56 protein-coding genes and 1 pseudogene (1 of these 57 cut by a window edge) are annotated in these 55,141 nt (G+C 69.7%); 22 read left to right on the top strand and 35 right to left on the bottom strand.

The window, feature by feature from the left end; genetic code table 11:
- Both MKL09_RS11650 and MKL09_RS31980 read left to right on the top strand, forming a co-directional pair.
- A pseudogene (locus MKL09_RS11650) lies at positions 1-1,129 on the top strand (glycosyltransferase); the annotation flags it as partial.
- A complete protein-coding gene (locus tag MKL09_RS31980; RefSeq protein WP_279605828.1) occupies positions 1,126-1,845 on the top strand; it encodes a CatB-related O-acetyltransferase in 720 nt (239 codons plus the stop codon). The pseudogene MKL09_RS11650 and the gene MKL09_RS31980, both read left to right, overlap by 4 nt.
- Positions 1,846-1,951: 106 nt before the next feature.
- Here MKL09_RS31980 and MKL09_RS11660 read toward each other — a convergent pair whose 3' ends face one another.
- Positions 1,952-2,806 carry an FkbM family methyltransferase gene (locus MKL09_RS11660; RefSeq protein ID WP_244020294.1) on the bottom strand — a complete coding sequence of 285 codons (855 nt, stop codon included), beginning with the start codon at positions 2,804-2,806 and terminating at the stop codon, positions 1,952-1,954.
- A 125-nt stretch (positions 2,807-2,931) separates the two neighbouring features.
- Here MKL09_RS11660 and MKL09_RS11665 point away from each other — a divergent pair, with 125 nt between their 5' ends.
- A complete protein-coding gene (locus tag MKL09_RS11665) occupies positions 2,932-3,126 on the top strand; it encodes a hypothetical protein (RefSeq protein WP_244020295.1) in 195 nt (64 codons plus the stop codon).
- Between the two features lie 214 nt (positions 3,127-3,340).
- On the opposite strand, the gene MKL09_RS32195 is transcribed toward MKL09_RS11665, so the two are convergent.
- The 6 genes from MKL09_RS32195 to MKL09_RS11695 form a co-directional block, all read right to left on the bottom strand.
- A complete protein-coding gene (locus tag MKL09_RS32195) occupies positions 3,341-4,603 on the bottom strand; it encodes a glycosyltransferase family 4 protein (RefSeq protein WP_244020296.1) in 1,263 nt (420 codons plus the stop codon).
- An 80-nt stretch (positions 4,604-4,683) separates the two neighbouring features.
- Positions 4,684-5,490 (bottom strand): glycosyltransferase family A protein, encoded by an 807-nt coding sequence (locus MKL09_RS11675; RefSeq protein WP_244020297.1) that lies wholly within the window; start codon positions 5,488-5,490, stop codon positions 4,684-4,686.
- Between the two features lie 646 nt (positions 5,491-6,136).
- Positions 6,137-7,561 carry a methylenetetrahydrofolate--tRNA-(uracil(54)-C(5))-methyltransferase (FADH(2)-oxidizing) TrmFO gene (trmFO, locus tag MKL09_RS11680; protein ID WP_244020298.1) on the bottom strand — a complete coding sequence of 475 codons (1,425 nt, stop codon included), beginning with the start codon at positions 7,559-7,561 and terminating at the stop codon, positions 6,137-6,139.
- Positions 7,562-7,639: 78 nt separating this feature from the next.
- A complete protein-coding gene (locus tag MKL09_RS11685; protein ID WP_007566967.1) occupies positions 7,640-7,786 on the bottom strand; it encodes a DUF1127 domain-containing protein in 147 nt (48 codons plus the stop codon).
- 272 nt (positions 7,787-8,058) lie between these two features.
- The gene (locus MKL09_RS11690; RefSeq protein ID WP_244020299.1) at positions 8,059-8,319 is read right to left on the bottom strand and encodes a GCG_CRPN prefix-to-repeats domain-containing protein; all 261 of its coding nucleotides are present in this window, start codon (positions 8,317-8,319) and stop codon (positions 8,059-8,061) included.
- Positions 8,320-8,476: 157 nt separating this feature from the next.
- Positions 8,477-9,451: a S1C family serine protease gene (locus tag MKL09_RS11695; RefSeq protein ID WP_244020300.1), complete on the bottom strand. Its 975-nt coding sequence runs from the start codon at positions 9,449-9,451 to the stop codon at positions 8,477-8,479.
- Positions 9,452-9,750: 299 nt separating this feature from the next.
- Between MKL09_RS11695 and MKL09_RS11700 the strand changes: the two genes are divergently transcribed.
- Together MKL09_RS11700 and MKL09_RS11705 are read left to right on the top strand one after the other, a co-directional pair.
- A complete protein-coding gene (locus MKL09_RS11700; RefSeq protein WP_244020398.1) occupies positions 9,751-10,314 on the top strand; it encodes a sigma-70 family RNA polymerase sigma factor in 564 nt (187 codons plus the stop codon).
- On the top strand, positions 10,311-11,045 hold the full coding sequence (locus MKL09_RS11705; protein ID WP_244020301.1) for an anti-sigma factor domain-containing protein: 735 nt from the start codon (positions 10,311-10,313) through the stop codon (positions 11,043-11,045). Before MKL09_RS11700 ends, MKL09_RS11705 begins: the two co-directional genes overlap by 4 nt.
- A gap of 63 nt (positions 11,046-11,108) precedes the next feature.
- Here MKL09_RS11705 and MKL09_RS11710 read toward each other — a convergent pair whose 3' ends face one another.
- The 5 genes from MKL09_RS11710 to MKL09_RS11730 all read right to left on the bottom strand — a co-directional run bounded on the left by MKL09_RS11710 (position 11,109) and on the right by MKL09_RS11730 (position 18,332).
- Positions 11,109-11,678, bottom strand: coding sequence for a fasciclin domain-containing protein (locus tag MKL09_RS11710; protein WP_244020302.1), 570 nt, complete (start codon positions 11,676-11,678; stop codon positions 11,109-11,111).
- A gap of 234 nt (positions 11,679-11,912) precedes the next feature.
- Positions 11,913-12,902, bottom strand: a complete 990-nt coding sequence (locus MKL09_RS11715) for a transporter (RefSeq protein ID WP_244020303.1) — start codon at positions 12,900-12,902, stop codon at positions 11,913-11,915.
- A 503-nt stretch (positions 12,903-13,405) separates the two neighbouring features.
- Positions 13,406-16,393: an excinuclease ABC subunit UvrA gene (gene uvrA / locus MKL09_RS11720; RefSeq protein ID WP_409566924.1), complete on the bottom strand. Its 2,988-nt coding sequence runs from the start codon at positions 16,391-16,393 to the stop codon at positions 13,406-13,408.
- Positions 16,394-16,864: 471 nt separating this feature from the next.
- The gene (locus tag MKL09_RS11725; protein WP_244020306.1) at positions 16,865-17,287 is read right to left on the bottom strand and encodes a cupin domain-containing protein; all 423 of its coding nucleotides are present in this window, start codon (positions 17,285-17,287) and stop codon (positions 16,865-16,867) included.
- 10 nt (positions 17,288-17,297) lie between these two features.
- Positions 17,298-18,332: a zinc-binding alcohol dehydrogenase family protein gene (locus MKL09_RS11730; RefSeq protein ID WP_244020308.1), complete on the bottom strand. Its 1,035-nt coding sequence runs from the start codon at positions 18,330-18,332 to the stop codon at positions 17,298-17,300.
- 136 nt (positions 18,333-18,468) lie between these two features.
- On the opposite strand from MKL09_RS11730, the gene MKL09_RS11735 reads away from it, so the two are divergent.
- Together MKL09_RS11735 and MKL09_RS11740 are read left to right on the top strand one after the other, a co-directional pair.
- A complete protein-coding gene (locus MKL09_RS11735) occupies positions 18,469-18,852 on the top strand; it encodes a winged helix-turn-helix transcriptional regulator (RefSeq protein ID WP_244020399.1) in 384 nt (127 codons plus the stop codon).
- A 97-nt stretch (positions 18,853-18,949) separates the two neighbouring features.
- Positions 18,950-20,998, top strand: coding sequence for a methyl-accepting chemotaxis protein (locus MKL09_RS11740; RefSeq protein ID WP_244020310.1), 2,049 nt, complete (start codon positions 18,950-18,952; stop codon positions 20,996-20,998).
- A gap of 77 nt (positions 20,999-21,075) precedes the next feature.
- Here MKL09_RS11740 and MKL09_RS11745 read toward each other — a convergent pair whose 3' ends face one another.
- The gene (locus MKL09_RS11745) at positions 21,076-21,930 is read right to left on the bottom strand and encodes an amidohydrolase family protein (protein WP_244020311.1); all 855 of its coding nucleotides are present in this window, start codon (positions 21,928-21,930) and stop codon (positions 21,076-21,078) included.
- 150 nt (positions 21,931-22,080) lie between these two features.
- Positions 22,081-23,502: an MFS transporter gene (locus tag MKL09_RS11750; RefSeq protein WP_244020312.1), complete on the bottom strand. Its 1,422-nt coding sequence runs from the start codon at positions 23,500-23,502 to the stop codon at positions 22,081-22,083.
- 195 nt (positions 23,503-23,697) lie between these two features.
- Here MKL09_RS11750 and MKL09_RS11755 point away from each other — a divergent pair, with 195 nt between their 5' ends.
- On the top strand, positions 23,698-24,591 hold the full coding sequence (locus MKL09_RS11755) for a polysaccharide deacetylase family protein (protein ID WP_244020314.1): 894 nt from the start codon (positions 23,698-23,700) through the stop codon (positions 24,589-24,591).
- A 127-nt stretch (positions 24,592-24,718) separates the two neighbouring features.
- Here MKL09_RS11755 and MKL09_RS11760 read toward each other — a convergent pair whose 3' ends face one another.
- Together MKL09_RS11760 and MKL09_RS11765 are read right to left on the bottom strand one after the other, a co-directional pair.
- Positions 24,719-24,973 carry a hypothetical protein gene (locus MKL09_RS11760; protein WP_244020316.1) on the bottom strand — a complete coding sequence of 85 codons (255 nt, stop codon included), beginning with the start codon at positions 24,971-24,973 and terminating at the stop codon, positions 24,719-24,721.
- A gap of 127 nt (positions 24,974-25,100) precedes the next feature.
- Positions 25,101-25,931 carry a TrmH family RNA methyltransferase gene (locus MKL09_RS11765; protein WP_244020317.1) on the bottom strand — a complete coding sequence of 277 codons (831 nt, stop codon included), beginning with the start codon at positions 25,929-25,931 and terminating at the stop codon, positions 25,101-25,103.
- 775 nt (positions 25,932-26,706) lie between these two features.
- Between MKL09_RS11765 and MKL09_RS11770 the strand changes: the two genes are divergently transcribed.
- The 3 genes from MKL09_RS11770 (at position 26,707) to MKL09_RS11780 (ending at position 29,109) form a co-directional block, all read left to right on the top strand.
- On the top strand, positions 26,707-27,807 hold the full coding sequence (locus MKL09_RS11770) for a replication protein RepA (RefSeq protein ID WP_244020319.1): 1,101 nt from the start codon (positions 26,707-26,709) through the stop codon (positions 27,805-27,807).
- Positions 27,808-27,948: 141 nt separating this feature from the next.
- On the top strand, positions 27,949-28,620 hold the full coding sequence (locus MKL09_RS11775) for a winged helix-turn-helix domain-containing protein (RefSeq protein ID WP_244020321.1): 672 nt from the start codon (positions 27,949-27,951) through the stop codon (positions 28,618-28,620).
- A gap of 246 nt (positions 28,621-28,866) precedes the next feature.
- A complete protein-coding gene (locus MKL09_RS11780) occupies positions 28,867-29,109 on the top strand; it encodes a hypothetical protein (protein WP_244020322.1) in 243 nt (80 codons plus the stop codon).
- Here the strand turns inward: MKL09_RS11780 and MKL09_RS11785 are convergent.
- The 6 genes from MKL09_RS11785 to MKL09_RS11810 form a co-directional block, all read right to left on the bottom strand.
- Positions 29,102-29,392: a hypothetical protein gene (locus MKL09_RS11785; protein WP_244020323.1), complete on the bottom strand. Its 291-nt coding sequence runs from the start codon at positions 29,390-29,392 to the stop codon at positions 29,102-29,104. The genes MKL09_RS11780 and MKL09_RS11785 overlap by 8 nt on opposite strands.
- Before the next feature lie 289 nt (positions 29,393-29,681).
- Complete coding sequence (locus tag MKL09_RS11790; RefSeq protein WP_244020324.1) at positions 29,682-30,359, bottom strand: carbonic anhydrase; 678 nt, start codon at positions 30,357-30,359, stop codon at positions 29,682-29,684.
- Between the two features lie 169 nt (positions 30,360-30,528).
- Complete coding sequence (locus MKL09_RS11795; RefSeq protein WP_244020326.1) at positions 30,529-30,837, bottom strand: hypothetical protein; 309 nt, start codon at positions 30,835-30,837, stop codon at positions 30,529-30,531.
- Positions 30,838-31,317: 480 nt separating this feature from the next.
- The gene (locus MKL09_RS11800) at positions 31,318-32,184 is read right to left on the bottom strand and encodes an alpha/beta hydrolase (RefSeq protein ID WP_244020328.1); all 867 of its coding nucleotides are present in this window, start codon (positions 32,182-32,184) and stop codon (positions 31,318-31,320) included.
- A 93-nt stretch (positions 32,185-32,277) separates the two neighbouring features.
- Positions 32,278-32,712, bottom strand: a complete 435-nt coding sequence (locus MKL09_RS11805) for a GlcG/HbpS family heme-binding protein (RefSeq protein WP_244020330.1) — start codon at positions 32,710-32,712, stop codon at positions 32,278-32,280.
- A 44-nt stretch (positions 32,713-32,756) separates the two neighbouring features.
- Positions 32,757-33,062 carry a hypothetical protein gene (locus MKL09_RS11810; protein WP_244020332.1) on the bottom strand — a complete coding sequence of 102 codons (306 nt, stop codon included), beginning with the start codon at positions 33,060-33,062 and terminating at the stop codon, positions 32,757-32,759.
- Between the two features lie 160 nt (positions 33,063-33,222).
- On the opposite strand from MKL09_RS11810, the gene argE reads away from it, so the two are divergent.
- Positions 33,223-34,407 (top strand): acetylornithine deacetylase, encoded by a 1,185-nt coding sequence (gene argE, locus MKL09_RS11815; RefSeq protein WP_244020334.1) that lies wholly within the window; start codon positions 33,223-33,225, stop codon positions 34,405-34,407.
- Positions 34,408-34,565: 158 nt separating this feature from the next.
- Positions 34,566-35,033: a DoxX family membrane protein gene (locus tag MKL09_RS11820; protein ID WP_244020336.1), complete on the top strand. Its 468-nt coding sequence runs from the start codon at positions 34,566-34,568 to the stop codon at positions 35,031-35,033.
- A gap of 343 nt (positions 35,034-35,376) precedes the next feature.
- On the opposite strand, the gene MKL09_RS11825 is transcribed toward MKL09_RS11820, so the two are convergent.
- From MKL09_RS11825 to MKL09_RS11845, 5 genes are all read right to left on the bottom strand, one after another.
- Complete coding sequence (locus MKL09_RS11825; RefSeq protein WP_244020337.1) at positions 35,377-35,982, bottom strand: glutathione S-transferase; 606 nt, start codon at positions 35,980-35,982, stop codon at positions 35,377-35,379.
- Between the two features lie 167 nt (positions 35,983-36,149).
- The gene (locus MKL09_RS11830; RefSeq protein WP_244020338.1) at positions 36,150-36,602 is read right to left on the bottom strand and encodes a GFA family protein; all 453 of its coding nucleotides are present in this window, start codon (positions 36,600-36,602) and stop codon (positions 36,150-36,152) included.
- Positions 36,603-36,829: 227 nt separating this feature from the next.
- Positions 36,830-38,518 (bottom strand): thiamine pyrophosphate-binding protein, encoded by a 1,689-nt coding sequence (locus MKL09_RS11835; protein WP_244020339.1) that lies wholly within the window; start codon positions 38,516-38,518, stop codon positions 36,830-36,832.
- 146 nt (positions 38,519-38,664) lie between these two features.
- Complete coding sequence (locus tag MKL09_RS11840) at positions 38,665-39,867, bottom strand: FAD-dependent oxidoreductase (RefSeq protein ID WP_244020340.1); 1,203 nt, start codon at positions 39,865-39,867, stop codon at positions 38,665-38,667.
- Between the two features lie 214 nt (positions 39,868-40,081).
- Complete coding sequence (locus MKL09_RS11845; RefSeq protein WP_244020341.1) at positions 40,082-40,966, bottom strand: LysR substrate-binding domain-containing protein; 885 nt, start codon at positions 40,964-40,966, stop codon at positions 40,082-40,084.
- Positions 40,967-41,558: 592 nt separating this feature from the next.
- Between MKL09_RS11845 and MKL09_RS11850 the strand changes: the two genes are divergently transcribed.
- Complete coding sequence (locus MKL09_RS11850) at positions 41,559-42,725, top strand: HD domain-containing phosphohydrolase (protein WP_244020400.1); 1,167 nt, start codon at positions 41,559-41,561, stop codon at positions 42,723-42,725.
- A gap of 385 nt (positions 42,726-43,110) precedes the next feature.
- Here the strand turns inward: MKL09_RS11850 and MKL09_RS11855 are convergent, their stop codons facing one another.
- From MKL09_RS11855 to MKL09_RS11865, 3 genes are all read right to left on the bottom strand, one after another.
- Positions 43,111-43,302, bottom strand: coding sequence for a zinc-binding dehydrogenase (locus MKL09_RS11855; RefSeq protein ID WP_244020342.1), 192 nt, complete (start codon positions 43,300-43,302; stop codon positions 43,111-43,113).
- Between the two features lie 199 nt (positions 43,303-43,501).
- Entirely contained in the window at positions 43,502-43,810 is a 309-nt protein-coding gene (locus MKL09_RS11860; protein WP_244020343.1) for a hypothetical protein, read from the bottom strand.
- Positions 43,807-44,541, bottom strand: a complete 735-nt coding sequence (locus tag MKL09_RS11865) for an SGNH/GDSL hydrolase family protein (protein ID WP_244020345.1) — start codon at positions 44,539-44,541, stop codon at positions 43,807-43,809. The genes MKL09_RS11860 and MKL09_RS11865 overlap by 4 nt, the downstream gene beginning before the upstream one ends.
- Before the next feature lie 304 nt (positions 44,542-44,845).
- On the opposite strand from MKL09_RS11865, the gene MKL09_RS11870 reads away from it, so the two are divergent.
- From MKL09_RS11870 to MKL09_RS11880, 3 genes are all read left to right on the top strand, one after another.
- Entirely contained in the window at positions 44,846-45,610 is a 765-nt protein-coding gene (locus MKL09_RS11870; protein ID WP_244020346.1) for an SDR family NAD(P)-dependent oxidoreductase, read from the top strand.
- A 109-nt stretch (positions 45,611-45,719) separates the two neighbouring features.
- Entirely contained in the window at positions 45,720-46,082 is a 363-nt protein-coding gene (locus MKL09_RS11875; protein ID WP_244020347.1) for a type II toxin-antitoxin system PrlF family antitoxin, read from the top strand.
- Positions 46,079-46,570 carry a type II toxin-antitoxin system YhaV family toxin gene (locus MKL09_RS11880; RefSeq protein WP_244020348.1) on the top strand — a complete coding sequence of 164 codons (492 nt, stop codon included), beginning with the start codon at positions 46,079-46,081 and terminating at the stop codon, positions 46,568-46,570. The genes MKL09_RS11875 and MKL09_RS11880 overlap by 4 nt, the downstream gene beginning before the upstream one ends.
- A 65-nt stretch (positions 46,571-46,635) precedes the next feature.
- Here MKL09_RS11880 and MKL09_RS11885 read toward each other — a convergent pair whose 3' ends face one another.
- Positions 46,636-46,884 (bottom strand): hypothetical protein, encoded by a 249-nt coding sequence (locus MKL09_RS11885; protein ID WP_244020349.1) that lies wholly within the window; start codon positions 46,882-46,884, stop codon positions 46,636-46,638.
- Positions 46,885-46,936: 52 nt separating this feature from the next.
- Positions 46,937-47,224 carry a hypothetical protein gene (locus MKL09_RS11890; protein ID WP_244020351.1) on the bottom strand — a complete coding sequence of 96 codons (288 nt, stop codon included), beginning with the start codon at positions 47,222-47,224 and terminating at the stop codon, positions 46,937-46,939.
- Positions 47,225-47,537: 313 nt separating this feature from the next.
- Here MKL09_RS11890 and MKL09_RS11895 point away from each other — a divergent pair, with 313 nt between their 5' ends.
- Complete coding sequence (locus tag MKL09_RS11895; protein ID WP_244020353.1) at positions 47,538-48,431, top strand: glycosyltransferase family 2 protein; 894 nt, start codon at positions 47,538-47,540, stop codon at positions 48,429-48,431.
- A gap of 7 nt (positions 48,432-48,438) precedes the next feature.
- Here the strand turns inward: MKL09_RS11895 and MKL09_RS11900 are convergent, their stop codons facing one another.
- The gene (locus tag MKL09_RS11900) at positions 48,439-49,677 is read right to left on the bottom strand and encodes a pyridoxal-phosphate-dependent aminotransferase family protein (RefSeq protein ID WP_244020355.1); all 1,239 of its coding nucleotides are present in this window, start codon (positions 49,675-49,677) and stop codon (positions 48,439-48,441) included.
- A gap of 206 nt (positions 49,678-49,883) precedes the next feature.
- Here MKL09_RS11900 and MKL09_RS11905 point away from each other — a divergent pair, with 206 nt between their 5' ends.
- From MKL09_RS11905 to MKL09_RS11920, 4 genes are all read left to right on the top strand, one after another.
- The gene (locus tag MKL09_RS11905; RefSeq protein WP_244020357.1) at positions 49,884-50,429 is read left to right on the top strand and encodes a PepSY domain-containing protein; all 546 of its coding nucleotides are present in this window, start codon (positions 49,884-49,886) and stop codon (positions 50,427-50,429) included.
- 179 nt (positions 50,430-50,608) lie between these two features.
- On the top strand, positions 50,609-50,881 hold the full coding sequence (locus MKL09_RS11910) for a BrnT family toxin (protein WP_244020358.1): 273 nt from the start codon (positions 50,609-50,611) through the stop codon (positions 50,879-50,881).
- On the top strand, positions 50,860-51,141 hold the full coding sequence (locus MKL09_RS11915; protein WP_244020360.1) for a BrnA antitoxin family protein: 282 nt from the start codon (positions 50,860-50,862) through the stop codon (positions 51,139-51,141). The genes MKL09_RS11910 and MKL09_RS11915 overlap by 22 nt, the downstream gene beginning before the upstream one ends.
- A 103-nt stretch (positions 51,142-51,244) precedes the next feature.
- Positions 51,245-53,518 carry a xanthine dehydrogenase family protein molybdopterin-binding subunit gene (locus tag MKL09_RS11920; RefSeq protein ID WP_244020361.1) on the top strand — a complete coding sequence of 758 codons (2,274 nt, stop codon included), beginning with the start codon at positions 51,245-51,247 and terminating at the stop codon, positions 53,516-53,518.
- 15 nt (positions 53,519-53,533) lie between these two features.
- Here MKL09_RS11920 and MKL09_RS11925 read toward each other — a convergent pair whose 3' ends face one another.
- A complete protein-coding gene (locus tag MKL09_RS11925) occupies positions 53,534-54,643 on the bottom strand; it encodes an aldo/keto reductase (RefSeq protein ID WP_244020362.1) in 1,110 nt (369 codons plus the stop codon).
- A gap of 157 nt (positions 54,644-54,800) precedes the next feature.
- Positions 54,801-55,141: the 3' portion of a nickel pincer cofactor biosynthesis protein LarB gene (larB, locus tag MKL09_RS11930; protein WP_244020363.1), read on the bottom strand. It continues 340 nt past the right edge of the window; the window shows 341 of its 681 coding nt (coding positions 341-681); the start codon falls outside the window, past its right edge — the gene reads right to left on this strand; its stop codon occupies positions 54,801-54,803.

Here is a 55,141-nt window from a genome sequence, read left to right on the forward strand (position 1 = left end):
CGAGGGCACGGCCGTGGTGCTGCTCTCGGTCGACCGGGCCCGGAACATCCAGGTCAACGTCTCGTATCGCAGCCGGGAGTTCGTGTACCTGCCGAGCCTGGACAGCCTGTACCTGCCCCGCGACGCCGACGCGGTCGCCGCGTTCATCGCGCAGCTGGCGCCGCTCCTGATCCACGTGCACTCGCTGGCGGGGCTGCGCTGGAATGCGGCCCGCGCGCTGATGGACCTCGTATCGGGCTCGGGCCGGCCCTATGCCTGGACGCTGCACGACTTCTCGCCGGTGTGCCACCGCAACCACCTGGTGATGCCGGACGGCCGTTACTGCGGCTTGGCGCCGGTGCCCGTGTGCCGGGATTGCCTGGCCTCGGACGCGGACGGCTACGAGGAGCCGGACCCGGGCGAGCGCCGGGCGACGTTCGGGCGGTTCCTGGCCGGGGCGGCGCGGGTGTTCGCGCCGTCCGCCGACACGGCGGATCGGATCGGCGGGGTGTACCCGGAGCTGGCGATCACGGTGCGGCCGCATGTCGAGCCCGACCGGAGCGTACGGTCCACCGCCCTGCGCCGGCCGGGGCGCGTGCGCCGGGTCGCGGTGCTCGGCGCGATCAGCGCGACCAAGGGCGGCCTGTTCCTGCAGGCGCTGGCCACCGACGCGCAGGACCGCAAGCTGCCGCTGCGGTTCGCGATCGTGGGGTTTTCGGACCCGGCGCTGGCGGGCGGCCTGGAGCGGGCCGGGGTGAGCCAGACCGGCCGCTACACCGGCGACGACGAGGCGCTCGACCTCGTCTGGCGGGTCTCGGCCGACCTGGTCCTGCTGCCGGCGATCTGGCCTGAGACCTACTCGTATGCCCTGACGCTGGGGCTGCGGACCGGCCTGCCGGTGGTCGCCTTCGACCTCGGCGCCCAGGGCGACCGCCTGCGCGCCTACCCGAACGGCCACGTCCTGCCCTACGCCCTCCTGAGCGACCCGGCCGCCTTCAACGACCGGCTGCTGGCGATCGACATCTCGGCCGCCGGGGAACTGTCGGTGCCAATCCAGGCGGCCGAATACGACGACCTGATGCGCGACTACTACGTCCTGGACCTGCATCCGGCCGGGACGCAAAACCCACTCGACGAGGACGCCGCATGATCTCCGTCAACGAGGACATGAAGCAGGAGATGCTCCGGCGCGGCATCTCGGTGCTGCACCCGGCCCCGTTCGGCCTGCCGGAGGATTGCACCTTCGAGCCGCCGTGCAGCATCAAGTGGATGGGGATCGATTACTGCCTGACCATGGGGGCGTTCTCGTACGCGGTGAGCGGCTATTATTTCGGCGCCGACATCGCCCGGTACTGCTCGATCGGCGAGAGCGTGCAGGTCGGGCGCGGCAGCCACCCGGTCCATTGCGGCTCGACCTCGCCGCTGTTCTACACGCACCATTCGGCGGTGTTCGACCGGCTCGACCCGCGCGCCGAGGATTACGAGATCTGCGGCCCCTATCTGTGGCCCAAGCGCGTGCGCATCGGCAACGACGTCTATATCGGCCATGGCGCCTTCCTGATGCCCGACATCACCATCGGCGACGGGGCGATCATCGGCGCCATGGCGGTGGTGACCAAGGACGTGCCGCCCTACGCGATCGTCGCCGGCAGCCCGGCCCGGGTGGTGAAGATGCGCTTCCCCGACACACTGATCGAGCGCTACCTGGCGGTGCGCTGGTGGCGCTACGCCTTCTGGGACCTGCGCCAGTGCTCGATCACCGACCCAGAGAAATTCCTCAACGCCGTCGAGGAGCGGATCGCCGGTGGGATGCAGGAGTACCGCCCGGACCTGATCCCGATCCAATCGCTGATCCCGGGCGCCTGAGGCTCACGCTTCCGCGTCGGCGAACCGCGCGACCGGCGCGGTGGCGGCGTTCACGCGGATCGCTGAAGCAGAGGCCATCATCGACAAACACACTTCAGACCCTAATTCATCGGCACATTTCTGCCAGATCGAATAAAGGATCACGGAATAATCCTTTGCCCGATCTATTATAGCTCATATTTATTTTTGGAAAACGCAATGACTCTTTCCCAAAATACGCGGCGATCAATCCGTCTCCACTAAAACTTTCCGCCACATTGTGCTCAGTCAATAGATTGCCTCCCGCCTCTTCAATGATTTTGAGACATCTCTGATGCGTGAGAGGGTCGCCAGAAATAGAGTGGTGATGGGTTGACACGATGCAAAACCGGATCGCGCCGGCCTCAAAGAGCGAGCGGCAGGAATTCAAAACCTCCGTTTCGGCGCCTTGTATGTCACAATGCAAAACATCTATTTCTGCCAAACCCGCTTCCGCCATCAATTGAGGAACGCATACCTGGGGTATTGAAATTACACCCATCGTCTCGGTTTGAAACAACCTCCATTGTATGGCCTGAGCACCAACGGACGCATTGACAAACGATATTGATCTGCCGTTCAAGGCCGCGTTACGTCGTCCAAGGTCGAGATGCTTCGGATCAGGCTCGACTCCAATTACAGTTGCTTGTGGACGTTCTTGCAGCATCCATAGAGAATAGTATGCCCAATTACAGCCAAGCTCAATCATCTTTGGAGAGTCTGGCATCAAATTCACGATTTCTTGAAAAACAATCTCCTCCTGGGGCTCATGGTGTCCGCGCAGTCGGTGAATGATTTCTGTCATCCACGCCCCACAATATCCGCCTGAAATGACCTGCACACCATTGTGCATAATTTGAACTTCGTTCTCATTTCGATAAACCACACATCCAGCTTCAGAAACCTTGGGAATTGCTGCAGCGTCCTGGCAGTTAACGGTCATTTCTATACGAGATCGCAAGTCGCGACTAAGCGGCTCAGTAAGATTTGGTGATTTAAGCATTTGACTTCGATTTAGCATGTTGCTTCTCCGCTCTTTAGATCGCTGCGTTCACTAAAGCGGTGTGGATGCGGTTCCCCGACGCGTGGATAGAGCGCTACTTGGCGGTGCGTTGGTGGCGCTACGCCTTCTGGGACCTGCGCCAGTGCTCGATCACCGACCCGGAAAAATTCCTCGACGCCGTCGAGGAGCGGATCGCCGGCGGGATGCAGGAATACCGCCCGGACCTGATTCCGATCCAATCGCTCGTGCCGGGGGGCTGAGGATCCATCTCCCTCGACAGCGAACCGCGCGAACGCCACCACCAGCGCGTCGGCGGCTGGCCCGCTCAGATCTTAGACGATTTCGCGAATCCGACGCACGGACTTCGTTTTGGCGCGTCGCTATGGTTCCCACGAGGCGCATCAGATGGTCATAGTATAATAAATTTTAGTCCACTTGAGGTCGAGGCCGGGATCGGCCCAGTCAAACAGACTCTCAAACGGTCGGCCCAGTAGCGAGCAGGGTTTCGTCCGCCTTGCTCAGTGGCCGACCGGCGGCCTTGCGATAGAGAACACCGAAACGACGCACCACCGACTCCCAGGTGTGCTCGGCCACAACCTCTCGCCCGCGAGCGGCGAGTTGGTCACGCAAGGAAGCCTCCGACCACAGCTTGAAGATGGCGATAGCTATGTCACCGCTGCTATCGGGATCAAACAGCAACGCACCGCCAGCGGTCTGCGCCGGCAGCGACGTGGCGGTGGAGCAGGCGACAGGGCAACCGAACGCAAAGGCCTCATAGATTGGGCAACTGGTCGCCTCGAACTTCGTCGGCACGAGGACGCCACGGGCAAGGTGGTAGAGCAAAACCAAATCGCGATGGTCGATGTAACCCGCCCATCGGATGCAATCGGTCACATTTAACTCCGCTGCCCGCTCAAGCACGCGCAATGAGAAGGGCACAAACGCCCCTGTAAAGACCATGAGGGGTGCCTCCAGGCCTTGAGCGCGCAACAGCGCAGCGGCTTCCACCAGCTGGATGTGATTCTTGTGCTCCCAGCCGGCCGCCGGATAGAGCAGGAAGCCATCCGGCTGAAGCCGCAGGCGGTCACAGATGGCCCGCACTTCGGCAGGCGTTGGCGGCGTCCGGTCGGCGGCGGGCGGTGCGAACGGAATGATCGGCATTTTTTCGAACGGCACACGGTATTGCCGGTGAACATCATTGGCAATCCAGTGCGATGCTACCGGAACTAACGTCGCTGAGTTACAGAAATACTGATATTCAACTTCGCGCTGCTCAAGTTCTTCTTCTGAAAAGAATTGCGGCAGGTGGAGATGCTGGAGATCGTGTGGATGATACAGGAACGGCAGATCTGAATCGATCGCGAATTGCGACAGGGCGTGCACCACTTCCACACCTGCGGCTCGGAGCGGGCCGGTAGCGTCATGGAATCGTATCCGAAAATTCGTGGTCTCGTCCTGAAAATTGAACTTCCGCTTGGCCAACGGCGTGCCGGCCAGCCTGAACTCGCGCTCGCGCATGGGTCGGGAGTTGGTATCCAGCGGCAGCAGATCGCAATGATCCGGCATGATGGCACGGAGGTCGTCGCGTGCCCCCGCGTTCACAATCAGCGAGAAGCGAAAGTCATCGGCCGGGAGGTGATGAAGATGCGTTACCAGACTGCGTGTGACTTCGGCCACGCCGCCGGCCGCTCCGAGAGAGGCGCGCGCATCAATTGCGACATGGAGCTGTTCGGCCACGGCTCGAAATCCCTTTGAGGAGCCCGCTCAATATTTCCGGGCTTTCACCTCATCGGGCCGTAACCTTGCCTGGGGCTGTCTCACCAGGGAATGCGACCGTACCGCTGGATGAGCGTCGTGTATTCTGTTTGGCTTTGTTGTCTAAGGATCGGATCGACAGCGATTTGGGCCGTGCCGGAGCGGGAATGCACCAAGCGGATGACTAGCGGAGCCAACATCGTGTGCCGCTGAACGTCTACCTTGTCTCCCCCAAAGCGCACGACATTGGCAAGCCAGGGGCGCACCTGTTCCGCCAGCGCGAGGCTGTTCGGCGCCATCGCATCGACGAGATGGCAGCGCTTGATGCCGCTTTCGCCCAGTCGGCCGAGCCACTCATTGTCGAGATGCCAGCGCATGGCCGGATCGAAGCGTCCGACCCGCCGGAGGGTGTCGAATGGCATCATCCAGCCCGACGGAGTCGGAAAATCGTTGATGCGGACGATTTGGCCATGCTCGTCGACCTCGAGCTGAGTCGTCGAGACAAAGCCGTATCCATCTAGGACACCTAGGCTCAAGGCCAGGTATTGTGAATCCCAACGATCATCGTCCTCAAGGAACGCGATGTAGTCGAAACGATCTCCCGCGGCATCAATTCCGGCATTCAGGGCGCCGACCTGTGAGGATGTATCACTTTGAGCCCAGACGATGTCGCTCCGCTCCGCGAGCCGGGGAGGGATGCTCGCGCCTGCATCGATTCCGATGATGAAGGTAAGCGAGACGCGATCCTCTGCAACGATCGTCTGAGCCAAGGCGCTCGCAATTGCTCGCTCCAGAAAATAGTCATTGGGACCAATCTGCTGCAGTCGGGACGGTATAATCACGCCGACTGGAATTTTCTTTGAGATCATTCCGAATCCAAACCGTAAAATTTTGCAGCACTCAGATTGAAAAGATTCGATGAAAATATTGTCTGCGATTTGTCAATATTATTAGCCAAAACAAAGACGCATTATCTTACAAATATCATGATATCAAGTCCATTATCGATCAATGTTCAATATTGGATGCAGGTAGTTGCTCATGCGGAATGGTCGCACTCATTACGATGTATCATATTTTTCTGCTGGCCGTGTCAACGCGCCTCAAATTTACCGTTAAAAAATTCAGCTCACGCAATCTAAGATCATGAACTTATCATACTGGCGATTCCTCAACGCAAAATATCGCCTGAACGAACTGGTATATTACCAGTTCGACGACCTTCATTTGAGAGCGTTTAAATACGTACTTAATAAAATACAATTTATAATAAATGATATTGAAAAACTTCGGTTATCGATTCAAAATACATCATAGACGAGCGTTTTATCACACCTCGCAGACCCGCCCCCGTTATGATGAGTCTCGTCTTCATGGAATTATCGTGACTTCAGCTCATCCTTGTGCGCATCCGTCAGCGATACCGCATGTGCACAGTCGCTCGTTCAGGGCCTCTGGTCGAATGTGACCACCGACAGCCTGTCCTTTTGCCGCACTGATCGAGAATGATGCCGTCTATTCCGCCGCGGGCCGCCACTCCGCCACAGGCCCACCCGCCATCCAGCCGGCGAGGTCGGCCCGGGCGCGATCGGTGAGCGCCCGCCGCTTCAGCACGGCCTTCTCGGGCCCGCGCAGGCGGCGGCCGGTCTCGTTGCGGGGGGCCTGGGCCAGGGGCGGGAACAGGCCGAAATTGACGTTCATCGGCTGGAACGAGCGCGGGGCGTTGGCCTCGCCGTCGGCCGCGACATGGCCGCCGGTGATGTGGGCGATGAGGGCGCCCAGCGCCGTGGTCTGGGGCAGGGGGCTGAGCGGCCGGCCCGCCGCCTCGGCCACCGCGAAGCGGCCGGCCATCAGCCCGATTGCCGCGCTCTCGACATAGCCCTCGCAGCCGGTGATCTGGCCGGCGAAGCGCAAGGTGGGCCGGGCCTTCAGCCGGAGGGTGGTGTCGAGCAGGCGCGGGCTGTCGAGATAGGTGTTGCGGTGCAGGCCGCCGAGCCGCGCGAACTCGGCCCGCTCAAGCCCGGGGATGGTGCGAAAGATCCGGACCTGCTCGGCATAGGTCAGCTTCGTCTGGAAGCCGACCATGTTGTAGAGGGTGCCCAACGCGTTGTCCTGGCGCAGCTGCACGATCGCGCAGGCCTTGACCTGGGGGTCGCGCGGGTTGGTGAGCCCCACGGGCTTCATCGGGCCGTGCCGCAGGGTCTCGGGGCCGCGCTCGGCCATCACCTCGATCGGCAGGCAGCCGTCGAAATACGGCGTGCCCTCCCACTGCTTGAACCCGATCTTCTCGCCCGCCACCAGGGCGGCCACGAAGGCGTCGTACTGCGCCCGGTCCATCGGGCAGTTGAGATAGTCGGCGCCCGTGCCGCCGGGGCCGGGCTTGTCGTAGCGGGACTGGAACCACGCCACGTCCATGTCGATCGAGTCGCGATGGACGATCGGCGCGATGGCGTCGAAGAACGCGAGCGACTCGGCGCCGGTGAGCGCCCGGATGCCCTCGGCGAGCGCCGGGGCGGTCAGCGGGCCGGTGGCGACGATGCAGGGCCCCCACTCCTCCGGGGGCAGGCCCTCGACCTCGCCGCGCACGAGCGTGACGTTGGGGTGCTGTTCCAGGGTCCGGGTCACCGTGGCGGAAAAACCCTCGCGGTCGACCGCGAGCGCGCCCCCCGCCGGCACCTGGTTGGCGTCGGCCGCCCGCATGATCAGCGAGCTTAAGGAGCGCATCTCCTGGTGCAGCAGGCCGACGGCGTTGCTCTCCGGGTCGTCGGAGCGGAACGAGTTCGAGCAGACGAGCTCGGCCAGGCCGTCGGTCTGGTGGGCCTCGGTGCCGCGCACCGGGCGCATCTCGTGGATCACGGCGCGATGGCCGGCCTCGGCCACCTGCCAGGCCGCCTCGGATCCCGCCAGCCCGCCGCCGATGATGTGAAGGGTCTGTGTCATGCCCGAGAATAGCGAAGGACCGTCGCCCGGATCAACGGGCGGCGGTCCTTTGAGTCGAATCGCGATCGTTCGAGGAGATCAGACGCGGGCGATGCCGTGGATCTCGCTGCGGTTGATGCCGAGATCGGCAAGGTCGCGATCCGAGAGGCGGGAGAGCTGGGAAACGGTGTCGCGGTACCGGAGATAGGCGCGGACGCGACTCAGGACGCTACGAGCGGCGGACATGGAGTTCATTGACCTCTGTTCAGGCAGTGGATGGCGCGCCGTTGCGCATCGCTGCCTCTTGTTGGTGCAACGCACATATAAACCTGCCGCGGCGCAGCAGGAGTCATAAGGTCAAGGATCTGATCTGCACGGGCCGCATGGTCGGCTTAAGAAATCGGCAACCTTACGGGGTGGTCATTCTTTGTGCGCATGCCGCGAGCCGGCCTGAACGCGCGAAGGGCGCCCCACCGGCCGGCAGGACGCCCTTCGCAGCGTGGATCGAACTCGATCGCTCAGTAGAACGGGCGCGGGCCGTAGAAGCCGTAGGGCCGGTAAAACGGCCGCGGCCGGACATAGCCGTAGCCGCCGTAATAGACCGGCCGGCGCCAATAGGGGCGAGGGCCCCAGTTCGGGCGGCAGAGGCCCCAGGGGTTCGGGTGGAAGCCCGGGCCGCAGCCGCCCGCCGCCTGGGCGGAGCCCGCGAGCCCGAGGCCGCCGGCGATCGCGGCGGCCATAACGAGTGCCTTCGCGCGCGGTGCGCTCAGAATCGCCATGACAGATCTCCTCGAAGCGTCCGGCGGATCGGCGCCGGTCGAGAGAGAGTCGGCCCCGCCACCTGAACCGACGCTGAGCCTGGGGTTGTATCCGGTGCAGGCTCGCGTCGGCATCCGGGAAACGCAGCCGCGGCGGCGACGGTTTCGCAGGTGCCTGTCAGTGCAGCGAGGGCGTGCGCAGGAACCGCTCCCGGTCCGCCGAGACCAGGGCGAGCTTCACGCTGCGGCCGTCGCGGCGCACGGTGAGCGGAACCCGGACGCCGGCCTCGCCGAGCGCCCAGATGCTGCGGAACAGGGCGGCGAGGTCCGGGACCGGCTCGCCGGCCACGGCCTCGATCACGTCGCCGCTGCGCAGGCCGCCAGTCTCGGCCGGGCCGCCATCGGCGAGCCCCATCACGACGATGCCCTCCTCGCTCTCGGTGGCGTAGAGGCCGAGCCAGGGCCGCGGCGGCCGGTTGGCGCGCCCGCGCGTGGCCAGGTCGTCGAGGATCGGCGGCAGCAGGTCGATCGGCACTACCATGTTGATCGGGCGGGCATTGCTGCTGCCGCCCTGCTGCAATTGCAGGGAGCCGATGCCGAGCAGCTCGCCCTGCGCCCCGATCAGCGCGGTGCCGCCCCAATGGGGGTGGGCCGGGGCGGTGAACAGCGCCTCGTCGAGGACATACTCCCAGTACCCGGCGAATTCCTGCCGGGCGACGACCTCGACCGCGACGCAGCGCTGGCGCCCGCCCGCGCCCGCCACCACCGCCCGGTCGCCGGTCTTCAGCCCGGCCGAGCGGCCGAGCGGCAGGGCCGGAACCCCGAGATCCCCCAGCGCCTGGACCAGGCCGAATCCGGTCGCGGCATCGAAGCCGAGCACGTGGCCCTGCACCGAGCGGCCCTCCCGGGTGGTGAGCCAGACGCTCTCGGCCTCCGTGACCAGGTAGCCGACGGTCAGCACCAGCCCGTCCTCCCGGATCACCACGCCGTTGCCGGCGCGCTCGGTGCCGAGGGTCTCGGCCGTGAAGGCGCTCTCCGGCACCCGCGCCGACAGGGCGAGGACCGACGAGAGCGCCCGATCGAGATCGTAGCCGTAATCGGCAGGCCTGGGCTGGGCCTGCGCGGGGATCTTCCACTCGCCCTGCGTCGCCATGGGATTCCTTCGACTCGTTCGCTCTGCTCCGACGCCGCCGGACGCGCGAAATCGGACTTAGATAGGCAGTCCGCACCGCCTGCGACACCCGTGGCGCGGCGCCGCGCGCGAATCGCTGAGCCGACGATACGTCGAAGATCCTGCGCGGGGCCGGCGATGTGACAGGACGCGCGGGGGCGCTTAGAGCTATCTTACGGGAGCGTGGCCGGCAGGGGAACGGCGCGCAGGCGCGGGAACGGATCTTGGCCGGACCGATCTTTGCCGGGGGCGCATCCCCGGACCGGGGGCCAGCGCCGGGACTGCTCGGCACCGACGAGGCGCGGCTGCGGCGCCTCCTGGCCGAGATCGGGCGCGGCGACTCAGCGGCCCTGGCCGAACTCTACGACCTGACCAGCCCGAAACTCTTCGGCGTGATCCTGCGTATCCAGCGCGACCGGTCGCTCGCCGAGGACATCCTTCAAGACGCGTATCTACGGATCTGGCAGGCGGCCGGGAGCTACGACCCCGAGGCCGGACGCCCGCTGGCCTGGCTGTGCACGATCGCCCGCAACCGGGCGATCGACGGCCTGCGCCGGAAGGGAGCGGCCGAGGTTCAGGGACCGGTGCGGGACGATGGCGAGGATTGGGTGGCGCGGCTGATGGACCCGCACGACGACGCCGCGGCGTTCCTGGACCGGGACGCGCTCGGAGCCTGCCTGGGCCGGCTGGAGCCGGCGCACCGGGATTGCGTGGTGCTGGCCTATTGCGAGGGCCGCTCCCGGGAGGAGCTGGCCCAGCGCTACGACCGGCCGGTCAACACGATCAAGACCTGGCTGCACCGGGCGCTCGCGTCCCTGAAGACCTGCCTGGAGTCGGTCTCGTGAGCGGCGGTCCCGGCGACCTCACGGGGGACTTCGGCTCGGATCCCGGCCCGGATCCCGACCTGCGCGCGGCCGAGTACGTGCTCGGCACCCTCGACCCGGGGGAGCGGGCCGCGATGGCGCGCGTGCTGGCCACCGATGCCGAAGCGGCGGGCCGGGTCCGGGCCTGGGAGCGGCGGCTGGCGCCCCTGCTGTCCGCGATCCCCTCGGTGGTGCCGTCGCCGCGGGTGCGCGCGGCCCTGCTGCGGGCGCTGCCGGCCGGGTCCGGCGGATCGCCCGATCCGCTCGCCCACGATCCCTTCGCCCATCTGCGCCGGCAGGTCCGGCGCTGGCGGATCGCCACCGCGGGGGCCGGGCTGCTGGCGGCCGGGCTGGCTTTGTTCGTGGCGGTCGGGTCGCGGCCGGAATCGGAGGGCGGCCGCTACCTCGCGGTGGTCCAGGGCGGCGGTGCGCTGCCGGCGCTGATCGTGCGCGTCGACACCCGCACCGGGACCGCCCAGGTCCGGCCGGTCGGGGCCGAGGCGCCCGCGGGACGGAGCCTGGAGCTGTGGTATGTCGGCGCCGAGGGGCCGAAGCCGCTCGGCCTCATCGGGGCCGCGGCGAGCCGGGTGAGCCTGCCGCAGGGCGCGGCGCCGGACGGGGTGCTGGCGGTCTCCGTGGAGCCGCCGGGCGGCTCGCCGAGCGGCCAGCCCACGGGACCGGTGGTCTATACCGGCAAGATGATCGCCGAGTAGGGACCCCGGAGGAGCCCGCGGCGCCGGAGCGGCACCGCGGGCCGTCAGGTCACGAAAGCCGGATCAGGGCGTCAGCACGGCGTTGATCACGTGGATCACGCCGTTCGACTGCATCACGTTCGGGATCGTCACCGTGGCGGTGCCGCCCTTCACGTCGGTGATCAGGACCTTCTTGCCCTGCACCGCCACGGCGAGCGGCTCGCCCTCCACCGTGGTGAGCTGGCCCTGGCCGCCGCCCTTCTTGACGAGCGCCACCAGATCCTGGGCGGTGTAGACGCCCGGGACCACATGGTAGGTCAGGATCTTGGTCAGCGTCGGCTTGTTCTGCGGCTGCACGAGGCTCTCGACCGTGCCCGGCGGCAGCTTGGCGAAGGCGGCGTTGGTGGGCGCGAACACCGTGAACGGGCCGGGGCCGCTCAGCGTGTCGACGAGGCCCGCGGCCTTCACGGCGGCGACCAGCGTGGTGTGGTCCTTTGAGTTGACCGCGTTCTCGACGATCGTCTTGTTGGCGTACATCGGCGCGCCGCCGACCATCGGGTTCTTGGCCTGGGCCGCGCCGGTGGCGCCCAGACCGAGGGCGAGAGCGAAGGCGACGGCCCGGGCCGCGCGCCGGCCGCTGAGAGCGTTGAGCATCTTGTGTTTCCTTCCGTCAGGCATCCCGTGATCGCGCTGTGCTCGGGATTGCGTGGCCGCTTACGGGGCCTCGGGCGGAAAGGTTTCACAGGATCTGACGATCGGCCCCGGTCCGGGCCGGACATGAAAAAACCGCCCGGCGGAGGCCGGGCGGTTCGCCGTCCGGGCGGACGGTGTCGTGGAGAGCCGGGAGCCCCCGCCGCCTTGGCGGCGGGAGACCGGTATTGCGGTCGATCAATACTTGCGGACCAGGGCGGTCGGGACCGGCGAGGCGGGCGCCGGCGAGTACAGCGGCACGATCAGGCGCAGCCAGCCGTCCGTCGAATAGTCGCTGCGGGCGCGGCTGAACGGCGTCGCGGCGATCTGCGCGCCGGTGACCACGTCGCGGGCGATGTAGGCCTGCACGGTGAAGACCTTGAAGTCGTAGCCGATTAGACCACCCAGGGCGAACCTGCCCCGGTTATTGGCTGCCAAGCTAGCCTGGCTGATGTCGAAGTTGTAGGTGCCGTAGCCGACGGCGCCGATCTCGAAGTTGCCGAACTTCTTCGTCGCCGTGAGATCAAAGTTCAGGGCGTCCGAGATGCGAAGCGGACCAATAGCGGCGCCGACCTGGCCGGGGAAGCGGCCGGGCGAGTCGTAGATGTTGGCGGTCAGGTTGGCAGTGATGTTGTAGCCGTCACCCGTGTAGCTGCCGGCCACGCCAAAGCGGTAGGTGTTGGAGGCGAGCTGCCCCAGCACCGGGGTGCCGACCACCCGACCATTAACGACACCGCCATTGATCGAGCCGCGGTCACCGTCGAGGTCGTTCAGGTACGCACCGCCCAGCAAGCTGACGCCGAAGTTGCTGCCGAGATCAAACGCCCAGATGCCGCCGACGAAGGTACCGACGTTGATCGAGATGTCCTTATTGCGCACGCCCGCCGGGTTGCGGGTGAACGCGAACACGGTCGGGGGCGCCACGAGCAGTTCGACGCGGCCGCCGAACGGCACCAGCGGGGTCGACCAGACCAGCACCGGGATGTTGACGGCCGTATCGGGATCGTTCCGGCCGTCGGTGCGGCGGAACGTGAAGGTGTTGATCGCGTAAACGCCCTCGGGCAGCGGCGCGCCGATGGCGAGGCCGACCTGCTCGCCCGGAACCGTCGTGGTCTGCGCCTGAGCGATCGTCGAGGTCATGCCGACCGTGAGCGCGACCGCGCCGGCCGCGAGCCAGTTCTTCATCATTGTTTCATTCCTTCCCAAGGTCTGAAGGCATCCGTCCCGCATTCGGCACTACCCTGCCGGTCTGCTCGCCATCAGCGGCTGCCGGCTTCCGGTCTGCCGAGCGCCCCCACGGAGCCCGCCCGTCTCAACGCTGCTGACTATTCTACAGAGACCTGCGGAATGACAGTGGAATGCTGGTCGAAGCGGCAAAACCGGCCGAACCGTTGCGCAAAAGCCGCATTTTTGCGGCGATGCAACACAGTCCCCAGGATTGAATATCTGAGCCCTGGCCGGCAAAATATCGTTGAACGGTCAAGCTGTTGATGGCGCCACCCCGCGGGAGAATCCGGCAAGCCTGGACGGGCGAACGGGCAGAGGCCCGTCCGGCGCAGGCGGCCGGAAATCCCGGTCCGGACGGCCCGGACCGGGCGCCGGCTCTCCGAATCACCCACCGTTGCCGGCGATCCCGATCGGAATCTCGGTCGTCACCCGGCAGAATCTGCCGATCCGGATCGCGTTGGCGCCTATTCGGCGGCGCTGCGGCGGCCGGTCTGCGGGGCGGGGCGCCGGGCCAGCACCTCGCGCAGGAACCGGCCGGTATGGCTGGCCTTCGAGCGAGCGATCTCCTCCGGCGTGCCGAGCGCCACAACCCGGCCGCCGCCGTCGCCGCCCTCGGGACCCATGTCGACCACCCAGTCGGCGGTCTTGATCACTTCCAGGTTGTGCTCGATCACCACGACCGTGTTGCCCTGGTCGACCAGTTCGTGGAGCACCTCCATGAGCTTGGCCACGTCGTGGAAGTGCAGCCCGGTGGTCGGCTCGTCGAGGATGTAGAGGGTGCGGCCCGTGGCGCGCTTCGACAGCTCCTTGGACAGCTTCACCCGCTGCGCCTCGCCCCCCGACAGGGTGGTCGCCTGCTGGCCGACATGGACGTAGTGCAGGCCGACGCGCTTCAGGGTCTCAAGCTTCTCGCGGATCGCCGGCACCGCCTTGAACAGCTCGGCCGCCTCCTCGACGGTGGAATCGAGCACGTCGGCGATAGACTTGCCGCGGTACTTCACCTCCAGGGTCTCGCGGTCGTAGCGCTTGCCCTTGCACACGTCGCAGGTGACGTAGACGTCCGGCAGGAAGTGCATCTCGATCTTGATGACGCCGTCGCCCGAGCAGGCCTCGCAGCGCCCGCCCTTCACGTTGAACGAGAAGCGCCCCGGCTGGTAGCCGCGGGCCTTGGCCTCGGGCAGGCCCGCGAACCAGTCCCGGATCGGCGTGAACGCGCCGATATAGGTGGCCGGGTTCGAGCGCGGCGTGCGCCCGATCGGCGACTGGTCGATGTCGATGACCTTGTCGAGATGCTCCAGCCCCTCGAGCCGGTCATACGGAGCCGGGTGCTCCAGCGCCCCGTTCAGCTTTTTCGCGACGGCCTTGTACAGGGTGTCGATCACCAGGGTGGACTTGCCGCCGCCCGAGACGCCGGTGATGCAGGTGAAGGTCCCGAGGGGCACCTCGATATCCACGTCCTTGAGGTTGTTGCCCCGGGCGCCGAACACCCCAAGCTTGCCCTTCCGGCCTTTTCGACGCGCAGCGGGCGTGCGCACCGACAGCGCGCCGGTGAGGTACTTGGCCGTGAGCGAGGCCGGGTTGGCCAGCACCTCGGCGGGGGTGCCCTGGGCGATGATCTCGCCGCCATGGATGCCCGCGCCCGGGCCGACATCGACCACGTAGTCGGCCTGCAGGATCGCATCCTCGTCGTGCTCGACCACGATCACCGAATTGCCGAGGTCGCGCAGGCGCTTGAGGGTGCCGAGCAGCCGCTCGTTGTCGCGCTGGTGCAGACCGATCGAGGGCTCGTCCAGCACGTAGAGCACGCCGGTCAGCCCGGAGCCAATCTGCGAGGCCAGCCGGATGCGCTGGCTCTCGCCCCCCGACAGAGAGCCGGAGCCGCGGGCCAGCGTCAGGTATTCGAGGCCGACATCCACCAGGAAGCTGAGCCGGTCGCGGATTTCTTTTAGAATTCTGACCGCGATCTCATTTTGCTTGGCCGTCAACTTCTCCGGCAATTCGGAGAACCAGCGATGGGCTTCCGAAACGGATAGAGCCGTCACGTCGCCGATATCGGCCATGGCGATCTTTACGGCCAGCGCCTCGGGCTTCAGCCGCTTGCCGCCGCAGGACGCGCAGGGCGTCTCGCTCATGAAGCGGCCGATCTCTTCCCGGACGGCGTCCGAGTCGCTTTCCTTGTAGCGGCGCTCCAGGTTCGGGATCACGCCCTCGAACGGCTTGTTGACCGCATACTTGCGCAACCCGTCGTCGTAGGCGAAGCGGATCGCCTGCTTGCCGGAGCCGTACAGCACGACGGCGCGGGCCGCCTCCGGCAGGCTCTGCCAGGGCACGCTGGTCTTGAAGCCGTAATGCTCCGCCAGCGCGTCCAGCGTCTGGCCGTAATACGGCGAGGTCGATTTCGCCCAGGGGCCGATCGCGCCGCGCTTGAGGCTGAGGCCTGCGTCCGAGATCACCAGCTCCGGGTCGATCCGCATCTCGTGGCCGATGCCGCCGCAGGTCGGGCAGGCGCCGAACGGGTTGTTGAACGAGAACAGCCGCGGCTCGATCTCCGCGATGGTGAAGCCCGAGACCGGGCAGGCGAAGCGCGACGAGAACGTGATCGTCCGGGGCTCCTCGCCCTCGGGGGCGTCCGCGAACACGATCTCGCTGATGCCGTCGGCGAGCTCCAGGGCGGTCTCGAACGAATCGGCCAGCCGCGCGGCGATGTCGGCCCGCACCACGATCCGGTCGACCACCACGTCGATGTCGTGCTTGAACTTCTTGTCGAGCTTGGGCGCGTCGTCGATCGCGTAATACTCACCGTCGATCCGCAGCCGCTGAAAACCTTTCTTTTGGTACTCGGCGATTTCCTTGCGGTACTCGCCCTTTCGGCCGCGCACCACCGGAGCGAGCAAATACAGCCGGCTCTTCTCCGGCAGCTCCAGCACCCGATCGACCATCTGCTGGACGGTCTGGCTCTCGATCGGCAGGCCGGTGGCCGGGGAGTACGGGATGCCGACCCGCGCCCAGAGCAGGCGCATGTAGTCGTAGATCTCGGTCACCGTCCCCACGGTGGAGCGGGGGTTTTTCGAGGTGGTCTTCTGCTCGATGGAGATCGCCGGCGAGAGCCCGTCGATCTGGTCGACATCGGGCTTGGACATCATCTCCAGGAACTGGCGGGCATAGGCCGAGAGCGACTCGACGTAGCGGCGCTGCCCCTCGGCGTAGATCGTGTCGAAGGCGAGCGACGACTTGCCCGAGCCCGACAGCCCGGTGAACACCACGAGCTTGTCCCGGGGGATCGTCAGGTCGACGTTCTTGAGATTGTGCTCCCGGGCGCCCCGGACCGTGATCACCCGCCGGTCGGCGGCGGTCGGCTGCGCGGCGTCGAACAGGGCTTCCAGCTTGGCGTCGGTGGCGGCCTCGTTCCGCATGTCGGTGCGGGGGGAGGCGGGCGACGCGGCCTTTTTCATACGCGCGGGTTTGGCCGGGGCCGCTGTCTTCGCGGGCGTTTTGGGCGAAGACGCCGTCACGGGAGCGGGTTTGGGGGCGGCTTTGCTGGCGCCGACGCGGGGTCCGACTCGGGTTCCGGCTTGGGCTTTGGCCATGAGGGCGGCGGTCTTTCGAGGCGTCGACGCGGTCGGGGCTGGCTTGCGCGCGGGTCAGCCGCCGCACCCGCTCATGTCGAGCCCGGAGCGGTCGACGGCAAGGTGGGATCGGCGGGACGCAGGCCCGTCATGCGATGCCCTTGCTAGAACGAAACGCGTACGCCGGCAACCGCTCACCGGAAGCCTGTCGTTTCGCGGCCGGAAAGTCGGGGTTTCCAAAGGGCTTGCGGCCCTTTGGCGGGGTGTCGGGGCGGCGCCCCGATCATCGGGCGAAGCCCGACAGCAGGGCGCTGCCCTGCACCCGCAAAAGGTCCCGGACCTTTTGAATCCAGGACTTCACGCGTCGGCGTTGCGCGCCATGAAGGTGGCGGGGGTGCCGTCCTCGGGGTTCACGAAGATGATGTCGGTGGGCGCCCGCCGCGGGGTGTCGATCGACAGGAACGTCACCGGCTCGTCCGGGGCGATCTCCGGCATCGCGTGCACCGTGCCCTTCTCGAAGAACAAGAGCTGGCCGGGGCCGAACGTCGTCAGGTTCGCGGGGTCGCCCAGCCAGACGGTGCCGCGTCCCGACAGGCAGTACAGGTACTCGTCGCAGGTGGCGTGATAGTGCGGCGGGGTCGGGCGGTAGACCCGGAACACCCGGGCGCTCGCCGCCGCCCGGTCGGTCAGGTAGGTGTCGACCAGGAGCGTCTGCGCGCTGTCGGGCAGAGCCGCCGCCAGCGCCGCCACGTCGAAGAGGCCGGTGCCGGTCTCGGTCATGGCGCCCGCCTCACTGCGAAAAGCCTTCGAGCACGATCTTGCCCTTGGCCCGCCCGCTCTCGATCAGCGCGTGGGCGCGCCGGAGGTTCCGGGCGTCGATCCGCCCGTAATGCTCACCCAGGGTGGTGCGCAGGCGCCCCGCATCCACCAGCCGCGCGATTTCGTCGAGGAGCGCGCCCTGGGCGCCGATGTCGGACGTGCCGAACATCGAGCGGGTGAACATGAACTCCCAGTGCAGCGACAGGCTCTTGCGCTTGAGCAGGGCCACGTCGAGCTGCGCGGGATCGTCGATCAGGGCGAACCGGCCCTGCGGCGCGATCAGCTCGGCGATCTCGGCCAGATGCGCGTCGGTGTTGGTGGTCGAGAACACGAGGCCCGGCGCGCCGAGGCCCAGAGACGCCACCTCGGCGGCCAGCGGCCGAGCGTGGTCGATCACGTGGTGGGCGCCGAGATCCCGGCACCAGGCCGCCGTCTCGGGCCGGGACGCGGTGGCGATCACGGTCAGGTCGGTGAGCTGCCGGGCGAGCTGGATCGCCACCGAGCCGACACCGCCCGCGCCGCCGACGATCAGGATCGCCAGGGCGGCGCCCGGCACCGGCTTGCCGGTGCCTGACTTGCCGGTGTCGAGCCGGTCGAACAGGGCCTCCCAGGCTGTGATCGCGGTGAGCGGCAGGGCCGCGGCCTGCGCCCAGTCGAGGCTGGCGGGCTTGTGCCCGACGATGCGCGCGTCGACGCAATGATATTCGGCGTTGGTCCCCGGCCGGGTGAGGTCGCCCGCGTAGAACACCGCGTCCCCGACGGAAAAGCCCTCGGCCTCCGCACCCGTGGCGACCACGGTGCCGGCGGCGTCCCAGCCCAGAATCTTGACCCCGCCCGCCTCGGGCTCGGCTCGCACGCGGACCTTGGTGTCGACCGGGTTCACCGAGACCGCCTCGACCTTCACCAGCAGGTCACGGGGTCCGGGCTCGGGCCGGGGCAGATCGAAATCGACCAGGGCCTCGGCCTCGGTGATCGGCAGGGATTTTCTGTATCCGACGGCGCGCATCGCAATCTCCTCCGGCTGTCGGGCCAGGAGATGCCGTCCGCCTCCACGGAGCGCAAGTACGCACATAAAACGCCGATAGTGCCAAGAATGATACCGTCCAATGATACCATCCGATGAGACCGTCGAGGCTCCCGCCATGCCCCGCATCCGGGACCATCGCGGCACGTGCAGCCCCGGCTGCGCCGTCGAGGCCACCCTCCGGCTCATCGACGGCAAGTGGAAGGGCGTGATCCTCAACCACCTGCTGGAAGGGACCCTGCGCTTCGCCGCGATTCGCCGGCGGCTGGCGAGCGTGACGCAGCGCATGCTGACGAACCAGCTGCGCGAGATGGAGGCGGACGGCCTGATCGCGCGGAAGGTCTACGCCGAGGTGCCCCCGAAGGTGGAGTACAGCCTGACCGAGCGGGGCCGGTCCCTGGAGCCGGTCATCCACGCGCTGAAGGCATGGGGCGATCGGCATGCCGAACTCGCGGCCGACCTGCAGGCGGATGCGGCGGATACGGTTCGGACTGCCGCCTGATTGTGCATCGCACGCAGCGGCAAGGCCCTGCACCGTAACGGTGTTTTTATATCCGTGCCGGATCATTACGGTTAACGCTGTACCAGTCCGGGTTCCGATGGCCGTCCTCTCCTCGCTCCGCGCCCGCATCCTCGCGGTGGCGCTCGCGCCTTGTCTCGCCTTCGCGGGGGCAGCCGGATGGGCGGTGTCCGATCAGTGGGCGCGGCGCGCCGAGATGGACCGGGTCGAGACCCTGGTCGGCCTCGCCTCGCGGATCAGCGCCTTCGTCCACGAGGGTCAGCGCGAGCGCGGCGCCTCCAGCCTGTTCCTGGGCGCCAAGGGGGCGCAGTTCGGGCCGGAACTCGCGACCCAGCGGAGCCGCACCGACGCGGCTTTGGCCGGGCTCCCCGAGGCGATGGCGGCGGCGACCGCGTTCGGGCCCGCCTTCGCGGCGCGGGCCGAGGGCTTCGCGAAGGTGCTCGCCGGGCTCGCCGCCCAGCGCCGGGAGGTCGACACCCTCGGCGTGAGCGCACCGCAGGCGGTGGCGTTCTACACCGGCCTGATCGGCGAGGGGCTGGGCCTGGTCCGGGCGATGGGCGGGGTGATCGGCGAGGCCGGCATCGCGGCCCGGGCGAACGCCTACGCGGCGTTCCTGGCGATGAAGGAGGCCGCCGGCCAGGAGCGGGCCGCCGCCTCGGCGGTGTTCGCCTCCGGCACCCTGGATCTCCCCGCCACGCGCCGGCTCGCCACGCTCTCGGCCGATCAGGCGACCTACGGCGCCCTGTTCCGGGCCGGGGCCACCGACGGGCAGGCCAGATTGCTGGACGAGGCCGAGGCGACCGAGCCGGCCCGGGAGGTGGCGCGCCTGCGCAAGGCCGCACAGGAGACGCTGCCGGGCACGCCTCTCGCCTTCCGCGACGCGCCGGCCTGGTTCCGGCTCGCCACCCAGCGCATCGACGCCCTGAAGGGGGTCGAGGACCGGCTGACCGCCGACCTGGTCTCCGCCGCCGGCGCGCTGCGGGCCCGGGCCGACGAGATGCTGACGGCCTGGATCGCGGGCGGGCTCGCCCTGTTCGCGCTCTCGGTCGGCTTCGCGTTCTGGCTGGGCACGGCCATCGCCCGGCCCCTGGTCCGGATGGCCCGAGTGCTGACGGCGATCGGCCGGGACGAGCCGGGCGCCGACCTGACGATTCCCGCCGGGGGGCCGCGCGAGGTGCGGGCGATCGCCGGCGCCGCGGTCACGTTCCGCGACAGCGTCGCCGAGCGCCGGCTCGCCCGGGCCGCGCAGCAGCGGCTCGCCGCCGAGACCGCCGCCGCGCAGCGCACGGCCGCCCTGAGCCTCGCCGACAGCTTCGAGCAGCAGGTCGGCGGCATTGTCGAGGCGGTCTCGGCGGCGGCCGAGCAGCTGGAGGCCTCCGCCCACGGCATGGCCCGGTCCGCGCAGGACACCACCGACCTCAGCCGGGCCGTGGCCGGTGCGGCGGACTCGGCCGCCCGCTCGGCCGACACCGTGGCGGCCGCCACCGAGGAGCTCACCGCCTCGGTCCGGGAGATCGGCGTGCAGGTCGGGGCCTCGGCCGACCTCGCGGCCTCGGCCACCCGGGACGCGGACGGCATGGCCGGGGAGGTCCGCCGCCTCGCCCAGGCCGCCGGCAGCATCGGGGAGATCGTCGCGATGATCTCGGACATCGCCGGCCAGACCAACCTGCTGGCGCTCAACGCCACGATCGAGGCGGCCCGGGCCGGGGAGGCCGGCCGCGGCTTCGCGGTGGTCGCCATGGAGGTGAAGAACCTCGCCGGCCAGACCGCGAAGGCCACCGAAGAGATCGCCGCCAAGGTCGCCGAGATCACCGGATCCACGGAGGCCTCAGTCCGGTCGATCGGCGGCATCACCGAGGTGATCCGCAACCTCGCCCGGATCGGGGCCGAGATCGCCGCCATGGTCGAGCAGCAGGGCGCGGCCACCGCCGAGATCGCCCGCACCACCGGTCAGACCTCGCAGGATACCCGCGCGGTCTCGAGCCACATCGCCGGCGTGGGCGACGCGGCGGATATGGCCAGCCACGGCTCGTCCCAGGTGCTGGACGCCGCCAGCGACCTGGCCCGGCAGGCCAGCGCCCTGCGCGGCGCGGTCGGCGATTTTCTGGCCAACGTCCGGGCCGCCTGAGGGCGCCCAACGACCCTCAGGGGCTCCGCCCCCGAACCCCGCCAAAGGGCTGAGCCCTTTGGGATCCCGGGACCGACCTAGGCGAGGCCGAGGTTGAGCAGGCGGTCTGCGTTGCGCCAGAGGGCGGCGTCCAGGGCGTCGTCCGAGAGGCCGAGCGCGCGAAAATCCTCGACGCCCTGGCGCATCGGCCGGAACGGGAACGAGGAACCGAACAGGAACTGGTCCTTCATGAAGCCGTTCGCCGCCTCGACGTAGAGGCCGCCGCCGGGGGCGAACGTGTACATGTCCGGAGAGACGAACACGTTCTCGTTGCGGAAGGCCACGGTCACCATCTCGGCGACATGCGGGTAGAACCCGTGGCAGCACACGATCGGCAGCTTCGGGAAGGTTTTGGCGACCCGGTCCACCGCCAGCGGGTCGTTGAGGCGCAGGTCCGGGGTGGTGGGGCCGGACATCACGAAGGCCGGGACCGCGAGTTTCTCGCACAGCTCGTAGAGCGGCATCAGCCGCTCGTCGTCCGCCCGCATGCCCTCGCGGTAGAAGCCGGCATCGAGGTTGATCCCCTTGAAGCCGAGCTCGGTCACGGCGCGCTTGGCCTCCGCCACAGCGGCCTTGCGGCCGAGCTTCACCGGATCCACCGAGGCGATGCCGATCAGCCGCTTCGGGTCATGCCCGGCGGCCTGCGCGAGGGCGTCGTTCGAGATCCGGACCCCCGGCACCGAGCGGGCGACCATCACGGCGACGTCGATCCCGGCCCCGTCCATCTCGGCCCGGAATCCCTCGATCGTCGCGCCGCGGGTGAAGTGCTCGACCTCGCGGCTGCCGACCCGGGCGTTCAGCCAGCGGGCGACGCCGAATTCCGGCGTATCGGGCTCGGCGCCGAAGAATGTGTGCAGGAAGGTCGGACGGCTGCGCATGTCCACGACAGGCATTTTTTGGGACTCCATGGTTGTGATGTGAGCAAGGTCTGGGGCTGAACGTCGATCGTCGAATCAGATCATGGATTCACAAGGTCGAGACCTTGTGCGGGTGCAGGGCAGAGCCCTGCAAGACTCGCCTGGAAGACTCGGCGGCTCGTCCGCTCAATGCGAGACGGCCTCCAGCACCTTGCCGCGGGTCTCGACCCCGAGGGTGAGGACCAGGAGCGCGGCGATCAGGAAACCGCCGGCGCCGACCTGGAAGGCGGTGGCCGGGCCGTAATCGCGGACCAGCACCGGGACGATCATCGGTCCCAGGATGGCGCCGATCCGCCCGAAGGCCGAGGCGAAGCCGGCCCCCGTGGCCCGGGCCCGGGTCGGGTACAGTTCCGGCGTGTAGGCGTAGAGGCAGCTCCACATGCCGAACATGAAGAACTGCATCACGAAGCCGGCGACGAACAGCCCGGTCACCGCGAGGCCGGCGACGGTCAGCACGGGCTCGCCGCCGGCATTGCCGTACAGCCAGGCCGCGGCCGCGGCGCAGACCAGGAACAGGGCCGTGGTCGGCTTGCGGCCAATCCGCTCCAGCAGCAATGCCGCCGCCGCGAAGCCCGGGATGCCGCCCAGCGTGATCAGGGTCACGAAGCCCACCGATCCGACGATCGAGAAGCCGCGCTCCTTGAGCAGCACCGCGATCCAGGAATTGAGCCCGAAGAAGCCGATCAGCGCGAAGAACCACAGCCCGAAGGCCATCACGGTGCGCATCCGGTAGGCCGGCGCGAACAGGGTCGCCACCGCGCTCAGCCGGGGTGCGGGAACCGCCTCCGCCACCGCGGCGGCGATCTGCGGGGTGACCGGGGGGAGGGGCCGGCCGGTGGCGCGCTCGACCGCGCGCTCCATCGTGGCCATCACCGCCTCGGCCTCCGCATGGCGCCCGGATTCGGCGAGCCAGCGGGGCGATTCGGGCATGGAGCGGCGCACCGCGAGCACCACCAGCGACAGCAGGCCGACCACCACGAAGGCCCAGCGCCAGCCGAGATAGGGCAGCACGAAGAAGCTGATCGCCCCCGACAGCACGTAGCCCACCGCCCAGAACCCCTCCAGGATCGCGATGTATCGGCCGCGCACGGGGGCGGGAACGATCTCCGAGACCATCGCCTGCGCCACCGGCGCCTCGCCGCCGACGCCCGCCCCGATCAGGAACCGGCAGGCCATCAGCACGGGCAGGCTCCAGGCGGTGGCCGCCGCGAGGCTTGCCAGGCCCCAGACCACCATGGTCACCTGGAACACCGCCTTGCGGCCGAACCGGTCGGAGGCGGTGCCGGCGACGATGTTGCCGACGAGCTGGCCCGCGAAGGTCATGGCGGCGAGCTGGCCGGCCTCCGTGGGGCTCAAGCCGAACGCCACCACGATCGAGCCGAGCAGGAAGGTCAGGAGCGCCACGTCGATCTGGTCCACCAGCCAGGCGGACGCGATGACCGCGAAGATCTTGCGCTGGTAGCGCGACATCGGCAGCCGCTCGAGCCGCGCGGCGATGTCGGAGACGACCGGTCGCCCGTCTCCCTGAGCTGTGTCGGCCAGCGGCACGGTGATCCTTCCTCGGCACCCGGACCGCGGCGCCCGCGATCCCGTGCCCGACCCGGTACAGCAGACCCGGCCGTCGGAACAGGCGTGGCGGCGGCCCGGATCGGGCCGACAGCATCGTCTTTTCCCCGAAAGCCGGACACCACCTTTCGGGACGATGCTCTATCTGCCCAGGCGCCCCCGGACACTGGACCCGCGATGGATGATGCACCCTCGGCCGCGCAGCAGCATGGCCGCTACCGCTACAGCGCCCTTCCGGACCGGCCGGTCTACGACTGGCCCGGGGCTAAGCGGCTCGCGGTCTATGTCGGCCTCAACCTCGAGACCTTCGATTTCGGGTCGGGGCTCGGGGCCGAGCTGGCGCCGGGCGGTCCGCAGCCCGACGTGCTCAATTACGGCTGGCGCGACTGGGGCAACCGGGTCGGGGCCTGGCGGCTGCGGGACGCCCTCGACGGTCTCGGCCTGCCCGCCAGCGTGCTGGTCAACAGCCGGCTCTACCGGGACTGCCCGGGCCTGATCGAGGCGTTCCGGGCCCGGGGCGATGAGATCGTCGGCCACGGCCGCACCAATGCCGAGCGGCAGGGCACCCTGTCCGAGACGGAGGAGCGCGCCCTGATCGCCGAGGCCACCGCGATCCTGACCCGGGAGGAGGGCCGGGCGCCGGGCGGCTGGCTCGGGCCCTGGATCTCGCAATCGCGGGTGACGCCGGACCTGCTGGCGGAGGCCGGCTACCGCTACCTCCTCGACTGGTGCCACGACGACCAGCCGACCTGGATGGCGACCCGGGGCGGCGGCCGGATCCTGGCCGTGCCCTATCCGCAGGAACTGAACGACATCCCGGCGATCGTCGCCCGCAAGGAGACCGGCCGAGACTTCGCCGACGCGATCGTCGACGCCTTCGACGAGATGCTGGAACAATCCGCTGCTGCACCCCTGGTGATGGGCATCGCGCTCCATCCCTACATCGTCGGCCAGCCCCACCGGCTGCGGCCCCTGCGGGCGGCGCTCGCGCATATCGCGGCCCACCGGGACCGGATCTGGCTCACCACGGCCGGCGCCATCGCCGCCGCCCTGGATCCACCCACCGGCTGATCCTCAAGGACGGGTTTCCAGAGGGCTCAGCCCTTTGGCGGGGTTCGGGGGCGGAGCCCCTGAGAACGGCGGGCTCCGCCCGCACCCGCAAAAGGTCTCGACCTTTTGAATCCGGAATTTTCGTCGTTCAGTCGGGGATCACGAGGCCGATCGACAGGCACAGGGCGGCTACGGCGGTGAGCGCCACGGCCGCCTGGCGGACCTGATACCAGCGGGCGCTGCGGGCGCGCTCCTCCGGGGTGGCGCCGAGATGCAGCTCGTCGTCGAAACCCTTCACGAAGGATTCGAAGCTCGGAACGGCCCGCCGGGCGAGCCACAGCCACACGCCGACAGCGATCAGGCTGACCGCCCCGCCGCCATACGTAAACGCATCATCCAGCATCCGGCGCACGCCTACTAGCCCACGCCCCCCTCACTGCTGTCTTCTACTGCAAGATGCTGGAATTGCCTAGGTCGCCGGTCCAATTCGACGGGCGCCTTTTTGTTTCAGGACTGTATCTGGGTGCGGTTCAGGCCGGCGGCCGGCCGAGCGCGTACAGCGTGATGGCGGCGGCGTTCGAGACGTTGAGGCTGCGGATCGCCCCCGAGAACGGAATCCGAGCCAGGACGTCACAGCAGGTCCGGGTCCGCTCACGCAGGCCCTTGCCCTCCGCCCCGAGGACGATCACCAGCGGCCGGGCGATGGTGAGGGTGTCGAGGCTCGCCGGCGCGTCGGAATCGAGGCCGATCCGGGTGTAGCCGCGCTCACCCAGCGCGATCAGCGCCTCCGCCAGGTTGCGGACGGTGACGAAGGGGACGTGCTCCAGCCCGCCCGAGGCGGATTTCGCCAGGACCCCGGTGGCGCCTGGCGCGTGCCGTACCGTGGTGACGATGCCGGCGACCCCGAAGGCCGCGGCCGTGCGGACGATCGCCCCGACATTGTGCGGGTCGGTGATCTGGTCCAGCGCCAGCAGCAGGGCGTCGGCCGGCAGGTCGTCGAGGCCGGGGGCGGCCAGGGGCTCGGCCTCGAGATACAGGCCCTGGTGGACCGCATCCGGCCCGAGCAGGCGACCGATCTCGCTGGGCCGCACCAGCTCGGGCGTGATGCGCAGGGCATCGCCGAACTCCTCGGTCAGCCGGGCGGCCGCGTTCTCGGTGGCGAGCAGCCGGTGCAGCCCGCGCTCGGCATTGCCCAGGGCCTGCACCACCGGATGCCAGCCGTAGAGCACGGCCGAGCCGTCGGGTGCGCCGGATTCGGGACGGGGTCCGGATCCTCCCGGGCGGCCGCCGGGCCGGAAGCCGGGTCGCGACCCGAACCGGGGCGGACCGCCCGGGCGGCCGTCGTTGCGACGCCCGGTCATCGGAGCGCGATCGGGGAGGGGAGCATCGGCACGGCCTTCTCTGAATGGGTCGCGCCGAGAAACCGGGCGGCGTCGCCCGCGTCAAGCCGAGGCCCCCCGAAAGACCGCACCGCGGCCGGGCGCACGGTCGATTCCCTCACCCTCTTTCCCGTCCGCACGCCCCCGGTCTGTGGATGGATCGGGTATATTCCCTTCAAACCATGTGATGATCGAGGGAACTCGGTCTGTTCTTCAGAACGAACGAGCGCGCCGTTAAGTAGGAAAAATATCAAGATGGAATCTTTCAGAGAGTCAGTTCGGAAGACTATATGCAGTGGTGATTTCGCCATACAGGCCAAGGATTTGCGTGATGTTTTCGTATCCGACTCTGCGCAGGTGTGCATGCGACTCTGCGCTGTCCCGTATCGGAGTCTGCGCGGATCCGGCCGGTGCGCGTATCGGAGTCTGCGCGGTTCCGTATCGGATTCGGCGCGGATTCCGGGTCGAAGCGGTGGAATGCGGGGACAGAATGCCGGGCCCCCGGCGTATCGAACTCTGCGCAGGTCGGAAGGCCGGGTCAGCCCGTATGGAACTCTGCGCCAGCGCCGCCTCCGGGAAACGGGGCGGGGAAACGAGGCGGGGAAACGGGGCGGGGAAACGGGGCGGGGAAACGGGGATTGCCGGGACAAGCCGGATCCGACGCGAGCCCCGCTCGGCGAATCGTGGCATGGCAGGATCGGGCCGCCCCTCCGCCTTCCGGAGCGGTGGGTCCGCGTGCGGCTCGGGCTGAGGGGCGATGGGCGTCGAGGAAAAAATCGCCGCGATCCACGACGCGGATCTGCGGGCCGAGATCGAGGCGGCACGCGGCGGCTTCCTGTTCGCCCAGATCGTCGAGCACGTGCTGCACCGCCAGCGCGAACGCGACGCCCAGGCCGCCGTTCTCGGGGAGCAGGAGCTCCGCCGTGCCCAGCTGTCGCGCGACCAGCGCCGCCGCGACGCGGTCCGCCTCGTCATCGAGAGCGAGCCGGCCCTGCCGTCGAGCCTGCAGCACATCCACTCGGTGCTGGCTCTGTGTGGCCTGCCCTATCGCGATCCCGGGCCGGTGCGTGAATTCACCCGCACCTACGGACGCAATTCGCTGAGCCTGATGGCCGGGCGGATCAAGGATCCGGAGACCGGCGCGTTCGAACCGCAGGGGCTGCCCTACGGGCCGAAGGCCAGGCTGGTGCTGCTGCACCTCTGCACCGAGGCGGTGCGCCAGCGCAGCCCGACCGTGAAGGTCGCCGAGACGCTCTCGGGCTTCATGCGCGAGATGGGATTCGCCGTCACTGGGGGCGAGCGCGGCACCATCCGGCAGTTCAAGGAGCAGCTCAACCGGCTGGCCGCCTGCACCATGCAGATCGGCCTGTGGGATGGGCGCGACAGCGCCACCACCCTCAACGTCCCGCCGTTCCGCAGCCTGGAATTGTGGAAGCCCCGGGCCGGGGAGGGCGAGGACGAGGCGGGACGGACCGTGCGGTTCGATCCGGAATTCTATGAGACGCTGATCAAGCACGCGCTACCGGTGGACGTGCGGGCGGCCCGGGCCTTCTCCGGCTCGGCGCGCAAGCTCGACCTGCTGTTCTGGACCGGCTACCGGCTGCGGTCCTTGCAGCGCCCGCTGCGGCTGACCTGGACCAACCTGCACGGGCAGTTCGGGGCCGAGAACGCCTCGATCCGCAGCTTCCGACAGGCCTTCAAGGCCGATCTGGCGCATCTGCGCGAGGTGTTCCCGCGCCTGCCGATCGTGCTCGACGATGGCGGCCTGACCCTGCACCCGGCCGATCCGAGCGCCCTGCTGGTCCCGCCGCGCCCGGCCTCGACGAAGGGAACGAAGGCCAGGCGCCAGGGAATTTAGAGCCGCAAAGGGAATGGAACACGACCCGCGCCCTCATATTCCATTCCGGTTCGGCATTCAGTCTCCGAAAGGAATATCAAAACGTATTCCCAATCTGCTTGGAACACGCTACATGTTCCGTCCGGCTGAAGGGAACACGGCATGGGCCTGTCGGAAGACGAGATCGAGGCGCGGCTCGCCACGTTGCGGCGGCAGCGCGAGGCGCTTGACCGGGAGATCGCGGATCTCGTGCTCTACCTGGAACTCGGCCGGCGCCTGAGCGGTGCGGGACGCGATCCGGCCGTTGCCGATCGGGGCGAAAGCGGTGTGGCAGGCCGCACAGCCGCCCGTCCGGCGTCGGAGCCGCGGGCGGTTGCGGCCCGCGACATCCCGGTGGACACCGGTCCGCCGTACACCGCTCGGTTGGTCTCGAATCCGGTCTTGAATCTAGACCAGGCCGGGCCCGAGGCCTGGGACACCGCACCGCCCGCGGCCCGGCCCCTCCCGCTGCGCCAGGAGCCGGACGGAATCCCGCCGGCGATCGCGTTCACGGAGGATGCGGCGGGTGCCCGCCGCTACGGCCGGGCGCTGGTGGAGGCGGCCTGCGGGGCGATCCTGGAGGCGGGCCGGCCGTTGCACGCGGGCGAGATCCTGGAGATCCTCCTGGCCCGCGGCTTTACCCTGCCGGGGCGCGACCCGGTGGCGGCCCTCAACACCCGCCTGTGGAAGCGGGCCGGCGCCGGTGGGCCCCTGCGCCGCGTTGCCGAGGCCACCTACGCCCTGGCCGGGGAGGCGGATGCGTGGTCCGACCAGAGCCACGATCCGGAGCCTTGAGGATGGGACGGGGCCGGCGTCGCCCGGGGATCGGTTGAAACCCGCCGGTCCCGATGCCGTGACGCCGTGCGGGCCGGAGCCGATCCCGGCTGGCCTTGATCCATTTGGGGGACGCGCCACTGGGTCGTGGCCCTGTAGGGTCCCGAATCGGACCGTTACCGGCACGGTTTCGGGACGGACGGCTTGGGGATCGTGAGCCATGCACAGCGACGCGCGATCCCGCTCCGCCGGTCCGGAGGCCGGGCCGTGACCGCGGCTCTCGTCGCGCCGGCCGTGCAGGTCTGCGCCTTCGCGCTGGGCTGTGCGGTGATCCATGCCGCCCGAAGACACGCGGAAATCCTCACCCGGGTGCTCGTCGCCGCCGCGATCGCGGCGGCCGTCCTGGTCCTGCTCGTCGCCTCCCTGGCCTGCGCCCCGGAGGCGGAAGAAGGGGCGGACGTGGGGGCGGACCTGAGCAGTCTCCTGAGCGACCCGTCGGGTCTCAGTTGATCAGGCAGAAGCCGGCGCCGGTGCCGACGCGTCGCTCCTGTGCGCACCAGGGCCTGGGGGCCGCGCGGAGCGCCTCCTTGGGCAGGTCCGCCGGGCTCTTCAGGGACGCGGTGGTCTGGGCGGCCTCGGGCTCCGGGTGACGGAGTGCGAGGCTGTCGAGGCGGATGCGGGGCTCGGCGCCCAGGCTCGCCGCCACCGAGGGGGCGCCGTCGGGCCGATCCTGCGCGGCGGCAGCCCCGGTCAGGACCAGGCAGGCGATCGGGGCTGCGAGGAACCTGAACATCAACGAAGCTCCCTGCCGAGGACGCGCGACCGGCAGATCCCGGGCCGCGGGCCTGCCGGACCGGGGGAGTGTGGCGACGGCATCTTAAGAGGGCGCGAAGATTCAGGCTTAACCGGATGCGAAGATCCGGATCGATGGTCCTATACGGACGGACAAAGTCCTCGGCCCGGCTGGCGATCAATTATCGGCCCGCCAAGACATCCCGGTCGGGACGGACGGGGCCGGCTCCAATTTTTGATGTGACGCGCTCGCTCACGCCGAACCGGTATCCACTTCGGCGGCGCGCGCTCTAAGCCGCGCGCATCCGGTCGCCCGGCAGGGGCGACTGGGCCACCGGCATGTCCGCCTCGGCGATCGGCCGGAACCGTCCGGTGGTGCCGTCATAGGCCAGCAGCGCGCCGGACTCGATCTCGAAGAACCAGCCGTGCAGGCGTAAGGAACCCTTGGCCAGGCCGGCGGCGACGCTCGGATGGGTGCGCAGGTTGGCGAGCTGCACCACGACGTTCTCCAGGGCGAGGGCCCGGTGGCGCTCCTGCGGATCCATCCCCTCGGGATAGGCCTCGCAGACGATGCGCTCGGCGGCCTCGGCGTGGCGCAGCCAGGCCGCGACGCTGGGCATCTTCTTCAGGAGGTCCGGCTTCATCAGGCCGCTCATGGCTCCGCAATCGGAATGGCCGCAGATGACGATGTCGCGCACCCCTAAGGCCACCACGGCGTACTCGATCGCCGAGGAGACGCCGCCGACCACGTCGGAGGCCGGGGGCACGATGTTGCCGGCGTTGCGGCAGACGAACAGGTCGCCCGGCCCGGCCTGGGTGATGTGCTCGGGCGAGACCCGGGAATCCGCGCAGGCGATGATCAGGGCGCTCGGGTGCTGACCGTCGCGCACGAGCTGCTGGTACATCTGGCGCTGGCCCGGGAAGACGCTGCCCTGGAAGCTGGCGATGCCCTGGATGATGCTGTTCACGTGCGGGAGCTCTGCGGCTGGGGATCGGGCTGAGGGTGAGGTTCGGACGGTGGGTGACCCGCGAGAGCCCGGGCGCTGCGCTATCTCGGCACTGCGTCGCGGGTCCGTTCGGGTCCGTGGGAGATGGGGAGGGGCCGCCCGACCGAGGTCCGGGCGGCCCAAAGGGCGCTCAGCGCCGGACGCGGCGCTCGACGTGGCCCGACGCCCAATGCGGATCGACCACGCTGCCGCGCGAGACCGCGGCTCGGGCCCCGTCATGCACCATTGGAGCGCCGAGGAGCTGGCCGCTGCCCACGCGCTGCGAATGCAGGGAGCGCGGATCGTGCGAGGGATCGCTGACATAGGAACTCATGTGACCGCCGCCGGCGGGCTGCCGGCTGCCGCCGCCGCCCTCGCCGGCCTGGGCCGCCATCGGCAGGGCGAGGGCGCCGGCCAGGAGGCCGAGGGTCAGGAAGCGCTGGGTGTTCGTGCGCGTCATTCGAGGCTCCGCCTGTGTTCGTCATGCTGGCTCGGGACACCACGTCCTGTGCCGATGAATCGAACATAGCCGGTGCCGATCGAAGTCGATGTGCGGTCTAACACGGTAGAATAATGTAAAATTTGATCCATTTCACCGATCTATTTGTGCGAAGCCGCACCGCGATGCTGCAATCTCTGTCGAGGCCGGGATTAACCGGCTCCGACCCAGTGTACGCGGCATTCTCGCGGCCGATACGACGCGCGGAAAGCCGTCTCGATCGACGGACGGGGTGGGGAGGGGACGCTTCAGCCCGGATCGGTCGAGGCCGAGCCCGTGCCGGATGTCGCCCACCGGGCCGCCCGTCCGCGGGGACCGAGCCCTGCCGATCTGCCCGAGACCGAGCGAGCGCCGTACGTGATCGTGTTCGCGCACCCTGCGTGCAGGATCATCGGGCGCGCGCGCCGTCTCCGGGGCCGAGCGCAGGTCCGGCCCGTGTGCTCAGCCGCCGAGCAGCGCGTGCGCGGCCCGTACCAGGATCCCGCCCGGCCGACGCAACTCGCCGAGCACCGAAAAATGCTCGGCGCCGGGCACCGGCAGCAGGGGGCCCGGCGCATGGGCCGCCGCCCGCAGGGCGTGCAGGTTGCGGGCATCATGGATCAGGGCCGGCAACTCGCGGCTGCCATAGGCGAGGCAGAGCGGCTTGCCCACCACCGGCAGGCGCAGGGGCGACAGGGTCTCCACCTCCACCTCCGTGAGGTTGAGCTTGTCGTCGAGGGCGGTCTGGCGGATCGGTGCGAGATCGTAGACGCCCGAGATCGCGAGCCCGGCGGCGATCGCCGGGTGGCCGAGATGCAGCGCGGCCAGCAGCCCGCCCGCCGACCAGCCGGCCAGCACCAGCGGGCCGCCGATCCCGTGCGCGGGTCCGTGCGTGCCGATCCAGTCGAGCGCCGCGCCGATCTCGGCCGCGATCCGGGGCAGGCTCGCCTCCGGGGCGAGGGTGTAGCCGACCATCGCCACCGACCAGCCGGCGGCGTTCGGCCCCTCGGCGAAGCAGGCGAATAGCTCCCGGGCGCCGCGCTGCCAGTAGCCGCCGTGGAGGAAGACCAGGGCGGGCGCCGAGCCGTCGCGGGCCGGGTACAGGTCGAGGGCGTTGCGGGGGGCCGGGCCGTACGGGATGTCGAGCCCGGCCGGATGCGCGGCCCGGTAGGCGGCCGAGGCGGCGTCGCGGGCGGCCACCTGGGCGGCGCTGTCGGCGACCGCGCGGGTGTTGTCGTAGCAGGCGCTGCGGGCGTCCCGGTCGAGCTCGGCCCAGCGGCGGCGCGGGTCGGCCGGGGTCGGATCGTCCAGGCGGATCTCGAGAACCATCGAGGGTTGTCTCCCGGCCTCCCGTCACACCATGACAGGCTGCCGGGCAAGGGTCGAGTTCGGTCGTCGAGGCGCTTGGGTCGAAGCGCTTGGTCAGGGCCCGGTGCCGGGATCCTGGGCGCCGATCGCCCGCAGGGCGGCGCGGGCCACCGCGACATCCTGGTCGCTGGCGCCGGAGCCGACCCCGATACCGCCGAGGCAGGCGCCGTCGATCACGATCGGCAGGCCCCCCGGGAGGTTGGTCAGCCGGCCGCCGGTGGCGAGGGCGACCGTCACGGCGAGATCGGCGGGGAGGCGGCCGGTGGGCGCGCCGTTCGAGGCGGCGGTGACCGCCTTGGCCAGGGCGCTCTCCCGCGACAGCAGCTTGGCGCCGTCCATGCGCAGGAAGGCGAGCAGGTTGCCGTCGGCATCGACCAATGCGACGTTTTCCGGCACTCCGATCGTCTCGGCATGGGCGATGGCCGCCTGGAGGGCGGTCAGGGCCGCGGCATGGGTGAGCCGGGCTGCGGGACGGGTGGTGGGACGCATCGCGGGCCTCGGGAGCGGTCTCGGTGGGGGAGGGGGGGAGCGGGTCAGAAGCCGGGCCAGGCCCCCGGGATCGGGCCGCCGTAGCCCCAGCCGGTGAACGGCGGGGCCGCCACCCGCTCCCGGGTAGCCGGGGGCAGGACGCGCGCCAGGGGCCGCGGTTCCTGCCAGACCCGCCAGCCCCGGAGCCGATCGCGCGCGGCCATGCGGGCTAGCGTCGCGTCCATGTCGGATGCCGCACGGTGATGCGGTTCCCGCGGGCGCGGGCGCGGGCGGGCCTCGGCCGGCGCTATCGTCAGCAGCAGCGCAGCCGGCAGGAGGGCCGAGAGGATTGGGACGGGCGCGGGGGGCATGGTTCGGGCTCGGCTGTGCGGGCTCTCCGGCGCCTACGCGGCGCCCGCGCCGCCGGTTCCGGGGACGATCTCCGGGGCAGGGCGGTTTTCGCCGGTCCGGAACGCGCGAAAACCCCGTAGGATGCGGGACGCCCTCCCCCGAGACCATACGAGCCGCCCGATGCCGATCGCCGCTGAAGACTCCGCCGTGCAGGATCCGGTGGCGCTGCTCGAGACCCTCGTGGCCTTCGACACGGTGAGCGCCCGCTCGAACCTGCCCCTGATCGACTGGGCCGAAGGCTATTGTCGCGCTCACGGCGCCGCAGTCGCACGGGTACCCGACGCCACCGGGGCGAAGGCGGCCCTGCTCGTCAGCGTCGGCCCGTTCGAGACGCGGGCCGGCTACGTGCTCTCCGGGCACAGCGACGTGGTGCCGGCCGAGGGCCAGCCCTGGTCGTCGGACCCGTTCGTCCTGCGGGAGGCGGCGGGCCGGCTCTACGGGCGCGGCACCTCGGACATGAAGGGCTTTCTCGCGGTCTGCCTCGCGCTCCTGCCGGAGATGGTGAGGGCCGGGCTCGCGACCCCGCTCCACATCGCGATCTCGTACGACGAGGAGGTCGGCTGCCTCGGGGTGCGCCCGCTGATCGCCCGGATGCTGGAGCGGGGACCGCGCCCGCTGGGCTGCTTCGTCGGCGAGCCCACCGGGATGGACGTGGTGGTCGGGCACAAGGGCAAGTCCGCTTCCCGCCTCACCTTTCGGGGCAAGGCGAGCCATTCGGCCCTGGCGCCGGCGGGCGTCAACGCGGTGGAATACGCCGCCCGCTTCATCGAGCATGTCCGGCTGTCCGCGGAGGCGATCGCCCGGGACGGCGCCCGCGACCCGCTCTACGACGTCCCCCACACCACCGGTCTGTCGAGCGTGGTCCGGGGCGGCTCGGCGCTCAACATCGTGCCGGATGCCTGCAGCGTGGAATTCGAGTACCGGGCGATCGGCGCCGACGATGCCGGGGCGCTGGCGGCGGCCGCGATCGCCTACGCCACCGACACCCTGGCGCCGCTGATGCGGGCGACGGACCCGGCCTGCGGCGTCGCGGTCGAGCCGCTGATCGACTATCCCGGCCTCGACACCGACCCCGAGGCGGCGATCGTGACACTCGCCAAGCGGCTGGCCGGGCGCAACGCCCACAGGAAGGTGTCGTACGGGACAGAGGGCGGGCTGTTCGAGCGGCTGGGCGGCGTGCCGGCGGTGGTGATCGGCCCGGGCTCGATCGCCCGGGCCCACAAGGCCGACGAGTACGTGACCCGGGACGAACTCGCCGCCTGCGCGGACTTCGTCCGGCGGCTGATCCGGGCGTGCCGGGCCTGAATTCGGCGAAGTCTGGCGCGGCCATCCCCGCGCACAGCCTTCGCAGTCTGCCGCTGTCCCGCCGGCCGTTGGGTCTTCCCGCGAAGAAACCTTTGCGCCGCTCGCGGTTTGGAGGAGCGGCAGGCCGTGGAGCCGGCTCGGGAATCGTCGAACAGCACATGGCCAGCCTCAGCGTCGCGATCGCGTTCGGCGTCCGCCTGCTCCTGGTGCTGCTGTTCCTGCCGTTCAGCGCCCTGGACAAGATCCTCAACTTCAAGGGCGCGGTCGGCCAGGCGCGGCAGGCGGTGCACGCCACCGGGCTCGCGACCCTGCTGATCCTGATCGGGCTCGGGGTCGAGATCGGGATGTCGCTGTGCATCCTGACCGGCACCGCCGACCGGGCGGCGGCCTTCGTGCTCGCCGGCTATTGCGGCGTCACCGCGCTGCTGTGGAAGCAATTCTGGGCGCCCGGCGATTTCTGGGCGGGCGGCAAGGGCCGCGAGCTGTTTTGGGATTTTTTGAAGAATTTTGCGCTGGCGGGGGGATTTTTGCTGATCACCTTCGGGACGGGTGCCGGGACGGTGGATAGCTTCTTCGCCGACCCGCTCGCCTCGTCCCACCCCTACGTGGTCCAGGCCCGGCCATAAAATCCGGGTTTCCAAAGGGCCCACGGTCCAGCCCTTTCAAGGTGTCTGGATTGGGCCGCGTTCGGGACGTTTCGCCGACGGGTTCACAGGTCTCCACTTGACGCCAACGCTTTGAAAAATTGGCGCTTTCCCCGCCCCCTTGCGGGGAGGGGTCAGGGGTGGGGGTGGTGCAGGATTGAGCCTAACGGTGCCTTCTGAACCACCCCTACCTCCAGCTCCTCCCCGCAAGGGGAGGAGAGCGCGTCGCGTCTCGCTTGAATTGCTGCGCCAAACACCTTGAAAGGGCTGGGCCCACGGCCCTCTGGCCGGGTTCGGGGCGCGAAGCCCCGAGAGTTCCCGGGCCTCACCCCTTCGGCACGGTGGCGACCATCGAGGGCCGGCCCTCGAACACCGCGGACCAGGCGGCGGTGGCGGGGCGCCCCTCGCGCCAGGCGAGGTCGGGGAAGCGCAGGTCGAGGTAGCCGAGGGCGCAGGCCAGCGCGACCGTGCCGATATCCAGGACCGGCATCTCGGCGACCAGGGTCTCGAACCGGTCGAGCGCCGCCGTGATCTTGGCCACCTGGCCGACCTCCCAGGACTCCCAGCGCCGCTCTTCCGGGCGCAGGACCCGCTCGTAGCGGGTGAGCAGCGCGGCATCGAGCAGGCCATCGGCGAGCGCCTGCCGGGTGAGCGCATCCCAGCGCGCCGGACCCTCGGGGAAGAGGCGTGGGCCGGCCGAGAGGCCGTCGAGATACTCGCAGATCACCCGGCTGTCGTAGAGCGCGGTGCCGTCCTCCAGCACCAGGGCCGGGATCTTGCCGAGCGGGTTGTGGGCGGCGACCTCGGGGGAGGGGCCGGTCGGGGAGGCCCCGGCGGCGGTGACGGCGATCCTGTCGATCAGCCCGGTCTCGTGGGCCAGCACCAGCACCTTGCGGGCATACGGGGAGGCAGGGGAGTAGAAGAGCTTCATCGGACCGTCCCGGTTCGTCATGACGCGTGGTCGAGGCGCTCGGACCTTGCACCCCTGCCGGCCGGAATCCAGCCCTGACGCCCAAACCGGGTTTCCAAAGGGCTCAGCCCTTTGGCGGGGGATCGGGGCGGAGCCCTGATGAGGCAGGGTTTCAGACCGGCAACCGATCACGGACCTTCCGAAACCCCGGTCTTCGACGCGCGATCCGTCTCAGCCGGGATGAAGCGCAGCGTGCCGGCCCGGCGGGTCGGTTGGCCGGTGTCGTTGGTGTGGTTGACCCCGTCCATGACGGGCACGTCGGGGAAGTCGAACGGGCTGACCCCGTCCAGGCACGCCACGTTCACGGCATAGAGGTTCTGGTTCGAGCGCCGCTGGTGGTGCGTGTAGATCCCGCAGCGGGCGCAGAAGAAGTGCTCCGCCGTCCCGGTGTGGAACCGGTAGCGGGTCAGCGCCTCCGCGCCTTGCAGGATTTCGACCCCGCCCGCCTCCGCCATGGCGACGACGGCGCCGCGCATCCGGCAATACGAGCAGGTGCAGCGGCGGATCGAACCGAAGCCCTCGCCGAGGGTCGCCCGGAAGCGCACGGCGCCGCAATGACACTGGCCGGTATGGACGGTCATGGTGCCCGGTCCTGTTCGGATCCCGGCCGCGCCCGGTCCGACGGGACGTGCCGAGATCGACGTCACGTCGGACGTATCGCCGGAATCCGAGCCGGACAATCCATGAAAAGCGCACGCGCCGTGTGAGAAAAGCGCACGCGAAGCTCCGCCGATGCGCGCCGGAGATCGGCAGCAAGGTTTTGAACCGCCAAGCCTTTCTGTCCGCCGCGCCGGCCGGGCGACGCCGGTCAGCTCGCCCGCACCACCACCTCCACGAGGTTGGCGCCGCCGGACCGGATCCCGGCCTCGATCGCCGGGGCGATGTCGGCGGCGCGGGTCACCCGCCGGGACGGCACGCCCATGGAGGTGGCCAGCGCCAGGTAGTCGACGCGCGGGTCGGTGAGGTCCATGGCGATGAAGCGGTTGGCCCGCACCGAGGCGTAGTGCGCCTGGCCCTTCATGAAGTTCTTCAGGATGTTGTACTCGGCGTTGTTGATCACCACGAAGGTGACCGGCAGTTTCTCGTGCGCGGCCGTCCAGAGGGCCTGGGGCGAGTACATCGCGGCGCCGTCGCCGACGACGCAGACCACGGGTGCCCGGTCGATGCCGAGCGAGAAGCCGACCGCGGCCGGCATGCCCCAGCCGAGCACGCCGCCGCGCATCGCCGCGTATTGGTGGGTGGAGGGGCTGTCGAGGAAGGTCCGCAGGTGCGTGAGCGTCGCCGGCGCCTCGTCGATGATCGTGGTCTGCGCCCCCACGGCCCGGGCCACCTCGCGGGCGGCGACGAGCGGCGCGATCACCGGATCGTCGAAGGCGGCGTCGGCCGCGGCGGCGAGCTTGGCCCGCCGCTCGGTCCGGGCCGTCTCCGCCTGGGCGCGCACTGCCGCGTAGGCGGCGGCGCGGTCGGCCACGCGCGGGGCCAGCAGCGGCAGCAGCGCGTTCAGGGAGGCCTGGATGTCGCCCACCGTCGACAGGCTGGTGGCGTAGGTGCGCCCGAGGTCGCGGACATCCGCGGAGAGCTGGAACACCTGCGTCCCCGGCGGTACCGCCGAGACCTCCGAGTAGAGGATGGTGATCAGCGACTTGCCGCCCAGCGCGAACACCGCGTCGTAGCGCCCGAGGATGTCGGCGATGGCGTCGGCCCGGGTCGGCAGGTTGCCGGCCCAGAGCGGGTGGGCGGTGGGGAAGGGGATGTGGGCCGGCCAGGACGAGCCGTAGACCGGCGCGGCCAGCAGGTCGGCGAGGGCCACCGCCTGGGCGGAGGCGTCGGAAGCGTCGATCTCGTCGCCGGCGATCAGGGCCAGACGGCCGGGCGCGATGGCGGCGAGCTTTTCGGCCAGCTTGTCGAGGGAGCCCGCCACCGCCCGCTGGTCGATGGTCGAGGTCTCGCCCGCCGGGGTCGCGGTCATCGCCTCCATCACGTCCATCGGCAGGGACAGGAAGACCGGGCCGGATGGGGCGGCCCCGCAATCGTGGAAGGCACGGCGCAGGAGCACCGGGATTTGGTCCGGGCTGGTGACCTCGCGGGCCCATTTCACCACCGGGTCGGCGATGGCGACGAGATCGCCCATCAGCAGCGGGTCGGAGAGGGCGTGGCGCAGGTCCTGCTGGCCGGCCGTGACCACGAGCGGCGTGCCGCTGACCTGCGCGTTCCACAGCGCGCCCATGCCGTGGCCGAGGCCGCCGGCGGTGTGCAGGTTGAGGAAGGCCGGCCGGCGCGCGCCCTGGGCGTAGCCGTCGGCCATCGCCACCGCGGTCGCCTCCTGCAGGGCGAGGATGTAGCCGATGTCCTGCGCCTCGGTGAGCGCGTCGATCAGCGGCAATTCGGTGGTGCCGGGATTGCCGAAGATGTAGCGCACCCCCTCCGAGCGCAGCACGTCCAGCAGCAGGTCGGCGCCCCTCCGGCTCCCGGCGGCATCCACGGTCTCGATCGACATACGCAACCCTCCTCCGCCCCCCGGCGGAATCCGTGCGATGCTACCGCATGGCCGCGCCGCGACGAAGGCCCGCGGGGCGGAATCGGGTTTCCAAAGGGCGAGCCCTTTGGCGGGTTGTCAGGGCGGAGCCCTGACGAAGCCGAACGCTAGAGTCCGATCGGGAGCAGTCCGGGCGCCAAAGCCGCGGCGGCCCGCGGCCCGTCCTTGACCAGGCGAATCGCCGTGCGGGCGACGCGGTTGCGCAGGCGCCGGGCTCGCCAGAGCGTCCCCGTCTCCACGGCGAGGCCGCGGGCGTACAGGCTGGCGCGCAGGCTGCGGGCGTCGCAGGCCTGCTTGACCGGGTCGGCATAGAACGCCGCGACTTTTTCGCGACCCATCCCCGGCGTGGCGAGCCAGGCCGGCACGTGGACCCGGGCGAGCCGGTCGGCATCGGTCAGCAGCTTGCCGATCCCGGTGCCGGGGATCGGGCAGGCGGTCTGGAAGGCGTCGCCGATCAGCACCAGCCCGTCGCGCTCCACCCCGTCGGCCCGGGCGAGGTCGATCGGCCGGACCTCGAGGGGGCCGGCCACCGACAGGTCCGGACAATGCCGCGCTAGGTGGGGCATCATCGCCCGCAGGGTGGCTTCCGGGTCCCGGCGCAGGGCAGCGACCCAGGGCTCGCCGGGGTCGCGATAGCAGAACAGGTTGGCCCGCATCACGTCCCCGATCGGGAACAGGGTCAGGTAGGCGTCGCGCCCGCCGAACCCCTCGGAGAAGTAGGTCATGGCCGGGAACGGGAAGGCGGCCCGCGGCGCCGCCATATCGAACCCGACGGCCAGGGAGTGGCGCGGGCTCAGCGCCCGCTTGGCGATGCCGGCCTTGGCGAGCAGCGCGTGGCCGAGCCCGGTGGCGAGCACGACGAGGCGCGCCTCGATCCGGCGGCCGTCGCTCAAGGCGAGAATCTGGCGATCCGGCCCGAGCTCGAAATCGGCGACCCGGCCGGGGATCAGCAGTCCCTCGGGCAGGGCGGCCCGGGCGGCCCCGACCAGCACGGGATAATGCGCGCCCCATTCCCGGGCGGCCTCCCGGTAGGCGAGGCGGCCGTAGCGGACCACCGCGACCTCCTCGGTCGCCGTCGTGCACGCGGCCAGAGCCGCCCCGAATCCGAGGCCCTCGAACAGGGCCATCTGGTCGGCCCCGAATTTCTCCGCCCGGAAGTCGCGGCGCGCCGCGCCGCGTTCGGCCTGGGCGTCGATCAGCGTGACCCGGATCCCGGCACGGGCGAGCGCCCCGGCCAGGCAGCTCCCGGCCAGCCCGGCGCCGACCACGGCCACGTCGTAGCTGTCCACCCCGCTGCCCATCGCTGTCATCGCAAAGTCGTCCCGTCCACGGCGCCAGAGTTTGAATGCACGAAACCGCACAGATGGCAGCGATGATGACGCCCGTAAAGCACGTACGTAATCTTTTTAGAGCCTGGAAACATCCGTTTACAGGACGACAACGAAGCTTTCAGACCATCTCATCTTCTGATTGAATCGCCGCACCTTATCCGAATCTCTTGCCCAACCCGGATCTGTGCCGCGCTCACGCCCGCAACTGCGCCACGAAGGCGCGCATGAACGGCGGCAGGCCGTCGAGGTCGCGCAGGCACAGGGTCAGGTCGCGGCGCGCCCAAGGATCCGAGAGCGGCACCACCGCGATGGCGAGCCCTTGCGCGGCCCGGGCGGCGGCGCTCTCGGGCAGCACCGCGAGCCCGACCCGGGCCTCGACCAGGCGGCAGACGGCGTCGAAGCCGCGCAACTGCACCCGCAGGCGCATCGGCCGCCCCTCCCGCACCGCCTGGGCGACGAGGAACCGGCTGATGGCGCTGCGCCGGTCGAGGCCGACGAGGTCGTGGCCGAGCACCTCCACGAAGGCGATGGCGGCGCGCGCCGCCAGGGGATGGTCCCGGGCCGCCACCAGCACGAATCGGTCCTCCCGGAACGGGAAGGTCTGGAGCGAGCCGGTATCGACCGTGCCGGACAGGATGCCGAGATCGGCCGCGCCCTCGGCCACCAGCCCGACGATCTCCTCGGAGGTGCGCTCGTCGATCTCGACGCCGATCCCGGGATGGCCGCCCAGAAAGGCCGAGAGCGCATCGGGCAGGAACTCGGTCAGCGCGTTGGTGTTGGCGAGCACCCGGATCTGCCCGGCCGCACCGCCGGAGAACACCGCCATCTCCTCGCGCAGGCGTTCGACGCCGGCCAGGATCTCGCGGGCATGGGCCAGGAGCGTGCGCCCCGCCGGGGTCGGGCTGACGCCCTGCCGCCCCCGGGTCAGGAGCGCGGCCCCGAGGGAGTCCTCCATGATCCGGATCCGCGTCGAGGCGGCCGCCAGGGCGAGGTTCGCCCGCGCCGCCCCGTGGGTGATCGAGCCGGCCTCGACCACGTGCCGGAACAGGCCGAGATCGGTGAGATCGAACCGCATCATCGCCGAAGGTCCTTCCCAGCAGCGGCGCAATCGGGCGCATCCGTCCCGCAGCGACGGCGCGGGACGGTATCGCCGCCCGGCACGCCTGTCAGCGCCCGGCGGCCGCAGCCACCCCGGCGACCGGAGGATTGCGGCGCGAGATCACGTACAACAGCATCAGCATAGAGATCATAAGTACGTACGTAATAGCCAATATCACTGATAATCGCTCCGTAAATACATATGATCTCTCATTAAAGAGTGCAAGATTTCAATATTGAGCGAATTATACAGCTAAAACATCTGACCTGCAGAACAACATTTTCCGCGAGGGCGAGTCAAAGACCATTTACTCCCCTTTAACGTGCAATATTCCAAATGTATCGCCCTGCCGACGAGACCTTCCACAACTGCGGCGGCAGCCTCACCCGCGATCGTCACCGGATCGGATCATGACCGTTTTGAGCCTTCCGGCCCCGTCTTCGGAGACCCGCGGTTCTCGGCGCCCGCGGGATGCCGTGATTGCGGTCGCGCCCACCGGTGCGGCGCCGACGCCCCGCCCTTCCCGCGCCGGGCCCGTGCCCGTGCCCGCGAAGCGAGACGAGACCCCATGATGGACGCGCTCCTGGTTGACGACAGCGCGACCATGCGCCGGCGCCTGCGCCAGATGCTGGAGGCCAAGCCCGACGTCAGCGTGACCGACTACGCCGATCCGGCCGCCGCCCTCGTGGAGGCGCAGATGCGCGCCTTCGACCTCGTGCTGGTCGATTACCACATGCCGGCGATGGACGGGATCGCGTTCATCCAGCGGATGCGCACCATCCCGCATTACGCCCAGGTGCCGATCGCGATGGTCACCAGCGACATCTCCGACGCGGTGCGGCTCGCCGCCCTGGAGGCGGGGGCGACCGACTTCCTCGACAAGTCGATGCGGGGCGTCGAGCAGACCGTGCGGCTGCGCAACCTGATCCGCCTCGCCAAGGCGGTGCGGCGGCTGGCCGAGCAGGCCGCCTGGCTCGACGGCGAGGTCGAGGCGGCCCTGCGGCACATGCGCGAGCGCGAGGAGGAGATCATCTTCCGCCTGTCGCTGGCCGTCGAGTATCGCGACAACGACACCGGCGACCACACCTGGCGGGTGGCCCGCTACAGCCAGATCGTGGCCGAGGCCCTCGGCCTGCCGGCGGAGCTGTGCCGCAACCTGTACCTCGCCGCGCCGCTGCACGATGTCGGCAAGGTGGCGATCCCGGACGGCATCCTGCTGAAGCCCGGCCGGCTCGACCCGGACGAGTTCGCCCTGATCAAGACGCACGCGACCATCGGCCAGCGCATCCTGGGCGGCAGCACCTCCGAATTGATCCGCCTGGCCGCCGAGATCGCCGAGGCGCATCACGAGAAATGGGACGGCAGCGGCTATCCGAAGGGGCTCGCCGGCACCGCGATCCCCCTGGCGGCCCGGATCGTCGCGGTGGCGGACGTGTTCGATGCCCTGACCACGCAGCGGCCCTACAAGGAGGCGATGTCGTTCGAGGCGGCCCTGGCCTGCATCCGGGCCGATAGCGGCCGCCATTTCGACCCGGCCTGCGTCGAGGCTTTTTGCGCGCGCTGGCCGGACGTGCTCGTGGCCGGTGGGCAGGCGCGGGGCGCGGTCCGGCCGGACGCCCGCGCCGTCACCGAGCCCTGGGCCCGGGTGCCGACGCTGCTCCGCGAGATCGCCGCCGAGACGCCCGTCCTCGCGGGCCGGTTCGTGGACGAAGCCCCCGCCCGCAGACGCCACGGATGACGCCGCGGGAGCGGGCGCCGATCCCAGTTCATCCCTGAAGATCCGTTTCAAGGTGTTTGCGTCAGCGGACTGTCTCGCTTGCCTCACGACGCTTGGTCTTTGCAGAGGCCGTTCTGAGAACAACCCCGTCATCCCGGGCTCGCCTGCGGCGCCCCGGGATGACGGGGTGGATGCGGAAATCTGGGCCTCGGGGAAGGGGAGGATTTCCTTACGCGGTCTCTCTTCCACGTCCGTGCCGTTCCTGCGCCGATCACCCCTGGTGAGGGTCGCGCGCGCGTCATCGGACCTGGGTTGCGATCCAAATCGATTGTTCCCGTTGGGAAAAATCCTTGAATAGGGCCCAATCCAAACACCTTGAAAGGGCCGGGCCTTTCGGGATGAGGCTTCAAACCGTCAGGATGACGCGCCCCGTCGTGCGTCCGCCTTCGAGGTCGGCATGGGCCCGGGCCGCGTCCCGGAGGTCGTATGCGGCCCCGATCGGGCTGATCAGGCCGTCTTGCAGGGCAGCGATCAGGTCGGCGCTGCCGCGGCGATACAGGTCCGGATCGTTGGCGTAGGCGATCACGCTCGGCCGCATCAGGGCGACCGGACGGCCGTTCCCCAGCGTCTCGACTCTGAAGCGCTTGCCCGTGATCCGCGCGGCGCTGGCGTTTCTGGCCCAAGTGATCGGCCTTGGATGTCCGGTGGCGGCGCCGGCGGATTAGCGCATCATCCCGAAAGGGGGTTTCCGGCTTTCGGGAAAAGATGATGCAAAACCAGAGACCGAGCGCCGCGACTCAGAACGCGGTCTCGCCGTAGCCGAGCGGCGTGATGCGGAAGACGAACCGGATCTCGGCCTCGGCATCCGGCAGCGCCAGGGTGCTGACCGGCCCGGTGAGGATCTTGGCCCCGTGCTCGGTGTGGGCTTCGTAGCGGCCGCGAGGGCCGAGCGAGGCCAGCGCGCGCAGGACGTGGCGGGCCGCGCGGGGGCGCCTGGCGCCGTTCTCGCGGAGCCAGACGGACTCGTCCGCGGGCCACACCCGCACGGGGCGCCCGGTGCCGCGCGGCCCGGGCGCGAACGCGTCGAGGACGGCCCGGAGCGTCACGCGCGGACGCCCCAGGCGGCGGCATGGAGCGCCCGAAGGCCGGCCGCCGGGACCGCCGCGCGCATCCGGAGGCCGGACGGGGCCGGATCGATGGCGACGAGCCGGACCAGATCGGCGGCGAGGCGGTTGTAATCCGCGAGGTGCACGCCGTCCGGGTAGAGACCCGTGCGGGCGAGCCCCGAGCCGTCGTCGCGCAGGGCCGCGAACGGGTCGAAGAAGCTGTGGCGGCCCGCCCGGCAGAGCGCTTCGAGGCGGTCCGAGAAGGCCGCGACGGCGGTGGGATCCCGGCCCGTCGCACAGGCGCCGATCGGCGGGATTGCGGCCACGAAGACCTGCGCCGACCAGACCTCCAGGATCCGCAGGATGCGTCGGACCTCGGCCTCGAACCGGCGCTCGGTGGAGGCCCGCTCCGGATGCCGCCAGCGCAGGATGTCGTTGGTGCCGATGATCAGCACCGAGGCCGCGCAGCGAACCGGGAGCCGCAGATCCGCGAGATGGGCCGCGCAATCGGCCGCGGTGCTGCCGCCGATGCCGAGATTGATGCAGGGCCGGCCGCCGAAATCCGGCGTCCCGAGGAACTCGACATGCGAGTTGCCGGCCAGGATCACGCTCTCCGGAGCGGCCTGGCGGAGCGACGCGCGCAGGGCCGGGCCACGCTCGGCCAGGCGGTTTCGGACGCACCGCCCATGCCGCCAATGCCGGGCGGCGGTCGCGATCCAGGGTGCAGGCATGGCGGTCCCGAACAGGCATGAGGGATCGGTCGCGCCGGGGCTGCTGCCCGGGCGCGGGGATGCGGAATGAACCGTGTCGTGACCGTGCCGCCGGCCGGATGTTCTGGTGTTACGGCGGCAGAAACATGTGGTTACTTTCGATCATCGGCATCCTGGCAAGCAGAACTCGACATGACGGCGCGCGATGACTTCGTCCTGCATATGTGGGAATTTTTCACACGTCAACGGCTCAGCTGACGGAACAGCCTTCCGGACTTCACGATCCCGCGCTACGCCGGGGCTCCAACGAGCGGGGGGAGCCAGGATGATCAAGGATCGCGTCTACATCGTCACCGGCGCGGGCTCGGGGCTGGGCGCCGCGGTGGCGTGCAATCTCGTGGCGGCGGGCGCCAGCGTCGTGGTCGCCGACATCGCCCGGGAGGCCGGGGCCGGAGTGGCGGCGGAGCTGGGCGCGCAGGCGCGGTTCGCGGCCACCGACGTCACCAGCGAGGCGGACGGTCAGGCGGCGGTCCAGGCGGCGCTGGACGCGTTCGGGCACCTGCACGGGCTGATCAACTGCGCCGGGATCGCGCCGGGCGAGAAGGTGGTCGGCCGCGACGGTCCGCACCGGCTCGACAGCTTCGCCCGGGCGGTGTCGGTCAACCTGATCGGCACCTTCAACATGATCCGGCTCGCCGCCGCGGCGATCGCCCGGGAGGCGCCCGACGCGGAAGGCGCCCGGGGCGTGATCGTCAACACCGCCTCGATCGCGGCCTTCGACGGCCAGATCGGGCAGGCGGCCTACGCGGCCTCGAAGGGCGGCGTGGTCTCGATGACCCTGCCGATCGCCCGCGAGCTGGCCCGGCACGGCATCCGGGTCGTCACCATCGCGCCGGGCATCTTCGAGACGCCCATGATGACGGGGATGCCGCAGGAGGTGCAGGATGCGCTGGGCCAGAGCGTCCCGTTCCCTCCGCGGCTCGGCCGCCCGTCCGAATACGCCGACCTCGTCCGGCACATCTGCGAGAACCCGATGCTCAACGGCGAGACGATCCGGCTGGACGGGGCGCTGCGGATGCCGCCCCGCTGAACTTTGGTCAGGCCTGGCGACCGCCGACACGCGTGTCGGCTGAACCAATCCTTGTCGCCCGAACGCGAGGCACGTATATTTTCACGTATCACGAGCCCGGGAGGCAGGGATGCGGCGCGCCGAGTTCAAGGGGTCGATCACGACGACGGGACGCTCCGAGGCGCTGCGACTCGACAAGGCGTTGTTCAAGGCGCACCCGGAGTTTCGACAGAAGGCGAAGATCCGGGCTCACGTCATCGGCCCGGGAACGATGCTCGTCACCCTCGATCCCGACACGCCGACGCCGGAGGCCGAGACGGTGGACCGTGACCCCGTCGTGTCGGCCTACCTCGCGTTCCTGGAGCGGGACATGACGGCGCATCCCGAGCGGCTGCACCCCTTCACCGAGGACGAACTCGCGCGTCTGGAGACCCTGACCGGGGGCGTGACCGTGTCCGATGACGACGTGATCCCGGACGACGTCACGCTGTGACGCCGCCCGCGAGCGGCTTCGCCGAGCGCAACGGCTGGAAGCTCTACCGGGCGAGCGCCTTCGTGGCGAGCCTCGCCCCACTCACCGAGGCGGTCGGACGCCTGGCGGAGGCGGACCCGGGCGGCTACGCCGCGCACCCGAAAGCCAAGCTCCTGGCTCGGATTCGTCAGCTCGTCGTCGACGAGATTCCGCGCGATCCGAACGCGCGCGCCTACGCGCTCGGCAACACGCTCGGGCCGGAGCATCGACACTGGCGGCGGGCAAAGTTCCTGCAGCGATTTCGGCTTTTCTTCCGCTTCGACAGCGCGAGCCGCATCATCGTCTACGCCTGGGTCAACGACGAAAACACCCTGCGGAAGGCCGGCTCGCGCAGCGACCCTTACACGGTGTTCGCGCAGCGCCTGAACGCCGGCGATCCCCCCGACGACTGGGAAGACCTGCTCACGGCTGCCCGCGAGGCCGAGACCAAGGCGCAGGATGCCTCTTGAACGGTCCGAGCGCGTCAAATCAAGGGCTTGCGGGCGGCCCCCTTGCAACGCGATCGGGAACGGCTCTAGCCGATCGAGACGCTGGTCAGCAGTCCGGCGGCCCGGCGCACCTCGGTGACGATCAGCTCCTCGCTCGGGCCCTCGATCGGCATGTCGGACAGGATCGCCGCCACATCGCGCTTCACGTCCTCGCGGATTTCCGGGTTCTCCTCGGACAGGCGCCCGATCAGGACGCCCAGGACGATCTCCAAGGCGGACAGTTTCGCGTGCACGCGGGTGAAGTCGTCCAGCGGTTCCGGCTCGTTCGCGTTCATGGGGTGCTCCGTGGGGGTGGCGCCTGCGCCCGGTCTGGGTGACCGCAGGCCTTCAGTTCGGCCGCTCGCCGGCGGGCGGGGTCAGCATCGCTTCGATCTGGTTGATGGCGCTGCGCAGGGCGTCGAAGGCGGGCAGCGGCCCGCGCAGATGCGCCACCACGCGCCGGCGCGTCCGCGACGGGGCGCCCGGTTCGGTCGGCTCGTAGATCTCCATCTCCAGGGTCATCCGCCCGATCCCCGCCCCGACCCCGAAGGCCGAGACGGTCTCGAAATAGACGACCGGCGCCGCGATGCCGCCTCCGACCAGGGACGATGGGCCGGCGTCTGGCGTATCGGGCATGCAGGGTCTCCCGGGATCAGGGCGCCGCACCGTCCGGGTGACGGGCGCCGCGCGAGGCGTCGGGCCAGCCATACGCTCCGGGAGCCGCCATGGTCGATCCCGGACCGGGCTGCGCCGCCGATCCGCTCCCCTGGGCCGGCCCCGGCACGCTGGACTGAGATCGCATGCGTTTGTATGCTTTTCTCAGCGTTCGACCGGCAACGTCGGCTCCCCCGCACCCACGAAATTACCAGAGCGGTGCCCATCCGGGCGGTTCATCAACGGAGCGTCGGGGCTTCACTGAAGACGGCCTGCGACCGATCAAGTCCCGCCCATGAAGCCATACCGCGCCGGCATCGTCGCAATCGCCAAGAACGAGAATCCCTACCTGCTGGAATGGCTCGCCTACCATCTGGCCCTCGGCTTCGAGCATATCTGGGTCTACGACAACGACAGCGACGAGAGCCTGTCACGCCTGGTCGCGAAGGAGGCCCGGCGCCACGTCACCTTCGTGCGCTGGCCGAATGCCCCGGACGGCCGGACGCAGATCAACGCCTACAACCACTATCTGCGGACGTTCGGCGGCACCGTCGAATGGACGGCGGTCCTCGACCTCGACGAGATGATCTGCCTGAAGCAGCACCGCACCATCCTGGACTTCGTGCGGGATTTCGAGGGCGCTACCGGGATCGCGATCAACTGGCGCTTCTTCGGCAGTTCCGGCCATGTCCGGCAAACCGGCGGCCTGATGATGGAGCGGTTCCGCCGGGCCTGTCACGTCGGTGACGAGATCAACGAAGGCGTGAAGAGCCTCCACAGGACCGACACGGTCGCGCTCCTGATGCCGCATTATGCGCTGTACCGCGACAGGGAGCATGTCGTCTCGGCCAAGGGCGCGCGCGTCCCGAACGACTGGTGCATCAAAGTGGATGGGGCCAATTTCGAGGTCGCGCAGATCAACCACTACTTCGTCAAATCGTCGGAGGAATGGCAGGCCAAGATCCGGCGGCACTACCGGTACAGCTCGGACGATCGCGAAGGTTACTTCGAAAAACTCGACCGGAACGAGGTCGAGGACGTCACGATCCTGGCCCATCTGGACGAGACCCGCGCGTGGATCCGCCGCCTGGCGCGAAAGCCGAGCCGTCTCGACGCGGTCAAGGCGGCCCTCAGACTCGCCCGGAAGCCCGGGGCCGGTTCATCCGGGCCGACGCAGCCCGGCGCGTGAGGCGCGCTCAGGCGGCCGCGCTCGCGGTCCAGGCGGCCAGAGCCGCCGCGACGCCGGCGCCGGGCGGGACGGAAAACCCTTCCGCCCGCAGCACCGCCTCCAGGGCGCCCAGGGTGATCAGCACCTTGTGCTTGCGGGCGTTGTAGCCCATCGCGCCGATCCGCCAGACCTTGCCGGCCAGCGGCCCGAAGGCGGTGCCGATCTCGATCTCGAAATCCTCCCGCATCCGCCGCCGCACCGCCTCGCCGTCGATCCCGTCCGGGATGTACAGCGCGGTGACGTTGGTCATCCGGTAGCGGTCGTCGCCGAACACGGTGAGCCCCATCGCCCGGATGCCCGCCGCGACCGCGCCCCCTGCGGCCGCATGCCGGCGGTAGCAGGCCTCCAGCCCCTCGCCCAGCAGCACCCGGGCGCATTCGCGCGCGCCGTACAGCATGGTGGTCGCCTCGGTGTGGTGGTTCAGGCGCTTCTCCGACCAGTAATCCATGATCATGGCGAGGTCGAAGTAGTTCGAGCCGATCCGGGCGCCCAGCCCGTCGTCGATGTCGTCCCGGCGGATGCCGTGCTCGACATGGCGCCGGGAAAAGATCCGCTCGGCCGCCGCCGGCGAGACGGTGATCGGCGACGAACCCGAGGGGCCGCCGAGGCATTTCTGCAGGCCGCCGGTGACCACGTCGACGCCCCAGCGGTCGGAGGCGATTTCCATGCCCCCGATGGTCGCGGTGGCGTCGACATAGGAGAGGGCGCCGGCCCGGCGGCAGAGGTCGCCGAGCCCGTCGAGGGGCTGGGCCATGGTGGTGGAGGTGTCGCCGTGGACGGTGGCCACGACCTTCGGGCCGAAGCGCTCCACCGCGGCGGCGATCGCCTCCAGGGGCACGACCTCGCCCCAGGGCGCGTCCACGGTCTCGACCACGGCGCCGACCCGCTCCAGGATCTCGGTGAGCAGCAGGCCGAACCGGCCGAAATTGACCACCAGCACCCGCTCGCCGGGGGCGACCAGGCTCACCAGGGAGGCCTCGATCCCGGCCCGGGCCGTGCCGTCGACCAGGAAGGTCCAGCGGTTCCCGGTGCCGAAGATCGGGCGGTAGAGCGCCATCACCTCGTTCATGTAGGCGGTCATCTCGGGGTCGAACTGCCCGAGCAGGTCGGCCGACATGGCGCGCAGCACGCGGGGATGGGCATTGACGGGGCCCGGCCCCATCAGGAGCCGCTGGGGCGGGTCGATCTCGCCGATCTGCTCGAGCACGGGCTGGCTTCCTTCGCTGTCGCGCATTCCGGGCGGGGCGACGCAATCCTCTGGCCACGTCGCCTCCGGCCATGGCGCGGTCGAAAGTGCTGCTAGGGATCCGCGGCCTTCCGATCAAGCGGTGTGTTTTTTCCCATTCCCGGAAACCCCTTTCGGGCCTCGGCGTTTCTCGGTCCCACGATCGAACCCGGAAAGGGAAACCCGCCATGATCAACCGCTTCGCCGCCGCGGCCGGCCTGCTCGCGCTCTCGACGAGCCTCGCCCTGGCCCAGACCGCCACCCAGACCGACAGCAATCTCAAGGAATGGCAGGTGGCCAAGGTCGCAAAGGTCGGCCTCGCCCAGGCACTGACCACCGCCCAGGCGCAGGGCGACGAGAAGGGCGGCCGCGCCATCGACGCCGATTTCGAGAAGGCCGGCAGCAAGGACCCGGCGCATTACGCCATCAAGGTCGTCTACCCGAGCGGCAAGCTGGTGGAATACGGCATCAACGCCGATACCGGCGCGCTGTACAAGACCGAGAACCAGCCGATCGAGCGCTACTTCACCCGGCTGAAGCCCGCCGACTTCCAGAACGCCAAGACCTCGCTGAAGGACGCGCTCACCATCGCCGAGCAGAAGGCCGGCGGCGGCAAGGCCTACGAGGCCGAGGTCGAGAAGGACGGCAAGGCGGTCCAGTACGCGATCAAGGTGGCCGGCGCCGACAAGGAGCAGACGGTCAAGGTCGGCCCGGACGGGAAGGTGGTCGACTGAACGACGCGCGGGCTGCGACGGCGATGCGCCGTCGCAGCCCAATCCCATCCGGGGAAAGCCCTGCGGGTATGACCACATTCGCGATCACCGGCTTGGGATATGGCGGCCCCCCATAGATGATGGGCATTTCCGTACGTACACTTATTGCGAAGAGCGCAGAAGGCACGTAAACAGACCCCGTGCCGATCACCTTCGATCCCGCGAAGAGCCGCAGGAATGCCGAAGAGCGCGGCATGCCCTTCGAGTTGGCGGAGGATTTCGAGTTCGACACCGCCGTGATCCGGCAGGACACCCGATTTCCTTATCCGGAGCGGCGTTTCCAGGCGATCGGCCTGATCGGCCGTCGCACCGTCATGCTGGTGTTCACGCCGACCGCGGACGGCTTCCGCGTGATCTCCCTTCGCCCTGCTCACCGCAAGGAACGCGCGCTATGGCTCGCACGTCGCCCCTGACCGATCCGGACGCCCCCATCCTGACGGATGACGCGCTGAACGAAATGCGCCCGGCGCGTGAGGTTCTGACCGCCGAGGAGTTTGCAGCCGTCGCGTCGGTCCGCAAGGCGGGACGCCCGGCATCGGCCAGTCCGAAGGTGCCGGTGACGATCCGGCTCGATTCGGCCATCGTGGACGCGTTCAAGGCGACAGGCCGCGGCTGGCAAACCCGGATGAACGCGATCCTGACCGAGGCGGTGAAGGCCGGCCGCCACGGATAAGCACTCCGCCGCTGCATGGTGTCGCCCCGCCGCCCGGCCGCGGAGCCGGGCGGCCGCCTCGGCGATTGCTCCCGGACGAGACCGCGGACCGGGAGCGCGAACGATGGAATCAGGTACGCAAGACTCCCAGAAAATCCTCGGGACGGCCCAGACCCGGGTCGAGGGACCCGACAAGGTCACGGGCCGGGCGCTCTACGCCTCCGACCGGCCCGGCCCGGAGGCGACCGCCCACGCCGCCCTGGTCACCAGCACCATCGCCCGGGGCCGGATCACCGGGTTCGACCTCGGGGCCGCCCAGCGGGTGCCGGGGGTGCTCGGGATCTTCACGCACCGGGATTTCGCCGGGGCGGTGGCGCCGGTGAAGCACCTGATGGCCGGCGGCTACGCCAACAGCTCGCACCGGCCGCTGGAGTCCGACGCGGTCGCCTATGCCGGCCAGATCGTGGCCCTGGTGGTGGCCGCCACCCAGGAGGCCGCCGAGGAGGCGGCCGGCGCGGTGCGGGTCTCCTACGCGGAAGAGCCCGCCGCCGGCGGCTTCGACGCGCCCGGGGCCGAGACCGTCCGGCTGGCGGATCTCAAGGCGCAGCACGCGGACATCGTCCGGGGCGATGCCGAGGCCGGATGGCGGGACGCCGCGATCCGGGTCGAGGCGCGCTACGAGACCCCGATCCAGCACCACAACCCGATCGAGCTGTTCACCACCCGGGCCGCCTGGGACGGCGACAGGCTCACCGTGCACGAGCCGACCCGCTATGTCGGCGCCGTGCAGCACGGGCTTGCCGCACAGCTCGGCCTCGACCCCGCGCAGGTGCGGGTCGTGTCCGGGTTGATCGGCGGCCATTTCGGCTCGAAATTCGCGCTGTCGCAGCACACGGCCCTGGTCGCCCTGGCGGCCCGGCGTCTCGGGCGAGCGGTCTCGCTCGTCCCGACCCGGCGGCAAGGCTTCACCATCGCCAATTACCGGCCGGAATCGCGCCACGCCATCCGGCTCGGGGCCGAAAGCGACGGCCGGTTCACCGCGCTCGTGCACGAGGCCGAGACGGTCACGTCGCGATTCGACCCGTTCGTCATGGAGGGCGCCGAGGTCACGGCGAGCCTCTATGCCTGCCCGAACATCCGGACCGAGGAGCGGGCGGTGCGGGTCGACCGCAACACCCCGGGGCCGATGCGGGCGCCTCCGGAGGTGCCCTACCTGTTCGCCCTGGAGAGCGCCGTCGACGAGATGGCGGTGGCGCTGGAGATGGACCCGATCGCCCTGCGGCGGCGCAACGATACGGCGGTCGATCCGGTCTCCGGCAAGCCGTTCTCGACGCGGCCACTGATGGCCTGCTTCGATGCCGGGGCGCAGGCCTTCGGCTGGGCGCGCCGGGCGCCGCGCTCGGGGACGATGCGGGACGGTCCCTGGCGCGTCGGACTGGGCTGCGCGGCCTCGGTGCGGCCGGTGAAGATCGCGGCCGCGACCCTGCGGGTGCGGCTGGCTCCGGACGGCAGCGCGGAGGTCGCCTGCGCGCATCACGAGATCGGCAACGGCATCACCACGCTGCTCGCCATGGGGGCGGCCGAGGGGCTCGGCGTGCCGGTGGCGCGGGTCAACGTCCGGCTCGGCGACACGGCGCTGCCGGCGGCCGGCATCTCGGGCGGGTCGAGCACGACGACCAGCCTGATGAACGCCCTGGCGCTCGGCTGCGGCCAGATCCGCGAGACCCTGGCGCAGGCCGCGACGGGGCAGGGCGGCCGCCTCGCCGGCCGGGATCCGGAGACCTTGCGCCTCGCGGATGGGCGGCTCGCCGCGCCGGACGGGAGCGGGATCGCCCTGGCCGAGACGGTCGGCCCCGAGGGCGTCGAGACGCTCGCCGAATTCGTGCCCGCGGGCGGCGACCGGGCGAAGGCGCTGGCGGCCCTGCGGCAGGGCCATATCGGGCTGGCACTCGGCGGCGGTGGCCACGCCGTGTCGTGGGGCTTCGGCGCGCAGTTCGCCGAGGTCCACGTCCATGCCGAGACCGGGGAGATCCGGGTGGCCCGGCTCACCGGCGCCTTCGCGGCGGGGCGGATCCTCAACCCGCTCACCGCCCGGAGCCAGCTCACGGGCGGGATGATCTGGGGCCTCGGCTCGGCGCTTCTGGAGGAGACGGTGCTCGACGGCGCCGCCTACCGCAATCCGGATCTCGCCGAGTATCTCGTCCCGACCTCGGCCGACGCCCCGGAGGTCGAGGCGCTGCTGGTGCCGGACCCCGACGACCAAGTCGACGCCCTCGGCCTCAAGGGCCTCGGTGAGCTCGGCATCATCGGCGTCAACGCGGCCATCGCCAACGCCGTCCACCACGCCACCGGGCGCCGGATCCGCAAGCTGCCGATCCGGCTGGAGGACGTGGCGTGAGGCAGGCGCCGGCGACTACTCCATCGTCGGCGCGAGCTTCTTCACGCTCTGCACGTCCTCGCCGAGCCAGGCCGCGTTCTTGGCGGTGCCGTCGAAGGTCGCGCTCGTCTTGAACAGCTCGTACTTGCCCTCCAGCGCGTAAGGCTTGGAGCGGGACAGCAACTCGGCGACCGTCGCCTTATCCATCGGCTTGAAGGTCTTCACCGCCTCGAAGGCCTGGTCGAGGTCGCGCTGGTTCTGGATGCCGGTGATCACCACCGAGACCGGCAGGTTCAGCGAGAAATGCAGGTATTCCAGCGGCTTGATCGGCGCGTCGGCCTTCAGGATCACCCCGTCGCCAAACGTCTTCATGGCGAGCGGCGCGATGCCCTCGGCCACGAGATGCGGCAGCACAAGATGGCCGAACGAGCGGAAATGCGCGTCCATCACGTTGAGCGGCATCTGGCAGGAATCGAACTGGAAGCCGCGCTCCTGCGCGACGCCCAGCATCTGCAGGTGGATGCGCGGGTCCTTGTGGCCGGTGAAGCCGATATAGCGCAGCTTGCCCTGCTTCTTGGCCTCCAGGAAGCCCTCCATGGCGCCGCCCTCCGCGAAGACGCGGTCCGGGTCGTCGAAGCGCAGGATCTCGTGATGCTGGACGAGGTCGATCCGGTCGGTGCGCAGGCGCAGGAGCGACTGGTCGATCTGCTTGAGCGCCTCCTCCTTGGTCCGCCCGTCCATCTTGGACATCAGGAAGACCTTGTCGCGGTAGCCGCCCTGGGCGAGCGCCGCGCCCATGCGCAGCTCGGAGCGGCCCTCGTTGTAGTCCCAGCAATTGTCCATGAAGGTGATGCCGCGATCGACGCCCTCGTGGATCAGCCGGGTCGCCTCGTCGTCGGTCACCGCGCTCTTGCCGAGATGGAACCCGCCCATCCCGATCGCCGAGATCTTTTCCGAGGTCCGGCCGAAGGTGCGGTAGAGCATCTCGCCCCGGCGCTCGCCCGGATCGGTGATCAGCGGCAGGTCGGCCGGATCCTGCGGCCTTGTGTTCGGAAGCGGCGGGGCGCTCACGGCCGCACCTGCGCTGCCGGCGCCCGTGATTCCCGCGCCGAGCACGGCGCCTTGGAGGAAGCTGCGGCGTTCCATCGGATATCTCCGTTCGGGAGGAATCTGAAGCGCTCGCCGCCGAAGTGGACACCGGTTCGGCGAAAGAGAGCGCGTCGAAACAAGAGGTTCGAGCCGTTCGTGATCGCAGCGCGATCGGGAACGGCTCCAAGTTCGGGCGGTAACGGGTGGCGGGACATCATCGTTCGACCTCCTGGGCGAGGCGGCTCGCCGCGTTGAGCAGGCGCAGGGCGGCGCAGGCCGCCCCGTAGCCGTTGTCGATATTGACCACCGTGATCCCGGGGGCGCAGCTCGCCAGCACCGCGTCGAGGGCCGCGCGGCCGCCCGCGGCGACGCCGTAGCCCACGGAGGTCGGGACCGCGATCACCGCCCCGGCCACGAGGCCGCCGACCACGCTCGGCAGCGCCGCATCCATGCCGGCGGCGACGATCACCACCGGATGCGCCCGGATCTCCTCGAGCCGGGTGGTCAGCCGCCACAGGCCGGCGACGCCGACATCGGCGAACAGCGTCGCGGCCC

It is taken from the genome of Methylobacterium sp. J-048 (assembly GCF_022829515.1).
In the GTDB taxonomy this organism is placed as follows: domain Bacteria; phylum Pseudomonadota; class Alphaproteobacteria; order Rhizobiales; family Beijerinckiaceae; genus Methylobacterium.

Coding starts and splice junctions, on each gene's coding strand:
- MKL09_RS11825 (WP_244020337.1), bottom strand. CDS start 35,982: ATGAAGCTCTTCTACTCCCCTGCCTCCCCGTATGCCCGCAAGGTGCTG.
- MKL09_RS11770 (WP_244020319.1), top strand. CDS start 26,707: ATGGGCGTCGAGGAAAAAATCGCCGCGATCCACGACGCGGATCTGCGG.
- MKL09_RS11725 (WP_244020306.1), bottom strand. CDS start 17,287: ATGACCGAGACCGGCACCGGCCTCTTCGACGTGGCGGCGCTGGCGGCG.
- MKL09_RS11765 (WP_244020317.1), bottom strand. CDS start 25,931: ATGACCGGGCGTCGCAACGACGGCCGCCCGGGCGGTCCGCCCCGGTTC.
- MKL09_RS11845 (WP_244020341.1), bottom strand. CDS start 40,966: ATGATGCGGTTCGATCTCACCGATCTCGGCCTGTTCCGGCACGTGGTC.
- MKL09_RS11865 (WP_244020345.1), bottom strand. CDS start 44,541: ATGCCTGCACCCTGGATCGCGACCGCCGCCCGGCATTGGCGGCATGGG.
- MKL09_RS11665 (WP_244020295.1), top strand. CDS start 2,932: ATGCGGTTCCCCGACGCGTGGATAGAGCGCTACTTGGCGGTGCGTTGG.
- MKL09_RS11905 (WP_244020357.1), top strand. CDS start 49,884: ATGATCAACCGCTTCGCCGCCGCGGCCGGCCTGCTCGCGCTCTCGACG.
- MKL09_RS11820 (WP_244020336.1), top strand. CDS start 34,566: ATGGCCAGCCTCAGCGTCGCGATCGCGTTCGGCGTCCGCCTGCTCCTG.
- MKL09_RS11755 (WP_244020314.1), top strand. CDS start 23,698: ATGGATGATGCACCCTCGGCCGCGCAGCAGCATGGCCGCTACCGCTAC.
- MKL09_RS11775 (WP_244020321.1), top strand. CDS start 27,949: ATGGGCCTGTCGGAAGACGAGATCGAGGCGCGGCTCGCCACGTTGCGG.
- MKL09_RS11870 (WP_244020346.1), top strand. CDS start 44,846: ATGATCAAGGATCGCGTCTACATCGTCACCGGCGCGGGCTCGGGGCTG.
- MKL09_RS11735 (WP_244020399.1), top strand. CDS start 18,469: ATGCCCCGCATCCGGGACCATCGCGGCACGTGCAGCCCCGGCTGCGCC.
- MKL09_RS11875 (WP_244020347.1), top strand. CDS start 45,720: ATGCGGCGCGCCGAGTTCAAGGGGTCGATCACGACGACGGGACGCTCC.
- MKL09_RS11690 (WP_244020299.1), bottom strand. CDS start 8,319: ATGGCGATTCTGAGCGCACCGCGCGCGAAGGCACTCGTTATGGCCGCC.
- MKL09_RS11675 (WP_244020297.1), bottom strand. CDS start 5,490: ATGATCTCAAAGAAAATTCCAGTCGGCGTGATTATACCGTCCCGACTG.
- MKL09_RS11830 (WP_244020338.1), bottom strand. CDS start 36,602: ATGACCGTCCATACCGGCCAGTGTCATTGCGGCGCCGTGCGCTTCCGG.
- MKL09_RS11890 (WP_244020351.1), bottom strand. CDS start 47,224: ATGCCCGATACGCCAGACGCCGGCCCATCGTCCCTGGTCGGAGGCGGC.
- MKL09_RS11805 (WP_244020330.1), bottom strand. CDS start 32,712: ATGCGTCCCACCACCCGTCCCGCAGCCCGGCTCACCCATGCCGCGGCC.
- argE (WP_244020334.1), top strand. CDS start 33,223: ATGCCGATCGCCGCTGAAGACTCCGCCGTGCAGGATCCGGTGGCGCTG.
- MKL09_RS11800 (WP_244020328.1), bottom strand. CDS start 32,184: ATGGTTCTCGAGATCCGCCTGGACGATCCGACCCCGGCCGACCCGCGC.
- MKL09_RS11785 (WP_244020323.1), bottom strand. CDS start 29,392: ATGTTCAGGTTCCTCGCAGCCCCGATCGCCTGCCTGGTCCTGACCGGG.
- MKL09_RS11840 (WP_244020340.1), bottom strand. CDS start 39,867: ATGACAGCGATGGGCAGCGGGGTGGACAGCTACGACGTGGCCGTGGTC.
- trmFO (WP_244020298.1), bottom strand. CDS start 7,561: ATGACACAGACCCTTCACATCATCGGCGGCGGGCTGGCGGGATCCGAG.
- MKL09_RS11740 (WP_244020310.1), top strand. CDS start 18,950: ATGGCCGTCCTCTCCTCGCTCCGCGCCCGCATCCTCGCGGTGGCGCTC.
- MKL09_RS11715 (WP_244020303.1), bottom strand. CDS start 12,902: ATGATGAAGAACTGGCTCGCGGCCGGCGCGGTCGCGCTCACGGTCGGC.
- MKL09_RS11885 (WP_244020349.1), bottom strand. CDS start 46,884: ATGAACGCGAACGAGCCGGAACCGCTGGACGACTTCACCCGCGTGCAC.
- MKL09_RS11835 (WP_244020339.1), bottom strand. CDS start 38,518: ATGTCGATCGAGACCGTGGATGCCGCCGGGAGCCGGAGGGGCGCCGAC.
- MKL09_RS11895 (WP_244020353.1), top strand. CDS start 47,538: ATGAAGCCATACCGCGCCGGCATCGTCGCAATCGCCAAGAACGAGAAT.
- MKL09_RS11695 (WP_244020300.1), bottom strand. CDS start 9,451: ATGGCGACGCAGGGCGAGTGGAAGATCCCCGCGCAGGCCCAGCCCAGG.
- MKL09_RS11730 (WP_244020308.1), bottom strand. CDS start 18,332: ATGCGCGCCGTCGGATACAGAAAATCCCTGCCGATCACCGAGGCCGAG.
- MKL09_RS11660 (WP_244020294.1), bottom strand. CDS start 2,806: ATGACCGTTAACTGCCAGGACGCTGCAGCAATTCCCAAGGTTTCTGAA.
- MKL09_RS11810 (WP_244020332.1), bottom strand. CDS start 33,062: ATGCCCCCCGCGCCCGTCCCAATCCTCTCGGCCCTCCTGCCGGCTGCG.
- MKL09_RS11760 (WP_244020316.1), bottom strand. CDS start 24,973: ATGCTGGATGATGCGTTTACGTATGGCGGCGGGGCGGTCAGCCTGATC.
- MKL09_RS11685 (WP_007566967.1), bottom strand. CDS start 7,786: ATGTCCGCCGCTCGTAGCGTCCTGAGTCGCGTCCGCGCCTATCTCCGG.
- MKL09_RS11710 (WP_244020302.1), bottom strand. CDS start 11,678: ATGCTCAACGCTCTCAGCGGCCGGCGCGCGGCCCGGGCCGTCGCCTTC.
- MKL09_RS11795 (WP_244020326.1), bottom strand. CDS start 30,837: ATGACGCGCACGAACACCCAGCGCTTCCTGACCCTCGGCCTCCTGGCC.
- MKL09_RS11855 (WP_244020342.1), bottom strand. CDS start 43,302: ATGCGGCCGAGCGTGATCGCCTACGCCAACGATCCGGACCTGTATCGC.
- MKL09_RS11920 (WP_244020361.1), top strand. CDS start 51,245: ATGGAATCAGGTACGCAAGACTCCCAGAAAATCCTCGGGACGGCCCAG.
- MKL09_RS11925 (WP_244020362.1), bottom strand. CDS start 54,643: ATGGAACGCCGCAGCTTCCTCCAAGGCGCCGTGCTCGGCGCGGGAATC.
- MKL09_RS11745 (WP_244020311.1), bottom strand. CDS start 21,930: ATGCCTGTCGTGGACATGCGCAGCCGTCCGACCTTCCTGCACACATTC.
- MKL09_RS31980 (WP_279605828.1), top strand. CDS start 1,126: ATGATCTCCGTCAACGAGGACATGAAGCAGGAGATGCTCCGGCGCGGC.
- MKL09_RS11850 (WP_244020400.1), top strand. CDS start 41,559: ATGGACGCGCTCCTGGTTGACGACAGCGCGACCATGCGCCGGCGCCTG.
- uvrA (WP_409566924.1), bottom strand. CDS start 16,393: ATGAAAAAGGCCGCGTCGCCCGCCTCCCCCCGCACCGACATGCGGAAC.
- MKL09_RS11915 (WP_244020360.1), top strand. CDS start 50,860: ATGGCTCGCACGTCGCCCCTGACCGATCCGGACGCCCCCATCCTGACG.